This is a genomic window from Bartonella sp. AA168HLJHH (assembly GCF_042197365.1).
In the GTDB taxonomy this organism is placed as follows: Bacteria; Pseudomonadota; Alphaproteobacteria; order Rhizobiales; family Rhizobiaceae; genus Bartonella.
In genome coordinates this window covers 1-57,671 of sequence record NZ_JBHIRS010000003.1, presented here as the reverse complement: position 1 = coordinate 57,671, position 57,671 = coordinate 1, and the positions used below count along the sequence as shown (strand labels likewise).

Genomic DNA, 57,671 nt, shown 5'->3' with positions numbered 1-57,671 from the left:
TTATGTCTGTACCGCCCTATCACGGTGATGCATTGCAAGATTTGCTTATTATCTCTGTGATTGAAACAACCGAACAAAAAACTCTTGAAGATAAAATGATGCAAAGTCAGAAGATGCAAGCTGTAGGACAATTGGCTGGCGGCATTGCTCATGATTTTAATAATGTTTTAACAGCAATTTTAATGTCGTGTGATCTTCTTTTAAATACGCATCGTAGTTCTGATCCTGCTCATGCTGATCTGATCAATATTAAAAACAATGCTAATCGTGCAGCTGCTCTTGTCCAGCAATTATTAGCTTTTTCTAGAAAGCAAACACTTCGACCTGAAGAAGTCGATTTTACTGAATTTTTATCAGATATCCGCAATCTTATTTTACCACTTTTGGGGAATAATATTCAGTTAAAAATTATCCATGGAAGAGATTTGTGGAGCGTTGAAGTTGATCAAGCATCTTTTCAGCGTGTTATTATGAATTTGGTTATTAATGCGCGTGATGCCATGTTAGATGGAGGTATTGTTACGATTGCAACAAATAATATTACAAAGCAACAAAGTGCTGAATTTAATCATCTTGGATTAGCAATTGGCGAGTATGTGCAATTGACTATTTCAGATACAGGGGCTGGTATATCTGCTGCTATACAAGAAAAAATGTTTGAGCCATTTTTTACAACAAAAGAAGTTGGAAAAGGAACAGGACTTGGTTTATCAATGGTTTATGGAATTATCAAGCAGAGCGGTGCGTATATTTATTGTGAAAGTAAAGAAGGTGAAGGAGCAACATTTCATATTTTTCTTCCCCGTTATATCCCCAATATAAAAGGAGAAATTTCTCAAAAGATTGAAAAAGATGAAGAGAAAGATAAAAATATAGACTTAACAGGATCTGCGACTGTTTTATTGGTTGAAGATGAAGATGCGGTCAGAATGGGGGGGGTAAGAGCTCTTCAAATGAGAGGATATACGGTTTTAGAGGCAGCAAGTGGGGCGGAAGCACTCTCTATTCTTGAGGAACAAAAAGGAGATGTTGATATTATTGTTTCCGATGTGGTGATGCCAGAAATGGATGGGCCCACTTTATTGAAGGAAGTCCGTAAAAACTATCCTGGTATCAAATTTCTTTTCGTTTCTGGATATGCAAAAGATGCTTTTGCTAAAAATCTTCCACAAGATGCTGTTTTTGGTTTTTTATCTAAACCTTTTACACTCAAACAGTTAGCTGTAACAGTTAAAGAAACACTTTCATCATGAGAAAAAATTTATGCAATAGAAAAATTGCGTATTTTAAGATTTTTTAGGCTAAAGACGAGAGCATTTTGATAAATAGAGCTTATGATAATGTCATAGAACTAAATAAAGAAGAAGAATTTTGAAAATGAAATAAAATTCAAAAAATCACATGTTTTGTGCAAAAATTTATGAAGAGATGGGCTCTATTATGTCAACATTTCATAGAGATTTTCAATTGTAGATACTGAGCAGAAACTATGTGTAAAGCATTGAAATATGCTGATTAATAGATTGTTGATACACTCAAAAAGATAAAAGCTGTTGTTGCGTATCGACTATTTTGCTCTTTCCTTCAATAAATGCTTTTAAAGCTTCAGGGTAGAGTTTATGCTCTACTTTAAGAACTCTTTCTGCTAAGCACTCAGCAGTATCATGGGGATAGACTGGAACGGCTGCTTGGGCAAGGATTTTTCCTGCATCCATGTCTTCTGTAACAAGATGAACAGTGCAACCCGTGATTTTTACACCTGCTTGTAAAGCTTTTTCATGTGTGTTTAAGCCTTTAAATGAAGGCAAAAGAGAAGGATGAATGTTTAAAATTCGTCCTTCATAAAGTTTTACAAAACGTGGTGAGATAAGACGCATATACCCTGCAAAGCAGAGAAAATCTGGTTTATATTGATCTAAAATCGTAAAAATATCTTCTTCATGCTCTTCTTTTGTTTTGTAAATTTTACGATCAACAATATGAATAGGTAAGTTATGGTTTTGCGCCTTTTCAATACCGTTTGCACGCGGATTATCGCAAATAACCGCGACAATTTCAGCAGGATATTCTTTTTGTTGACTAGCTTGAGCAAGGGCGACCATATTGGACCCATTACCAGAAATGAAAACGACGATTTGTTTTTTCATAAATGCAGTACCCCTTGATAAAGTATTCCTTTATTTTGATCTTGGCATTTTGTTAAAATACCAAGGGGAGTTACAGTTTCTCCTTTTCTTTCAAGAGCTTGTGTAATTGTTTCAGCTGCATGCTGTGCTACGATAATGATCATGCCAATACCACAATTGAATGTTCTTAACATTTCTCTTTCTTCTATTTTACCTTGTTTGGCAATCCATGAAAATACTGCTGGAACATTGATGGTAGAAAGATTAATTTCAGCGCAGAGAGAAGATGGAAGGACACGTGGAATATTTTCAGGAAAGCCTCCACCCGTAATATGAGCAAGAGCTTTAATCCCTTCATATTTTCGCATGATAGGAAGAAGCGATTTTACATAAATGCGTGTTGGTGTAAGAAGTGCTATACCAAGGCTGTTTTCAGGGGAAAAAGGGGCAGGGTCATTCCATTTGAGATAATTTTTCTGGATGATTCGTCGAACAAGCGAAAAGCCATTGGAATGAATTCCAGAGGAGCTTAGACCTAATATAACATCACCTTCTATCAAATCTTTTGAAGGGAGTAGCTTGCTACGTTCGCATGCTCCTACAGCAAAACCGGCTAGATCATAATCTCCCTCTGCATACATTCCTGGCATTTCTGCAGTTTCTCCTCCAATAAGAGCAGCACCGGCTTGTTTACATCCTTCTGCAATACCAGAAACAATCGCAGCCCCTTGTTCAGGGTCGAGCTTTCCAGTTGCAAAATAATCCAGAAAAAAGAGCGGTTCAGCTCCTTGTACAAGTAAATCATTGACACACATAGCAACGAGATCAATACCTACAGTATTATGGTGACCTACTTCGATAGCAATTTTTAATTTTGTTCCCACACCATCATTGGCTGCTACGAGGATAGGATCTGTAAAGCCAGCGGCTTTTAAATCAAAAAGGCCACCAAACCCACCAATTTCTGCATCTGCTCCGGCTCGTTTTGTAGCGCGTATAAAGGGTTTTATTTTTTCTACCATGGCATTACCCATATCGATGTTTACACCGGCTTTTGCGTAGGTAAGGCCGACTTTGGATTTATTCTTTATAAGATCTTGATTGCTCATTGGAGCCTTCCTTTAATGGAAAATCAGGTTTTGATATTATGCAATGCCATGATAGAGTTCTCTCTGCAAGAGATATTGATAAGAAAATAAGCAACTTTTCTTGTAGCTTATTTTGAAGTTGTTTATAATTTTTTGTGAAGATTTTTTTAGGATATTTTATGAGCAAGATATCAGATAATCACGGACAGTCTTCTTGGCAACTTATGAGAAAGAAAGTGAGTGAGAATACATCTCGTGATCGTTATAAGACTTATGTGCCAGCGTATACTCAATTACCGTTGCCGAATAATATGAAAAGACAAATCTTTTTTTGGCTTGGTACGCTGATTTTTTTCATTCTTTTTATGTTTGTTTTTGGATCGATTTTGCTTCCTTTTGTGGCAGGGATTGTGTTGGCTTATTTTCTCAATCCCATTGTTCAATTACTTGAAAAATTTGGTATTCGTCGTGTGTTTGGGACTGTCCTTATTACCTTATTTATTGTTATTACCTTTGTTGCTGCTTTAGTTATTTTGATTCCTGTTATTAGTTGGCAAATACAGCAATTTATGAGTGATGGTTTACCTGTTTATATTAATCGTATTCAAACCTTTTTTGTTGAGCATGATTTTGATTGGTTAAGGCGCTATTTTGGAAGTGATCCAAATGAATTACGGAATAATATTAAAGGATTTTTGGGCGAAGGTTCGGATTTTATTACGTCTCTTTTGAATTCACTTTTAAAGTCAGGAAAATCTATCGTTAATATCGTTAGCCTATTTGTTGTGGCACCTGTGGTGGCATTTTATATGTTATTAGATTGGCCACGTATGGTAACAGCAATCGATTCGTTAATACCGCGTGATCATCTTGAAACCGTCCGTAGTATTTTTCATGAAATGGATAGAGCTATTGCAGGCTTTGTTCGTGGACAAGGAACAGTTTGTCTCATATTGGGAGGCTATTATGCTATTGGTTTAACGATTGCAGGACTCAATTTTAGTCTTTTGATTGGTATGTTTATTGGTCTTATTAGCTTTGTTCCTTATATCGGCACAATGAGTGGTTTGGTCCTTTCTGTTGGTATTGCATGGGTCCAGTTTTATCCCAATAATTGGGGGGGAATCATTGTTGTGATGGCACTTTTTTTAATTGGTCAATTTATTGAAGGTTATATTCTTCAACCCAAGCTTGTGGGTTCATCAGTGGGATTACATCCCGTATGGTTGATGTTTTCACTTTTTGCTTTTTCTTCACTCTTTGGTTTTACTGGTATGCTTGTTGCTGTTCCTGCGGCAGCGGCTGTTGGCGTTTTAGTTCGTTTTGCTCTTCATACTTATCTGAGTTCTCAGATGTATTCGCGAAGCGGAAATTCGGAGTCGCTAAAATGAATGGGCGTGAAACGCAATTATCTTTAAATTTTCCTTATGATCCGATTTTTCAATTTGAGGATTTAGTGGTAACGGAAAGCAATCGTATGGCTTTTCAGCTTATTGATCACTGGCCCAATTGGAGCTTACCTATTGCAGTTTTGGTTGGTAAAGAAGGATCTGGAAAAACGCACTTTTCTAATATATGGCTCCAAAAAGCAGATGCTTTCAGGATTCAGTACAATGAACTTGGTCAGGCTGTTACTATGGCTTCTTTAGGAAGATCATTTTTAATAGAGGATATTGATACAGGTGAAATCAATGAGACAGAACTTTTTCATTTAATTAACAGTATTAAGCAAAGAAATCTTGATGCACGACAAGCTACTTTATTGATGACGGCACGAACACTTCCTTCCGCTTGGAATTTAACGTTAAATGATCTAAAAAGTCGTCTTAATTCGGTGATGTTCGTTGAAATTAATCAGCCTGATGATGCATTGTTAACAGCTGTTGCTTTTAAGCTTTTTTCCGATAGGCAACTTATTGTACATCCAGATACGGTTTACTATCTTGTAAGCCGTTGTGAACGTTCTTTATTTTCATTGAAGCGTGTTATTGATTCTGTTGATCAGTTGGCATTACAAAGAAAAAGAAAAATAACACGTGCTGTTATTGCTGAAGTTTTAAATAGAAGAAATCCGTAAATACTCCTTATCATGGCTTACTTATTCTGTCCTTTTATTATCGTTTCAATATGTGAAAAGACAAGTCATTTAAATTTTTTCTTTTTTGGATATCTATATAAGAGAGAAAAATAGTGTTTTTTACTTTTGTCATGTGTTTATTTTAAATAACTTTGAGATTTTATTGTATGATGTTGAATTCTTTTCATCTTCGCATTTGAAAATTTTTCTAAAAAGAGCGCTTTATTTTATTTATAATGAAACCTTTGTGCTTTGAAAAAATGTTTGTTGTTTATGAATATGAATTGTCGCAGATTCTAGAGTTTTTAATAAAAGAGTCCTTGGGAAGATAGAAAAAGAGGAGAAAAAAGCTTAATACAGCTGAATTCTTTGGCTTATGTTCTCTTTGGGAAAATTTATCTATGATATTTAAGTCGTTTTTTTCTAAAACTGTATCTGTGAAATGCGTTTTGATACAGTGAGAGCTTGCTTAAAACAGGATAAAAATTATGAAGTTCTTATAGAGAAATTCATTCTTTTTTAATATAGATTGGATTTTTTACGGAGGTTATTTTCTACTATTTGTCAATAAATTTGTTATTGAGTAGGGGAAAAAATTAAAAAATGTGCTTTTTTGTAAAGAAATGCAACAAAATTTAAAAAAAGTGTGTTTTTCTCTTGCACTTCTGTTGTGAAAATTTTAGGAAATGTGCATCAAGTAAATGTAAATGGCGGAGCGTAGCGCAGCCTGGTAGCGCACCTGATTTGGGATCAGGGGGTCGTAGGTTCGAATCCTATCGCTCCGACCATATTTGATTGAGTGTGTGAGAATGACCCAATTGGGTACGTGTGGTGAGAAACTATCATCCAAGCGTTGTGTAATCTGAAGGAAAAAGGCATGATCGCACGTATTTATAGTCCTGCTAAGACAGCTATGCAGTCAGGTAAGGGGAATACAGGTTTTTGGATTCTAGAGTATGAGCCAATGAAAGCAAAAATGCTTGAACCTCTTATGGGCTACACGGCAACGTCTGATATGAATAATCAGGTAAAGATTCGATTTAATAGGAAGGAAGAAGCGATTGCTTTTGCACGTAAGAATGCTATCTCTTACCGTGTAGAAAAGAAACATACATCGATTCGACGTGCTATTTCTTATTCTGATAATTTTCGCAGTGATCGGCAGCATTCTTGGACACATTGAATTGAAGATGCTATTTTGAATTGATAAAATAATCAGTTGGGTCCCGTAGCTCAGCTGGATAGAGCAACGGCCTTCTAAGCCGTGGGTCACAGGTTCGAATCCTGTCGGGATCACCATGTTTAAATGATATTTATAGGCTATAAAAAGTTAGAGAGTTTTCCTTTTATTCTATTAGCTTATTTTTCTGTATAATCCCGAACCTTTTTGATGTTTTTTGGTTTATTTTGTTGCTACACGTTTTCTGTTGACTGTTTTAGTATAAAATAATGCTGTTTTATCTTTTTTCAGTAATAATTGTTTTTGATTATTGAAACTTATAGCATTGCATTTTCGTGCCGCGTGTTGCTACTACATTACATGCTTTAGGAAACAGATTGTAAAAATTATTTTTTAAGAGCTTCTTTTCATCTTTCTGAAAATGAATATTTTATTTCTTAGATTAGATTTAAGCATTGCTGCTAATGCTGGTGAAATTGCCAAAAAACATCTATTGTGATTTTTTTTATTTTTTATGAATAATATTATTACGTTTTTTTGCATGATCTTTGGTAAGATCGATTTTGATTAGATACAAGGCATGATGGATTCGATTTAGAACAGTTTATGAAACATTGAAGAATAAAAACGATATCTGTTTATGATGAGAATTTACAGATGGCACAAGAGGTGAAAATATCTTCTTGTATTGGAAGCTGTGATTCATAACAAATTACTTCTTTATAGTTTTTTCGTATAAAAAGATGTTATATGTGCCGTCCAGATAAGATATTGTTTTTTTCAGTGAGAGACACTTGCGGACAATTTGATTTAACATGATTGTCACTGTTTTTCAGGTAGGATTGTAGGTTTCATCAATGTTTAGGTTTTCTTAGTCTTATAGGTTTAAGAATATACACTGTATATTTATATGAATGAAGATAGGTTGTATCTTAGAGTTAAATTTTTAGATTTCATATTTACATTTTCAAATGTTTTTTCTTATTTCTTTATAGCTTGTACATCATGTGAGAAGTATTTTAATATTGGATAACAATCACATTAAAATGTTATGCAGATGAGCTCTGAAGATCTAAACTCACACGGTTCAAGGTGATCATTATTTCAATAGGAATACAGTGTGAAGAGAATGCCATTTTACAGGCTTTGTTTTAAGAGATATCTCTTAAAGCTCACTTCACGCTGGCGCTCGTGAATGGTACAATGATAAATCCATTGAGCTCCATCATCTTTACACTTATGAAGAAATAAGCTGACATTATCATACACTTTGCCTATTTGTCAGCCTCCGATGTTGCAATAGATCTCAGTACTTGAGGCATTTATCGGCGTTTTTGTGCTTTTTTATACAATTTTTACTTAATACTAATTCCTCTTATGACGTGTAAGAGAGACGGTTTTGTTTGATTCAATATAAATAGGTTTGAAATAAGAAAACATTACGATATTCGGATTTCTCATTCAACATAGCAAACAATAAAACATGATTATAAATCAATGTATTTTTAGAATGAAAAAATTTGCTTTTATCGTGTTTTTTACTCTTTTTAATATTTTATTATAATCTGTAATTGGTAAACTCAAAATACAGCTCTAAGGTTAAGTGTTTTATATCTATCGAAGTGACTGTGGTTATATCTAACTGTTTGGACAACAAGTTGTATACCAATAGACATGAAAGAATTAAGAAAAACAGTGGATAGATCAGGAAACAAACAATATTTTTCAGAACGGAAGCCTATGCTTGTGGAAAGAATTTTAAAATCAAACTTCTAATCTGTTGCAAAATGAGGCTGTTATTACGTTTGTGATACTTTTAAATGGCTTCCCCCAAGAGGCGCTATCAGAACGTAAAAAATATTAGAAACACTCCGTAAAGTATGCCCTTTGTAGAGGCATGTTGCACAATCTTATTTCCGAATCTTTATTTACGCATCCCGTACCTTGGAAGAATACGATAACTCAATAATTTATTTATACTATAAAGTTGAATGGTGGGCGTGACAGGGATTGAACCTGTGACCCCTACGATGTCAACGTAGTGCTCTCCCGCTGAGCTACACGCCCATTCATTGATGTTGCATACACCATATAGAATGCCAAACGTCAATGCCTAATTTAATTTTCTCTTTCAACAGATGCAAATAACTTTAAAAAATACTTTTTAAGCAGCGATAAGGATCTTTTCAACTTCATTGACGAGTTCACGTAAGTGAAATGGCTTAGAGAGAACCTTTGCATCAGGAGGGGCATCACTATTTGAATTGAGTGCTACCGCTGCAAAACCTGTAATGAACATTACTCGTAAATCAGGGTCAATCTCAGTAGCACGTCGTGCGAGTTCGATTCCATCCATCTCTGGCATCACAATATCAGTCAGGAGAAGGGAAAATGGTTCTTCTTGTAAACGTTCATATGCGCTAATACCATTATCGAAGTCGGCGACTTCGTAGCCTGCACGTTCTAGGGCTTTTACGAGAAAGCGACGCATATCGTTATCATCTTCTGCGAGCAGGATTCGTTTCATGATTATATTCCAATGGCTCCATTTGTCAGAGTTTTGCCGCATCAATTATACAATATAGAGTATTTATAAAAAAGATGGTAAAATGCTCATAATTGAAATGAATGGCAAAATGGTTAATTCTTACATTCTGATTCAAAATACAGCATATTCGTTGTGAGTTGGTTAAATTCGAAATATATGTGATTTTGAAAAAAGAAGGGGGTCTCTAAAACTACTAAGATGATTCTTTACTATCTTTTCTTTTAAAGTTACTGATTATTATCAGAATTCCATTAAAAAACTTATGAAAACCGTTATTGTAGGGTTTTCATATATCGAGAAATTAGAAGAATATTATGTTAATTTATTGTTTTTAAAAAGTTCTCCTAAGAAATAGAAATTTTATAGTTATTTGTTTTTATAGAGATTTGTAATAAATATTATAAATGTGCTTTATTTCCAGTTTTTTCCTTAAATAGATGAAAACTATTTTTTTCTAGAATAATATTAAATTATCACTTAATAACAGATAAAAAATAGTATTTTGATGCTTTATTTGTAAATATGTATCATGTTATATTAAGATAGATTTATTATTTTTATTTATATAAATAGTTTTTTTATTAAGTTATTTTTTATGATGTAAATAATATTGTTTAATGTAATGATATACTTTGTATATTAGTTTTTTAGTAGAATGCGTGGTGAATATTTAGGTTATGGCTTGCCTGTAAAGGCTAGAAAACAAATCATATGAGTGGTTGGAAAGAAAAATCTATTATATTTAAAAGTGTTTGTAGATCCAATGCTCGTAGAAACTTTCTTTTTTGATGGGGCGGAGCGGAAATTAAGGTTTAATGTTATTTTACAGATACATTATCGGGAATAAAGGCATCAAATGCAGCCCAAAATTGTTTTTTATAATCTTCGTTAATCATAATTGTATCCAGTTCAGCGCCTGTAATAGTAATACTTTCTGTTAGACGTGTGTGTTGGCATAATTGCCGCACTTCAATGTTGTTTGCAATATTGTTTTGATTGGCAAGAATAAAGAGTGTTGGGATTCGTAAATCTCCATGAAGTACATTTCTCTTCATAGAATCAATCGCATTAAATACTGAAGCCATCCATTGGGATGTTGGGGGCTTAATGGAAGGGAGCGGCACTTTATGTATGTGTCCCAATTGTATATTTTTTTGTTTTGTCTTGTTTAATTTTTTACTATCTTTCGCTGGTATAAAGCCAAGACCTATATCAGAAAGAAATTGTGTTAACTTATGTTGAAAACCATTCGTTTTATTGCCGAATGGAGCAAAAAGGGGAGAAACACAGAGCAATCTATTAAACTGATGATTAATGAGATCTAATCCGCTAAGTGCTATCAATCCACCTATGCCATAGGCGAGCATAGAGTAAGGCGGCGGACAATTAGGATAAACAATACTTTTAAGAAATTTATATAAGTCATTAATATCATTATTTATATCAAAACAATGATGTCGGCTTTGTTTTCTTATCTTGAAGGATGTTTTTTCTTGATCAAAGCAGTCAAATATTGCTGTATGAAAACCGCGTTTAGAAATTTCATTTATTAATAAAAAATATTTTTCTAAAGTATTTGCGTAGCTTTTGAGAATAACAATTGTTCCCTTAGATTTTTCCACCTCAGGATATGTTATAGCAAAACGAATTTCGTGATCTATTGCTATTTTAAGAGTATCATGATGGATATTAAGAGAAGTGGAACCCCAGTCTATGGGATAAAGAGGTGTTTCCAATTGAAATCCTTTACAGTGTATTTGCCACTTAGTACTTTGACATTTATGTAATAAAGAAAGAGGATTAAAAAAGGGGTATATTGCTTTTTAGATAGTTTTTATCAATTTAGGTCCCAAAGAGTTGAAATAAAGAAAAACGATTACTAGATAATATAGTGCGGTTGCCATGATGGGGCTGCAGGTTCGCAAGTAAGTTTGCCATATGGGAACTTTGTGAATTAGTTATAAATTATAGTCGCTCTAGAGGAGGGCAATATTATGCGTCAAGTAGATTTTTCACCATTTTATCGTTCCACAGTAGGTTTTGATCATCTTTTTAACTGGTTTGATTCTAGAACACAACCAGAGGAAGTTTCTTCTTATCCCCCTTATAATATCGAGCGTTTAACTGAAGATTCTTATAGAATTTCTATGGCTGTTGCTGGTTTTTCTCAAGATGAAATTGATATTGAAACGCATTGTAACCAGCTGATCGTTAAGGGAGACAGAAAGTCTAAAAATGATGATGAAGAGCGAGAATTCCTTTATCGAGGTATTGCTTCGCGTGCTTTTGAACGGCGTTTTCATTTGGCTGATCATGTTAAGGTTATTGGGGCAGAACTTGGAGATGGGCTTCTTCATATTCAGCTTAAAAGGGAAATGCCAGCTGAATTAAAACCCAAAAAGATAACCGTACAGATGTCACCATCCATTACAAAAAATGATAACAGCGACGTTATCGTGTAAAGAAAATTTAGAAAATATGAGATCGGATAATTATAAATTTTTCTGAAGAATAAAAAACGCGAGGCAAAAGGTCTCGCGTTTCGTATGTGTTTTCCTAAGAACGAAGCGCATTTTAATAAAACAGCTTATCTCGAATTTTTGATAAAATATCATTGCACATTATTCTACGTTGAAGAAGAAGTTCATGTGTGTGCAATTGAAATGCATAATAATTCACTTTTTAAGTAAGCTTATTTTATAGCATTTTAAAAATGGTCGGAGCGGCGGGATTTGAACCCACGACCCCTTGACCCCCAGTCAAGTGCGCTACCAAGCTGCGCTACGCTCCGAGTTCGTGTAAAACGATTAAATGACTGTTTCTTTAAAGGCAAGAGAAAAAATAAACAGAATAAAATCTAAAATGCTCTTGCACTTAGAGCTTTTGAAAGTAAAAATTTTGGACATCAATATTTTGTTGTTAATTCAAGATAAATAACGAATTTGTAAAATTCTTTGTGATCATTAAATTTTTAGCTCTATAGTTAATAGATGTATGCATTTAATTACTTTTGAGATTGTGAGGAGGGGGTAAGATTGGTGAATTTAGGGGTATGAATTGGAGCAAATGAGTGCTGAAGGTATATTTTTTTCTTACCTAATCGTTACTTTTCTAAAAAGATAAAGATTTTCAAAAGAAGAGGAGTGAATGTATGGTTTTGAAAAGTTTTCGTTTTTTAGAGTCTTATAGACGAGGTATTTTCATTTTATATGGATAAAAAATTGTAAGTTCTGGATTGTATAATCACAAATCTCATTTTACGGGTATGTATTTTTACCGAAATATGCAAGATCAGAATGCTTTAATTCATGTTTTGTTGTTTTTTTTCTAAAATATCAGATAAAATATTGTAGAGGAAAAACTTTCAAAGTGTCTATTGAACTAAGAAAAGAGTAAAGGATGAGCCGTTTTTCGGTAATAAATTTGACGCAAGCAGCAGTGGATCGTGTTAAAGCGATTATGGATGCAAAAGATGCACAGGGTATTCTTGTTGGTATCAAAAAAGGTGGTTGTGCAGGGATGGAGTATACAATTACTCTTGTCAAAGAAAAGGGGATAGATGCGGATGTTGTTGAAGTGAATGGTGCCCGTGTTTTTGTAGCACATGATGCGGTATTATTTTTATTAGGGACGCAGATGGATTATGAAGTGACAACGCTTCGGTCTGGTTTTGTCTTTAAAAATCCTAATCAAGTATCAGCATGCGGGTGTGGCGAATCGGTGGAACTTCGTCCTGCTACGCAGGATCAATATAAAACAAATTGAGCTGAGCTAAATTATAATTTAGTAATTTTAGAGGGGCTTGTTCTTTTAGGTAGAAGAAATCTACTATTTTTTATCGTTCATTTTTAGCTTGCTTCCAAAGTGCTTCCATTTCATTCAAGGATGCGTCAGTGAGCGTTTTAGATTGAGTGGATAGCTTTTCTTCAATATAGGCGAAACGATTTCGAAATTTTATATTCGTTTTTTTTAATGCTTTTTGTGAATCAATCGCTAAGTGGCGCGCGAGATTAAGAAGTATAAAGTAGAGATCTCCAAACTCTGCTTCTATCTCTGAGTTTTGTTTATTTTTGATGGCTTCTTTGAGCTCTTCCAGTTCTTCTTCTATTTTTTCAAAAACTTTATCACTTTTTTGCCAATCAAAACCTACTTTAGCTGCTGTTTCTTGTAAAGCAAGTGCCTCTTGGTTTGCTGGCTGGATTTGTTTTACTGTTGCGAGTATGCTTATGGAGGAATTGTTGTTTTTTTCTTCGCACATTCTTTTTTGTTCAACCTGTTCTCTTTTTTTTATATATTCCCACTCCTCTTTTATAAATCCTCGTTTTTTTTGCTCGGCATTTCCAAAAACATGAGGATGGCGTCGAATCATTTTTTCCGTGATTGCATAAACAACATCTTCAAAAGTAAAGCTGCCTTCTTCTTGTGCTATGGTAGCATGATAGGCAACTTGTAAAAGAAGATCCCCAAGTTCTTCACAGAGATCCTTTCGATTTTTTCGTTCAATGGCATCAATGACTTCGTAAACTTCTTCGAGCATATAGGGTATGAGGGATTCAAAAGTTTGTTTTTTATGCCAGATACAACCATTATCAGAGTTTCGTAATGCAGTGATAATTGCAGTGAGATCTTTGATATCTTTTGAGGCCAACATTTTGCACTTCCTTTGTAAGCAATAGAGCTTATGTTAGATGTCCCAACGTCTATGTAACCACATCCATTGTCCAGGATATTCACGGACCCAAGATTCAACAATATCATTTAATTTTTGTGTAGAAGCAGCTATATCGATATCATTTTTTTCATCACGTGGAAGTTCTACATGTTCATATAACTCTAAACGATGACGTCCACTAGGCAAACGAATACAACGTGCTGGATAAATATCACAGTCATATTGTCGAGCAAGTTTTATAATTAAGGGGTTTGTTTTAAGAGGTCTGTTAAAAAATGTTCCCATGATACCGCGGCGAAATTTTTGATCAACGAGCATACCAACATTTTCACCTTCTTCTAATTTGGCTGCTAATGCCCATGCTGCACCGGCCTTGGAGGGAACAAGATGTCCCATAGAAGTTTGTCGTGCTTTAAGGATTCGTTTGGCAACATAGGGATTATTGGGTGGTCTAAATAATACCGTAACATTAAGATCAAAACTTTGTGCACAAATAGGCAGAAGTTCAAAATTGCCAGTATGTGCGGTGAAAAAAATATGTGGTTTTTTTTCATTTTTTAATCGCTCAAATATTTCAATGCCTTTAACCTCAATGAAACCTGGCTCGTCTGCATGAGGATCAAAATCAAAAATTTTATCAAGAAAAATATATTCAGCTAGGAAACGTCCTATATTTTCCCACATTTCTATTGCAATCGCACGGAGTTCTTGCTCTGTTTTTTCTGGATATGCACTCCTAAGGTTTGCAAGTGTGATTTGATGACGATGTACAAGGGGACCAATTTTTTTTGCTAACCAAGCAAAAAAAGAAATTCCCATTTTGGCTGGAAAACATTTTAGAATAAATAAAGAACCAAAGAGTAGATATGCCCATAACAAGTAGGATATTTTTTTAGCTATAATTTTAATACGATATATGAGATTTTTAAGAGAAAGCTTCATCATGATTTAATCGATTTTAAGGATAATTTTACCAAAAACATCACGACTCTCCATTCGTTTTAAAGCTGTATCAATTTCATCCAGCCCAACAATTGTATCAATGACAGGGTGTACGGCTTTTTGTGCCATTTTTTGCATGGCATTTTTCATATTTTCCATACGGCAGCCAAATGAACCGAATATCTTAAGCTGTTGCTGGAATAATTGCATGAGATTTATTGGTGCTGAAACACCAGAGGTAGAACCGCAAGTCACTAAGCGTGCTCCTTTTTTCATACATAACAGAGAACCGTTCCATGTATCGACACCAACATGCTCAAAAACAACGTCAACACCTTTTTTTTGGGTTAATTTACGCACTACACCTTCAAAACGATCTTTACGATAATTAATCACATGATCTGCCCCAAGAGAGTGTGCTTTTGCAATTTTTTCATCTGAACCTACAGTTGTGATAACTGTACAGCCCATGTGTTTTGCAAGTTGAATGGCTGCAGAACCAATACCTGAGCCACCAGCCTGTACTAGGATTGTTTCTCCTGCTTGTAGTTTTGCGTTATCGAAAAGCATATGTTCTACGGTACCAAAAGTAATTGGAGCAACTGCTGCTTGCAATTCATCACATTGGGGAGGTGATGGAACTAATAAACGTGCTGGCAAATTGACAAGCTCACACGCAAATCCATCAAGGTGAAAACCATAGACTCCCTTTACATTACTGCAAAGATTATCCCGTCCTTCATGACAAGCTTGGCATACTCCGCAGGTTTGTGCACCATAAATTGAGACAATCTGTCCAAGTTGGAGATGTTCAACGCCATCTCCTATTTGTATAACCTCACCAGAGGCTTCTGCACCAATGATGAGTGGCATTTTTCTTTTCGCAAAAGCCATGCCACGCCATCCCCATACATCAATATGATTAAGAGCAACGGCTTTTATCCGCACAGTTACTTCACCTATACTAGGTGAAGATGGCGGGGAAATATTGGTGATTTCAAGCCGACGATCATCGAAGAGTTGCAGTGCACGCATTATCATCCCCCTTAAATATATTATTGGTTAGCGTTATAAAATTTTATTATTACAGGATTATCCTTTATATGCAGTGATAACAAGACTCATATTTTGACCACCAAATCCAAATGAGTTTGACAAAACCGCATTGACACAGGACTTACGGCTATGATGAGGAACAACATCTAAGGGGATAGTAGGGTCAGGATTATCATAATTTATTGTTGGTGGGAGTATTCCCGATTGAATGGTTAAAAGCGAAAAAACCGCTTCTATTGCACCAGCAGCAGTTAATGTATGCCCAATCATTGATTTATTAGAAGAGACAGGAATATGCTCTAAAAGATCACCGAATACTGTTGATAATGCAAGATATTCCATTTTCTCATTTTCAGGTGTTGAAGTTCCGTGGGCATTAATATAGTCAATTTCATTGATGGTTATTTTTGCATCGTTTAAAGCTTTGCGAACGGATTCAATTGCTGGTGATGCATCGGGTTTTGAACGTGTACGGTGAAAGTCATCGGCGGTTTCTCCACAGCCAGCTAAAATTCCTAAAACTGTAGCATTACGGTTTAATGCGCTTTGAAGAGATTCAAGAACAAGAGCGCCTGAGCCTTCTGCCATAACAAAACCATCTCGATCACGGCTAAAGGGTTTTGCTGCTTTTTCTGGAGGCTCATTCTGAGTTGAAAGAGCAGATAGTAACGAAAAACGGATGAGAGATTCTGCTGAAACTGATCCATCTGTCGCAATTATGAGAGCTCGATTTGTTTCTCCCCGTCTAATAGACTCAACACCTAATTGAATTGCTGTTGCACCAGATGCACAGGCAGTGGAAAGTGTAACAGGAAGTCCTTTTGTGCCAAATGTTTTTTGAAGTTTTTCTGCAATTGCACCAAATTGTGTGGCTTCAAAAAGCGTCTCATGGAGTTTATCCTTACAGACTTTAAGAAGATGTGCATAAGAAGGCTCATTATTGAATTCCTCCTCTTGATCAAGACTAAAACGTGCTTTCCATTCAAGTTCAACAGGAGGAGCAGCTAGAAAGAGTGGTCCATTAAATTTTTTTTTATCAATAGCAGCTTGTTCTAAAGCTTCTTCAGCAGAAAGATATGCAAGCTTCTCAGAGAGAGCTGAAGCACCAAGTGTACTTTCTTTAAGAAAATCAATTGTTCCAGCAATATATGTATTTAATCCCTCAACGGGAAAACGTGTTATTTTGTGGATACCACTTACACCACTTGTTAATTTTTGCCAATTTTCATGTTTCCCTTGTCCCAGTGATGTGACAATGCCTGCACCAGTTATTGCTACAAGTGGACGCCCAAAATGATCATGATATTTCACTATAGAAATTCCCCTTCAAACAGCTGTAAGACGCACAATACCTTCAGCTCTTTTTATACCAATAGTTGTAACAAATATTTCACGTACTTCTTTAGAAAAAGGTTTTTCATGAGGACTTAACGCTGGAAAACAATGTTTTTTTTCAATTGAAAGTGCTGCAAGAGCTAGAGCTAGAGGAAATTGTGCTTCCCGCATATAACCAAATAATGTTGTAATGCCACGGTAAGATAGATCAGCATTATCAAGAGCATTTTGTTCTGCTTTTGTTGCTTCGTGAGCTCCTGAGGCTGCTGAAATGGCTAAGGCAGATTTAGCGCCCGCAGTTTTTAATATTGTTGCAATTGAATCTCTAAGTGGAATTTTGGTTCTATCTGTTTGGTCTGTAATAATTTGGCTAATTTCAGCATAAGCACGTGCATTGCGTTTTTTGGCATGTTCTCCACTTTCAATAACTAGGAAGATCCCACCAGAACCTGCTATGACACCGCCGCCTGGATAGATTCCACGATCCCACACTGGGCTCCATCCATTATGGGTTAAAAGACCACCAAGCTCATGCGCCAACAACATATCATAACTTTGTGCATTATAGGAACTTCCTACAAGAGCATGGGTGCTTTGACCTGATTTAATACGAGCTACAGCAATTTGAAGTGCAGAAAGACCACTGCCTTCTTCTCCCATAAATGTACGAGATGATCCAGTGACTTTATGAACAATTGAAATGTTTCCTGCCAAAAGGTTTGAAAGTTGTGCCAAAAATAATGTTGGACGAAGTTCAGTTGAAAGAGCAACATTTAACATAGAAGCATGATCGGCAACAGCGCGCGCTTTAGAAAGAATCTGTGTATCAACAGTAATATCACGTTCTCCCCCACTTGCCGCTACGATCATATCCATTGTTGAAGTGAGTTGTTCATTATTTTTCATGCCGGCATCATCAAGAGCAAGACCAGCCGCATAGGTACCAAGACGCTGCCATGTTCCCATTTGCCGTTGATCACTTTTTTTAGGAATTTGTAAACTCCAATCAATTTCGGGCAATTTATGAACCGTGTAAGGTGAAAAAGTTGTATAATCTAGGTTTGGTGTACGGATTGGATCATTTAAGAGATTCCAATGTTGATCAGTTCCTTCCCCCAGAGAGCTTATGAGACCTATACCAGTGATGAATACAGATTGATCATGCATGGCGAAAAAACTACTCCGCCTGTTTTAAGGCAACGAGATCATCAATTTTTGCACAAAGGTTTTTAAGAACAAAGTATTCTTCTGTTGCAACGGTACCTTCGTTGACTTCTTGTGTCCATTGTTCTAGAGGGACTTTTATTCCAAAAGCTTTATCAATAGCGAAAACAATATCAAGAAAATCAAGACTGTCGATTCCTAAATCGTCAATTGTATGACTCTCAGGTGTAATTGTATTGCGATCAATTTCACTGATTTCTGCAATGATATCAGCAACTTTATCAAACGTGGAAGGCAATGTACGGATTCCTTATTATAGAGTTAGTAAATTCAAAATACATTTAATATTGTTCTTCTAGCCTTTTTTCTCTTTAAAAAAAAGACTTAATCCAGAATATAGCTGTCTTTATCTATAGAGAAAAGAGGTTTACAGTACATGAAATACTATATCTCAATATTTAAAAAACTTTGAAATTTTATTGCGCATTTATTTTACAAGACTATTTTTTCTATTGGCAGCAAGGACAGCAAGGGCTGTTATATTAACAACTCCCCGAGAAGTTACTGAAGGCGTTAAGATATGGGCGGGACGTGCTGCCCCGATTAGAATAGGACCAACATGGAGTGCATTTGTGAGGCTTTTAACAGTGTTGAGCGTGATATTGGCTGAATCAAGTGTTGGAAAGACAAGCAAATTAGCTTCACTTTTAAGACGAGAATTAGGAAAAACACGATCACGAAAAACTTTGGAAAGGGCAGCATCAGCATGCATTTCACCATCTGCTTCTAAATCAGGGTGTAATTTGGCAAGAATTTCTGTTGCACGTCGCATTTTACGCGCACTTTCTGTGTTTTTAGAACCAAAGTTTGAGTGTGATAATAAGGCTGCTTTTGGTGTTATTCCAAATGCTTCAACTTCTTGAGCTGCCAACACAGTCATTTCAGCGATTTCTTCTGCAGAAGGATTTTCATTGACGTAAGTATCTGTGAGGAAAAGAGTACGTTGTTGAGAGATAAGCAAACTCATAGCAGAAAAACGGTGAACATGAGGATCAAGACCGATAATTTGTTCAATCAATTCAAGTTGACGTTCAAAGCGTCCTTCTAAGCCGCAAATCATTGCATCTGCTTCTTCACGCATAACGGCAAGGGCAGCAATAGCCGTTGTTGATGTTCTCACTACTGTTTTTGCCATTTCAGGCGTAACACCACGCCTCCCTGTATAATGAAAAAATAAATTAACATAATCACGAAAACGTGGATCATCTTCAGGGTTTGTTAATTCAAAATCTATACCAGGACGAATTCTTAAACCAAAGCGTTTTAATCTTGCTTCTACGACATGTGGACGGCCGATAAGGAGGGGCGTTGCTGTTTGTTCTTCAATGACAACTTGTGCCGCACGAAGGACGCGTTCATCTTCACCATTGGCATAGATGACGCGTTTACGTTTTGCTGTTTTTGCTGCAGCAAAAACAGGTTTCATTGTTAAACCAGAAAGAAAGACAAATCGATTGAGGATATCGTAGTAGGCCTCCATATCTTCAATGGGACGAATGGCGACACCAGTTGTCATTGCTGCTTTAGCAACAGCGGGGGCAATACGCAGTATTAAACGCGGATCAAAAGGAGAGGGGATTAGATAGTCTGGTCCAAAATTGGGTGGTTCTTTTGAGTATGCACGTGCTACAACATCTGAAGTTTCTTCACGTGCAAGGGCAGCAATCGCATGAACAGCGGCCATTTTCATTTCTTCATTAATTGCACTAGCACCTACGTCTAATGCACCACGGAAGATATAGGGAAAACAAAGGACATTATTAACTTGATTGGGATAATCAGAGCGTCCTGTGCAGATCATTGCATCTGGTCGTATAGAGCGTGCTTCTTCAGGCATAATTTCTGGTACTGGATTAGCCAGTGCTAAAATGAGTGGATTTTGAGCCATTCTTTTAAGATATTCAGGCTTTAAAACACCACCTGCAGATAGGCCTAGAAAAATATCCGCATCATCAATAATATCAGATAAAGTTCGTGCGTCCGTTTTTTGTGCGTAATTGATTTTCCAACGATCCATAAGGGTCTTGCGACCTTCATAAACAACTCCCTCTAAGTCACTAAGCCAAATATTTTCAACTTTTGCCCCAAGACGAACCAAAAGATTAAGGCAAGCGAGGGCAGCAGCACCTGCACCTGAGGTAACTATTTTTGCATTTTCAATTTTTTTTCCTGAAAGATTTAAGGCATTTAATACAGCCGCAGAAACAATAATGGCAGTTCCATGTTGGTCATCATGAAAAACTGGAATTTTCATTTTAGCACGAAGCTTTTCTTCGATGTCAAAACATTCAGGAGCCTTAATGTCTTCAAGATTAATACCACCAAATGTAGGTTCTAAAGTCGATACCGTTTGTACCATTTGTTCTATATCGGATGCATCAATTTCAATATCAAAGACATCAATATTCGCAAATTTTTTGAATAAAACGGCTTTACCTTCCATAACTGGCTTTGAAGCAAGAGGGCCAATATTTCCTAAACCAAGAACAGCAGTTCCATTGGATATAACAGCGACTAAATTAGAACGGGAGGTATATTGAGCAGCAAGATTAGGATCTTCATGAATTGCAAGACATGGTGCAGCAACACCTGGAGAATAAGCAAGAGCTAAATCACGTTGGTTATCAAGAGGTTTTGTTGCTTGTATTTCCAATTTTCCAGGTTTAGGGTACTGGTGATAAAAAAGTGCGGCACTGTCAAGTTCAGCTTTTGGTGAACTGAAATCACTATTTCGTTCTCTAGACATTTTTATGATATCCAAGTTAGCGTATGTGTATATGAGATGTTCCATCTACGATAAGGTTTTGTCCACTAATAGATCCTCATTTCTCTGAATATCAAAATGCATGAGTATGAGAAAACTCTTCTGGATCGTAAAACCAGTTTGATGATTCTTTTTGTTTGTGTGCATGAATAATTTCATTGATAGAAGCACGATTAGTTTTTTCTTTCCTTAATAAAACGCGTAAAAATTGATTAGTCTACAAACGAATAAAATATTACTAATAATTACATTACCAAGCCATTATTTTTTTTGCAATGCTTACAACTTAAGGAAAGAAAAGAAGAGTGTTTTCTATTAACTTCATCTTCTTTATTTAAATTTCTATAGGGAGGTAGAAGAAATTTTAAATAACAATTTGCAATTTATAAATTATTTTTGCAGCTATTTAAAAGGAAATTGGAACTTTAAAAATGGGAGTTGTTTTGTTTATTATTCAATTGAACTCTTAATAATGCAAACTTTATAATTTATAATGAATCATCTCGTATGTTGAATGAGAAATTTGAATACAATAAGATTCTTTTAGCTCAAACTCATCTAATATAATAAAAAATATTTACTTACATAATTCAAACGAGAGTAATATGTGGATAAAAAACATTAAAAAAAATAAATAGAAGTGTTTCTATGAGCTATTTTAATACAAAAGCATGAATTTTTTTCACAATTAATAAAAATAATTATTACCGATTTTGTACCTTTATGAAACTATGAAAAATAAAGGAGTTAAGAAAAAGATAAGGAAATAGAAAACATGCTTTATCATTCTTAGAATGATACGTTGTTTGATAAGCCATTACGCTTCTTTAGGGTTATTGCTTAGGATATCAAAGAAAACTCGCATGCCAATTATCCCAACCTTTGAAGTACAAAGCTACAGTTGAAAAAAAAGCATTCTATGATGAGCCATTAAAACAACTGGAGAGAGAAAGTGGAAAAAATATCTTTTTCCACTTTCTTATTTGTTATTGGATTCGACCACTTGCATGAGCAAGCATAGTATAAACTTTTCCGGTATCTGATATCAAGTACTTGCGAACTGAGTTGGAAGAGCCAGAACTGCGCGATATATCACGTAAGAGCTTTTCGAAATCTGTAACATATTGATTCACTGAACGTTTAAACCCAAAATCGCTCATATATTTTTTCTTAATCATTTCAAATATTTTTTGTCCATTTAAGGTATAAAGGCGTTCTGTTACGATGTTTTTTTGTCCACGTTGATAATGATCCCATAGCTCAACAATGGCATTGTGATTAATAGCTTGCACTATACCAGAAGCTAATGAATTAAGAGAGCAGTTTGCAGGAGATGGTTTTGTTTGCACTGATGTTAAAACATCATCACTAGGGGGAGCATCATAAAATGTTTCTTCACGTGAAGCTCTTTCTAAGAGATTTGATACCCATTTATTTGGTCTTTTTTTGCTTTGATCTTGTTGCAAAATAGGCTTAGGTGGCACAATCTTTTTAACAGACTCAGTGGAACTGTCACTTTTTTGATTAAACATTGATGATGTAGGAAATGCTGACATTAGCTGTTTTTGTGCGCTCTTTTGATCATTTTGTATAACACTGACTAAATCTTGTAACGCTGTAATCTGTTCATTCAAAGCTGTGCGAATTGTTTGCGTTGTTTCTTTTGTTTTTTCTGGAAGTTTTTTTACATTTTCATTGATATCATTATTAATCTTTGAAAGCTCTAAACGAACTTCATCAGCGGAGCGACGTATATCTTCTGCTGCTTCTGAAAAACGCGTTGATGCTTCACTAACAAGCTTATTAAGTGATTGTTGGAATGAATTTGTGGAGTTACGCGCATTCTTATCAGAGCGTTCAAGTGCTAAGTTGAAGATTTTTTCATAATGCCCAATCATTTGATTAATTTCATGAGACTTTGAAACAAGAGCATCGCTTAATACAGAAAGCGTATTATGTTTTTCTTCAAGTGTTGCACTAAGTGAATTTTCAGACTGTTCAAGAACATGAATAGTTTGGGAAAGTGTCTTTGCATGTTCACCAAAACTGCTCGTTATATGATTAATTTGTTCAAAGGTACTCTTTGAAAGTCCTTGCAGAATTTCAACATTAGTATTGAGCGCTTGATTTGAAGCTGACAAACGCTCTGCTACTTGGTCCGTGTTGCGGAAAAAATTATTCGTACTCTCATTAAACTGCCCATCAATATTTTGAACAGCCGATAATAAAACATTACTATTTTCCTGAAAATTGTAAATTGATTGATTCAACTGTGTTAAGATGGATGAGACATTATTAACAAGCTCTTCCTTCATAATCGTTATTGTTTGAAGTGTTTCAGAGTTAGCTTTGGTTAAGCTATTCACTAAAGATTCATTATGCGCATAAATTCTTTGTTCAGCATCTTGTGTGGAAAGAGAGAGTTGTTCACCGATATGCTGTGTTAAAGAATCAATTGATTCTGTCGTATTTTGCGCTGCTTGATTTAAGTGATTTGTAAGCTCTGTTATTTTTCCAACATGTTGTGAAATTTGTGTTGTTGTTTGATTTCCAGCATCTTCCAGACGGCTCGTTACATCAGAGAGCTGATATCCTAAATTATTTTTAAGATTTTGCATAGAGTGATGAAGAACATCACAGCGTTCATTAAGAACTTGTTCTATTGCTGTTGTTGATGTGTGAATAGTTTCATTCAATAATGCTTGTGCATTATGGCTGGCTGTTGCGAAAGCTTCGACAGTATGCGCTGTTTGTTCAGACAGAACTGACAGAACTTTTTCACTGGTATCATAAACAGTTTTTTTGACATTTGATACAATGCGATTGCCTGATTCTGAGAGAATATTTTCTGCTTGTGCAGTAACATTTGTAACAGATGAAAGAATTTGTTCACTCGTAGAAGAAAGAATATCAGAAGCTTTTATAATCTTATTATGCAGGTTAGCTGTCACTGTATTAACAGAGTCTTCTAAGGTTACACGCATATTGTCAACACTGCTTTCCAGCGCTTGTTGAATTATCTGACTTTGCTCATTACTAATCATGAGAGACGTTTTTAATGTGTCAGAACGTTCCTCAATAACAGATGTTTGCATATCAATGGCTTCACAGATTTGGCTAAATTTTTCAGATAATGTTTCCTCTAGCGTTGTTGTCCGTTCAAAAATTTTGTGTGCACGATCTTCTAGATCTGTATCGAATGATTCCATACGTGTTTCAAGGGTTTCAAAGAAAACACCACTCGATTGAGAGAGCGTATTTTTTAAAATTTCGGCATGGCTTTCAAGGTTTTTGATATGATCTTGAACCGTTTCAGTAATGTTTTTATTATTGGCGACAATTGCACTCTCAACTAAATCTATTTGTTGTTTCAATGCAACATCGACACGTATATCACTTTTTGCAATGAGATTATGGATTGTTTCCATGCGTTGTTCAAGTGTGCGTGCTTGATCGGCAAGAACTTCATTGAGAGAAAAACTATTAATCGCTAAAGAATCGCGCAGAGCATCGGCACGGATATCAATATTTCTCGCTTGTGCTTCTAAAGCATCTTGGGTTGTATTACAACTTTGTACAATGACATCTTGTAACTTTTCAGTGCATTGGATGATGTTTGTAATATGATTTTCAGCTTGTTTATCAACGACTTGAACATTATCAGCCAAAACTCTTTCAATATGAGAAGTATTTTGGGACAAAACATCAATTTGATTTCTTAATGTATCCGCAATTTTATTTTTCTCGTTATCGAGCATGTCTGCCATAAGAGCTCGTTGATCAGAAAGTTGTACTTTAAAATCTTGTGAACGTTCTTGTATGATATCAACAATGGCATTGTCGACATATTGAATTTCTTCTCTCAGACTTTCTTTACTTTTATCAATTGCAGAAAGAATAGCTTCACGTCCATTTGTAAATGCATGGGTAATGTCTGCTGTTTTTTCTTGGAGGTTCTCATTTATTTTCAAGACATGAGCTTCCAAGAAGTTACCAAGTTTTTCAGCATTATCCTCTAAAGCCTGACTGCGTTCTATAAAGGAATCAATGATGGAATCACTATGTTCTTTAAGAGAAAGATCAACAGTTGCTAAACGTTGTTCAAAGGCTCCAATTGCTTGCGAGGTTACGTTATCAAATTTAGAAGAGAGTTTATGTGCTTGGTCGTCGAGCTTTAAGATCTTCTCATCAAAATTCTGTAGAGATTGATTATTACGATCAATAAGAGCTTTATCCAAGGCTTTAAACTTTTCATCAACAGCGTGCAAAGTTTGATCTGTTACTGCTTGTATATGTGTTGCAATTTTAGCAACATGTACTTCTGCTTTTTCAGCTGTTTCATTAAAAGTTTTTTCTATTTGTTTTTCATTATGATCAAATCGTTTTGCAAAGCCATCGAAGTTTTTTCCTAATTCATGAAAAAATTCCGTGTTTTTCTGCTGAATTTGTGTTGTTGTTTTGTTAAATTTTTCAACAAGCTGATTTGTTACGCCATCACCAGCATAGGAAAGTTTTTCAACGAGGTCTTCGCCTTGTTTTTGTAAAGTTTGAGAAAGGGTTTGTGCAAGCTTTTCAACATTGGTTACAATGTTAGAGGTAACCAAACCAAATTCATCACTCAGTTGTTCTTGGGTTCCTTTAATTGTTGATTGTACGCGATCTGCATGATTCAAAATGGCTATACGTTCGTTACTTAATTCTTTGATTAATGTGTGAATGCGTGATTCATTCTCAGCATAGGCTTGTTCTAGATTGTGAACTTCACCTTGTATGATTGCTTCAAGTTCAACAGCACGTCCGAGAGTACGTTCAATACCTTCGTTCATTGCCGCTACTTCTTCACGAATGGTTTGCCCTATAGCAATAGCTTGTTTTTCAGATAGATGTTGTGGTTCACTAAGGCGCTGTGCAGCATTGGTCATAAGAAGCGCAATATTATGCAAGTCGTTTGAACGTTTTGTTAATTGAGCAACGCCCCAAGATATAAGGATAGGAATTGCTGTTCCGGCTGCTACAGCAAGTCCTGTTGGGGAGGTAACAAAAGTGCTGATATTGGATAAGGAGCTGAGTCCGGTAGGTGCGAGCTTATGCGCAATAAAAGCTCCTCCCGTTGCCCATAAAGCACTAAGCGCTGTTGTGTACCAGTAGACTCGAGAGGAAGAACGCTGCTTGAATGGTCCAAAATTTACAGGGGTTGTTATATCATCATTTGCGGGAAGAAGTTTTGTAGGCAATAATGTATTATGAACAGTTCCACCTGAAATATCAGGTGAAGGTTTTGGAGCAAAAAGCTGTTCAACAACGGATTTATCAATAACAGCTTCATCATGAATATTAGAAACAAAAGTTGACGTACCGTTTTCAGCAAAAAATTCTTCTTCTGCCATTGCAATTTTTTGAATCAGATCATCGACATTAACAACATTTTCAGAATTATTGGATGATATCGTTTCAAATCCTGTGTCATCGAAATCAAAGTTCATAGCTTTTGTGAGGGCTTCTTCAACTTCAACTTCAAATGTTTGCAATTTTGTTCTGCGTGCCATACTCGCCTCGTACTCTTACAGCCGGAAAAGGGATACGTCCTCTTCCACATAATTTCTACATACTAGCTGTTAATTATTTAGAAAGGAATATGCTTAGGGAAAAATTTTAAAAACTTATCAAGATAAAGTTAACGCGGTTTCTTGTACCCTGTTTAAAAATATTATAAAATATAGTAAAAACAATTTATTATTTAAATCTAACTAAAACAAAAATACTGTTTACAACTTGTGTTTATAGAAAGCTTTATAAGCCGGCAGTCTTTGAAATAAGGACAATTTAATAGCGGTTATATATACAGTAAGGTGCGAATGCCTTTCTTTAATATCGATAATCGTTAATAAATGTTGTTGTCCGCTTACTTTTATTGATTCTAAACGAAGCAGATTCATCATCACATATAGTCCGTAATAGCTTAGGATGTATAAAAGTATCCCTTTGAATTGTAAGCTCATAAAAAAGTAAACGTAGAAAAATTTTTAATTTAATATAGCTTTTCGTAAGTTGTACTTTATTATTGTCTTAAAGAGCCGTTTTTTCTCTAATTTCAGTTGTTTGTTGCTGAATTTTTAAGCTTCTACGTTGACAATTGGATATTTTTCAGTCGATATGCATGCACGAATATTTTTATGCAATCTAGATAAAGGTGTAAGAATAATGGCAGAGCGATCACAACACCTGCAAGATGTGTTTTTAAATACGGTGCGTAAGCAAAAAATTTCCCTTACAATTTTTCTTGTCAATGGCGTTAAACTCACGGGTATTGTAACTTCATTTGATAATTTTTGTGTTCTTTTGCGCCGAGATGGACACGCGCAATTGGTTTATAAGCATGCTATTTCTACGATTATGCCTGGACAGCCTGTACAGATGTTTGAGGGTGAAAGTCCTGAGTAAACATATCATTTTAAGATAGACCTCTTATCCCATTTAAAAGTACTTAGATTGCTATGATAAATGAAAATGAGAGATTAGGAGGGGTATTTTCGCAGAATACAGAACAGGTGCGCGCACTTGTTCTGATACCGATTTTTCAAGAAAATAGAAGTGAAAGCTCTTTGAGAGAGTGTTCTATATCTTCTCGTGTTAAAGAATCATTGGGGTTAGCGCGTGCTATAAGGTTAGAAGTTGTTAATTATGAAACGATTAATATTGCAACGCCTCGCTCTGCGACTCTCTTTGGAAAAGGTAAAGTAGATGCGTTAACCTGTTATATAGATGAATATTCTATTGAGCTTGCGATTGTAGATCACTTTTTAACGCCAGTACAGCAGCGTAATTTAGAAAAATTATGGAATTGCAAAGTTATCGATAGAACGGCTTTGATTCTTGAAATTTTTGGGGATCGTGCACGAACAAAAGAAGGAGTTTTGCAAGTAGAGTTAGCGCGTTTGTCCTATCAAAAAGGGAGGCTTGTGCGGAGTTGGACGCACTTGGAAAGGCAACGGGGGGGGCGTGGCTTCCTAGGTGGACCTGGTGAGACGCAAATTGAAGCAGATAGGCGTCTTTTACAAGAGAAAATTATTCGTATTCGCCGCGAATTGCAAACGGTTATTAAAACACGTGCACTTCATAGAGCAAAAAGGAAAAAAACATCTTATCCTGTTGTAGCAATGGTAGGATATACGAATACAGGAAAGTCAACTCTTTTTAACCGTTTAAGCGGTGCAGATGTTTTAGCAAAGAATATGTTATTTGCAACGCTTGATCCGACTTTGCGCAAAGTTGTGCTTCCCCATGGAAAAACTGTTCTTTTGTCTGATACTGTAGGGTTTATTTCTAACTTGCCAACGAATTTGATTGCAGCTTTTAGAGCAACCCTTGAAGAAGTGGTTGAAGCAGATCTCATTCTTCATGTAAGAGATATGTCAGATCTTGATCATCGAGCACATGCCCAAGATGTTTTAGAAGTGCTTTCAAGTCTTGATATCGATATTGATGATATGGAGCATATCATAGAAGTTTGGAATAAGATTGATATGTTAGATGAGCAAGCATTGAATGTTTTACAAACAAGCGCAAAGACGCGATTAAATCCTGCTCTCATGGTATCAGCACTTAAGGGGGATGGACTCGATCAATTATTAAGAGCCATTGAAAAGCGAATTTTTGGAGAGGTGCAAAGCATTGAATATCTTTTACAACCTCATGAAATGTCGCTTATTGATTGGTTTTATGAAAACTCTGCGGAAATAGTGCAAGAAGGGCATGATGATGGGTCTATTACCATTAGAGCGGTTGTTACTTCTGAAGCAAAAAAACAACTAGAGAGCCTCAAAAAAAATATGAATTAAGTTCTTTAAAGCTATTGTTGAACATTTGTGCTTAAATTTTATATTTTTATTATCTCAAAATAATATGACAGCAAGTTAAGAGGATAGTTACTACTTTCTCTTAATAAAACAATATGAAGAAGTATTTTGCTGGTTAAAATAAAGATGAGTCTTACATGTAATAAAAGACTATTCGTACGTACCGTATGGCGAAGCATTTTGATTGTTTTGCTATTACAAATGCTATGTGTATCTTTGATTTGGTTGTATTATTTTGTCCAGCCCCGTGGTTACCAAGCAACTTTAACATTTTCATTATCTGATTCTGTAGGAAAGCCATTACCAATTAAAAAGCAAGACAATGTTATCGCCTTTTTGTTTTCACAGCCTATGTTCTTCAATGATTCGAATTTTTCTTTAAGTGCTTCTTATAAGAAAAAAAATCATGAAAATATCCGTTTATCGCGTCATGGTGATTTTATCGATCTTACTTTTGAAGCCGAGACACTTGAAGCAGCTCAACGTGGGTTGGAAACTTGGTTTTCCGCATTTTCACAAGCAATCATAAAACAGAAACAATTCTTGTTAAATGATAAATTAGAAGACAAACAATATGATAATATTGCAATCCTTAATATCGTGCAGGAATTTCGTAAATCTATTGATTCTTTTATTCAGCGTGGTGTAAAACAAACAGAGCTTTATGATCTTTCGATGCAATTAACGCAAGCAACTTTAAAACGTATTCATTTAACAAGTTTGAATTCAACGATTAACATGATGCGTGAAAATGGGCAGTCTTTACTGTCTTTATCGTTTATTGCAGGCAATTCAGCAATTGCTGCTCTGGAATCTAAACGTGATCTCTTGGAAACACAAAGAGCACATATGGCTGCACAATTAGGGTGGACACATCCTCAAATTAAAGCGATGACTGCAGAATTAGAGACAGTTTCTCATCAATTAAAAAATAAAATTTTACAAATCGTTTATCAAGTTCATTCAGATGAGGTTATTGCAACGGAATTAGAAAAACAGCTTCAAAAAAGGGTGAGTTTTTTTGTAAAAGATCAATCCCAATCTTTGAATGAAATATTTAACGAGTTTGAAAATAAAATAAAAGCAGCAGTCGATGCCCAAAATGAAGCGATGAGCAAGTCTGCTCAACGAAGAGAAAAAATTATTGATTCATATCGGAGATTGAGTGATGATCCTTTTCTCTTACAAAATACAAATATCCACGTGGTCGTGCCAACAACGTTAGCACCAATTTCTTTTATGGCTCTTTATGGAAAAAATATTCTTGTGAGTGCATTGGCCAGCTTCCTTACTCTTTTGCTAGGAATATTGTTATTCTATCCGTGCTTTAAAAGGAAAAAAGACCAAATCTCAGAAGAGGATTTGAGATCAAAAGAAAATGGTCTTAAGAAGAATGAGAGTATTTTAGTCTCTCAAGAAATGAAAAATTTTGAAGCTTTTATTACGATAGAGGGATTATCTGATGTTTTGAAATGGCGTGCTTCAACCATTATTTCAATCATTGGACCAGAAGCTGCACGGACAGCGGCAAAGCTTTCACTTCATCTCACAAAAGAGAACAAAACAATTTTGTTGGTCGATATTTCTGGTCAACAAATAGAGAAAGTCATTGGCCCACATCGCGGACTGAGTGATATTTTAACGGGCAATGCCAAGTTGCATGATGTTATTTACCGTGATTATGATACGGGGGTTGATATTCTTCCTCAGGGGTTAACAAGTGCTATTTCAGCACAAGATTTTTCAAATGATATTTTTCATATATTACAAGAATTTAAAAAAGAATATGATTTTATCATCCTAGAGATGGCAAGCGAACCAAAATATGGGGTTGAGCAATTTGCAGAGCTAACAGACTATTATATTTGTAATACTGTTCTTAATGAACAAGAATGGATGATGCGTATGGTAGACAGCTTTCCAAAGACTGTTTATCGCGTTGTAGCATCATAAGCTTCGTAAAAAAGAAATATGTATCGCATGTTATAGTGGTACGCTTGTTTTTTGCTAAAATTGTAGTACATACTAAAATAGACAAAGAGTTAATGTTTAAATTTTAAAATGCATTTTAGTTGGAGAGAAGCGTGGGGCAATCAGATATGGCAATAAAGAGATTAAACAATAGCATTTTAACGCCTGTGCAAAAGGAAAATAGAAAACATATACAGGTGTGGCTTTACTCTATTTTATTGCTTTGTTTGGCAATTGTCTTAGTAGGTGGCGCTACTCGTTTGACGGGATCAGGATTATCTATAACGGAATGGAAGCCAATACACGGCGTTATTCCACCGATTGGTGAGGATCAATGGCAAGAGGAATTTTTAAAATATCAACAAATAGCACAATATAAGCTGCTTAATCCTGATATGACCTTAAGTGCTTTTAAGGTCATTTTTTGGTGGGAATGGGCGCATCGTGTTCTTGGGCGTCTTGTTGGTCTTGTCGCTTTATTGGGGCTCATTTGGTTTTGGGCGACTAAGCGTGTTGAAAAAAATATCTTACTCCCGCTTATTGTTGTACCTATTCTTATCGCCTTTCAAGGCTTTATTGGTTGGTGGATGGTTGCTTCAGGGATTGGGCAAAGTAATTTAACAAGTGTGAGCCAATATCGTTTGGCATTTCATCTTATAACGGCATGTTTTGTTATTGTTTTTGTTACTTATTTATCTCGAGGGCTTGCAGAATATTCAGAAAAGCCAGCAAATAAAAAGGTGCAATATTTTGCGGCATGGCTTGTTATTCTCGTCTTGATAGAGATTTATTTCGGAGCTTTGGTTGCAGGGCTTCATGCTGGAAAAGTCTATAATACATGGCCGCTTATGGATGGGCAGATTATTCCTGATGGATTGTTGCAGCATCGTCCTGTTTGGCTTAATTTATTCGAAAATTCCTTAATGGTTCAATTTATTCATCGGTTTTTTGCTTATTTTTTATTTATTGTCTCAGTTGTTCATGCTTTCTATGTACAAAAAAATGTTCCACATTCAACTCATTCTCGTCGTGCATTTCTTATTTGTGTTATGATTATTATCCAAGCAGTCTTGGGTATCTTAACAGTGTTACATGAGGTTCCGATAAGTTTAGGGCTCATTCATCAAAGTATGGCACTAGCCGTGTTATGTTTTGCGGTTGCACACTGGCGAGCAACGAAAGGGGCATATCGCGTTGTTGAATAAAAGTTTGTGGGTAGGGAGGTTTAGTCGCTTGCAAGCATTAAATCGAGGTTCTGGATAGCTGCAGCTGATGCGCCTTTTCCTAAATTATCGAATATGGCGCTGAGATTAAAAATACCTTCACGATCATTTCCAAATACGAACAGTTTCATACCATCTTTATTGGCTAAACACTCTGGATTAAGTCTTTCAAGTGAAACAGTTTCTTCTTGTGATGCAACTAAAATGGTATTTTGTCCATCGTAATGGTTTGCAAGAATTTCGCGCAAATCAGAACAGTTTGCTGATTTTGTGAATAAATGGCGATGCAGAGGAAGATTCACAATCATTCCTTGGGGAAAACGACCCACACTTGGTATAAAAACTGGGGTTTGATTGATTTGTCCATAGATCTTGATTTCTGGCACATGTTTGTGTTCAAGATTAAGACCATAGATAAAATAATTGCCCTGAATATTTTGTTGAGATTGATTTTCCATTTGTAAAATCAACTGTTTTCCACCACCGGTATAGCCGGAGATTGCATTAATCGAGATGGGATAATCGGCGTCTAGCAGTCCTGCTTCACGGAGTGGGCGAATCAAACTAATGGCACCGGTAGGATAGCATCCGGGATTGGTTATATAATGTGCTGCTTGGATGCGCTTTCTTTGTCCTGCTGTCATTTCAGGAAAACCGTAAACCCAGTCTGGTGCAACACGGTGGGCTGTCGAGCTATCAATAATCCTAATGTTTTTATTTTTTTGAAGCCAATGAACCGTTTCGCGTGCAGCATCATCTGGAAGACACAAAATAGCAATATCGGCTTGATTAAGATAGTCTTGTCGCAGATGAACATTATGGCGATCTTTATGAGCAAGAGAGAGTAGTTTTAAATCTGTACGCCTTTCTAAGCGTTTTTGTATTTGTAGTCCGGTTGTGCCATGTTCACCATCAATAAAAACTTTGGTTAGCATTCTTATTTGCCTTCGTATTAACTTTGCCTATTATATTCAGCTTTTCACATTATAAATTATTTTTAATCATTAAATTATTGAATTTCTTTAGATTATAGATATTTTTTGTAAAAGGTGTAAACAAATAAGAGTGTAAAAAAAGAAATGTAATCTCATTTTTTACTATTCTCGAGAGGAAAGTTTTTCGCTGTTTTTATAACAAAGAATAAGATAAATATTTGCCTCATTATTTTTGAGTGTAAGTAGTTTAAAATGTTTGGTTTGCATGGTTTGCTGTGTTATCGTTCTTTGACTTTATTTTTTTATGTTAGGAATGTGTTTTATGACTCAGCAAGAAAATGACGCACAAAAGCGCTTTTTTAATGATAATTTACAAACTGTTGATGGTGCAATTTTTGACGCAATTAGAGGGGAGTTTGAGCGTCAACAACATGAAATTGAGCTGATTGCTTCAGAGAATATTGTTTCAAGAGCGGTCCTTGAAGCGCAAGGGTCTGTTTTAACCAATAAGTATGCAGAAGGTTATCCAAGAAAGCGCTACTATGGTGGGTGTCAATTTGTTGATGTCGTTGAAGATTTAGCTATTGAAAGGGCAAAACAGCTTTTCGGTGCTGCGTTTGCGAATGTACAGCCTAATTCTGGTAGCCAAATGAATCAAGCTGTCTTTTTAGCTTTACTTCAGCCTGGTGACACATTTATGGGGTTGGATTTAAATGCTGGAGGTCACCTTACGCATGGTTCACCTGTTAATATGTCAGGAAAATGGTTTGATGTTGTTTCCTATGGTGTGCGTCAAGAAGATCAGATTATTGATATGGATGAGGTTGAGCAGCTTGCAAAAGAACGTAAGCCAAAACTTATTATAGCAGGGGGCTCATCTTATCCACGGCTATGGGATTGGAAACGATTCCGTGAAATTGCAGATGAAATCGGTGCTCATTTACTCGTTGATATGTCTCATATTGCTGGTCTTGTTGCTGGTGGCGTGCATCCTTCACCTGTTCCACATGCGCATATTGTAACAACAACAACACATAAGTCGCTTCGAGGTCCTCGTGGTGGTTTAATATTGACAAATGATGAGGCTTTATCCAGAAAAATTAATTCTGCAATTTTTCCTGGTCTTCAGGGTGGTCCTTTAATGCATGTGATTGCCGCAAAGGCTGTTGCGTTTGAGGAGGCTTTGCGTCCCTCTTTCAAGAGTTACAGTGCCAATGTTGTCGCTAATGCGAAAACTTTAGCAAAAACATTACAGGGTAATGGTTTTAATATTGTTTCTGGTGGTACAGATAATCATTTGTTGTTGGTTGATTTACGTTCCAAAAATCTAACAGGTAAACGTGCTGAATTGGCTTTGGGACGTGCTCATATTACCTGCAATAAAAATGGCATTCCTTTTGATTCTGAAACGCCATCTATAACATCGGGAATTCGTTTGGGATCACCTGCTGCCACGACGCGTGGTTTTTTAGAAAAAGAGTTTATTCAAGTTGGTCATCTGATTTCAGAAGTTCTTGATGGTCTTCGGAGTGCAAAAAGTGATGAAGATAATCATGCCGTTGAAATGGCTGTTGAGAAAAAGGTAAAAGATATAACGAATCAATTTCCTCTTTACTCTTATCTTACCACTCGTTAAGGATACAAAGGATGCGCTGTCCTTACTGCCAATATGAGGATACACAGGTCAAAGACTCTCGTCCAGCAGAAGAGGGGGCAGTGATTCGCCGCCGCCGTGTGTGTTCCGTTTGTGGTGGTCGTTTTACAACTTTTGAACGTGTTCAGTTGCGTGAGCTCTTGGTTGCTAAAAAAAGTGGACGATGTGAACCCTTCGATCGTGATAAGTTAATGCGATCAGTTGATGTGGCTGTACGTAAGCGCAATATTGATCCTGATCATATTGAACGAGCAATTTCTGGCATTGTACGCCAGCTTGAAAGTTTGGGAGAACCAGAGATTTCTTCAGAAAAAATTGGGCATCTTGTGATGGAAGCATTGAAAAGAATTGATGATATTGCTTATATTCGTTTTGCTTCTGTGTATCGAGATTTTCGTAATGCAAGCGATTTTCACGATGTTATAGATGAATTGTCAAAGGGTATCGCGGATACAGAATCTCGTTTTGATGAATAAAAAAGTGCAAGATGAACGGTTTATGGCTGCAGCTATTCGTTTAGCAGAACGTCATGTCGGTCTTACAGGTGAGAATCCTTCCGTTGGTACGTTAATTGTGCGAAACGATAATGGTGCTGTGGGGGCTTTTATTGTTGGCTATGGCGTAACAGCTATTCATGGGAGTCCTCATGCGGAAGTGCAAGCTTTACACATGGCAGGTTCTTTGGCTCAAGGAGCGACAGCTTATGTTACTTTAGAACCTTGTGCGCATTATGGAAAAACTTCGCCGTGTGTGAATGCGCTTATTGATTCAGGTGTTTCTCGAGTTGTTGTTGCGCTGACTGATTGTGACAAGCGTGTTGATGGTCATGGTATTGCTCTTTTGCGAGCGGCGGGTATTGAAGTGGTTGAGGGCATTTTAGCTGAAGAGGCTTTTGAATCCTTATGGACGCATTGGTGCATAAGGAAGATACAACGCTGTGCGGTCACTTTTAAAATGGCAATTTCTGCCGATAATGGTGTTGGAAAAAGAGAGAAGGGCAGCGTAAAAATTAGTGGAACACTTTCTCATGCCCATACGCATATTCTACGTGCTCAAAATAATGCTATCCTCGTTGGTATTGGTACTATATTAGCAGATGATCCACAACTCAATTGCCGCTTGCCAGGGATGGAGATGCGCTCACCAATTCGTATTATTTTGGATGCAGATTTATCTATCCCCCTTGATGCAAAAGTTGTCCAAACAGCCATAAAAATTCCTACATGGGTTATTTGTGATGTGGATATTTCAAAGAAAAGCAAAAAAAATGCATTGGAGCAATATGGTGTGTCTGTTTATTCGGTCGAGATGAATAATGGTTGTGTAGAACCCTTTGCTCTTTTACAGATGCTTTATAAACATGGGATTAATAGTGTTTTATTGGAAGGGGGTGTCAAGACAGGGGAAAAATTTTTGAATGCTGGTTGTGTTGATCATTTGATATGTTTTCATACCCCCATTGTTTTAGGCAAAAATCGTATTGAAGCCCCTCATTTTGGAAATTATCTCTCGCAGTTTCATGAGATTGAGACAAGAATGTTTGGAAATGACCGTTTTTATAAGTGGAGACGTAAGACATTATGTTCACAGGAATTATAACGGATATTGGTTGTGTTGAAGATGTTCAACCTTTAAAGCAGGGGATTCGTTTAAAGATTTCTACCCGCTATGCTATAGAAAGCTTAGCAATTGGGGCGTCAATTGCTTGTTCAGGAATTTGTCTGACAATTGTAGAGCGAGGATTAAAGCAAGAAGATTCCAATTGGTTTGTTGTCGAGGCGTGGGAAGAAACATTACGTTTAACGAATCTTGTACAATGGATAAAAGGAACTTTTGTTAATTTGGAACGTTCGCTTCGATTGGGTGATGAAATGGGAGGACATTTAGTTTCTGGTCATATTGATGGTTTGGCTGAAATCATTGATCAAAAAAATGAAGGGGATGCAATTCGCTTTTATTTAAAAGTTTCAAGACAATTTATGCCTTTCATTGTTAATAAGGGATCTATTGCTCTTAATGGGACATCTTTGACTGTTAATGGTGTTGAGGATTGTGTTTTTGATGTTCTTATTATTCGCCATACACTTGAAATGACAACGTGGGGACAAGCTAAAATTGGAGATCGGGTCAATTTGGAAATTGATCAACTTGCTCGTTATGCTGCAAAGCTTTTTACTTTAAAAAGAGAAGGTGAATAAGCCAACACTCTATTGATTGTTTTCAGAATTTTATGCTTTATAACCTTGATTTTTTTGATTCGTTTTTTGTGGAATTCCATTATGATGAAAGAGATACGTAAAAAGCCTCACGTATTGATTGTTGAAGCACGTTTTTATGAGGGGATTTCTGATGCGCTTTTGAGAGGTGCAGTGAATACTTTGCAAAAAGCTGAAGCGAGTTATGATGTTGTAACGGTTCCTGGAGCATTAGAAATACCAAGTGCAATAGCTTTTGCTGAACAAAACAAGATATCGTATGATGGTTATGTTGCTCTTGGTTGTGTTATTCGGGGTGAAACATATCACTTTGAAATTGTTGCTAATGATTCTTGTCGTGCATTGATGGATTTAACTGTTCATCAGCACTTGGCTATTGGAAATGGTATTTTGACTGTTGAAAATGAAGAACAAGCATGGGTGCGTGCAAAACTAGATGATAAAAATAAAGGTGGTTTTGCGGCTGAAGCTGCTTTATGTATGATCGCTCTAAAAAAGAGATTTGGAGATAATCGTTAAATATGGCTGATATAAAAAGCAGACATTTTTCGCGTTCAGCCAATAAACGTGGAGCAGCAAGACTCGCTGCAGTTCAAGCACTCTATCAAATGGATATCGTGGGTTCGGGGGTGATGGAAACGGCAGCTGAGTATGAGGCTTATCGTTTGGGAAAAGATATTGATGGAGACCAATATCTTGAAGCTGATTTTCAATGGTTTTTGGCTATTATAACGGGTGTTGTAAAAGATCAAAAGCAGCTTGATCCGCTGCTTCATCAACAGCTTTCTGCAGAGTGGTCTCTTTCACGTCTTGATTCTATATTGCGAGCAATTTTACGAGCAGGTTTATGGGAGTTGATCAACCGTAAAGATGTTCCCGTTGCAGTTGTCATGAATGAATATGTTGACATAGCAAAGGCGTTTTTTGAAGGTGATGAGCCAAAACTTGTTAATGCAGTTCTCGACAGTATGGCAAAAAAAGTCCGTCTCTAAGAGCTACAAATCCCCCTATTATAGATCTGATATTATCAGACCTATAATATTGAAACGGTATGCAGACTATATAATTTAGTTATGGGGTGGCAAATTCGCAGGGCCTTTTATAATTTGAATTAAGAAAGGATGTTCTTTCGTTACAGTTGGCGTTGTTTGTGTAATAAAATCAAACACTTGACCGTCTTGTAATCCGTAATTTGCAACTTTTGCAACCTGATTATTTTTATTGAAGTAAATGGCTAAAACTTTGCGATCAATAATCTTTGTTTTCATAAACTGCATCCCACGATAACGTGTCTGTGAGATGTAATAAAAAACTTCATTATCATATTTTGTTTTTAATGAAGGGGTCCCTAAAGTTAAAAGAACTTGCTCTTGACTTGAGCCAATAGAGATAGAACTTAGAGCATTTTTATCAAGAACATAGCCCTCTCTATAAATTTGGCTCGAACCTGAAGAATCAAGAAGGCTACACCCAGCAAGCATTCCTATGCTTGCTATTGATAGACCAATCAATAATTTACGTTTGATTAAGGCTATTATGTGAGGCATTTGAAACAATGGTATCTCCTTTTTATACTGAGATGTAGGACAAGAAGGCAACCTCAAGTTTTTTCTAATTTTAACTTAATCTACCGTAGCTTACACTGAGTTTCCCTGTTATAAAGTAAATTATGCCATATAGAATTTCTTTAGAAAAGAAAAAAATGCATAAATACTTGAGATAAATAAAAACATAGTGCTTTACACGTTTTTATGTTTGGGAGTTGTCAATGAATGTTCAAAATGTTCCTCAAATGACATTTGCTTTGGCTTATCCAATATCTGTACGTTCTCTACCTGCTAAAGGTATAAGGGTTCATTTTTGTGCAAACAAAAAAGAATGTACACATTTAGCCCAGAACCATGATTTAATTGAAGTAAAATCTTGTGAGGGAAAATTCCATATTTTCCCGTGGAAAAAACGCGGAGTGCGTATAAAAGGTCTGTTGCAAGCGCGTATACTACAGTTATGTGTTGTTACATTAGAACCATTAGAAAATATCCTTTGTGAAAATATTGAGGTTGTTTTTGTTCCTGAAGATTCAAATTTGATGAAGCCCCAAATATCAGAGGATACAGGGGAATTGTTTTTAGATGTGGAGGGGCTTGATACTCCTGAAGTGTTTTATGATGATAAAATTGATATTGGCGCAATCATGGAAGAGTTTTTTGAGTTGTCTATTAATCATTATCCACGTAAAGAAGGGATAAAGATGAATATGGTTGAAAATTTAGAAGAAGCAGAGCGAAAATTCTCTCCATTTTCTGTTTTGAAAAATTGGAAGTGATTGTAAAAACATACAAAAAATATCTATTGTATGCTAAACGGTATTTTCTGCGGAGCGATTTTCGCAAGATGTGCTGTGTGAGTATTCAGGAGCCAAAAATCATAATATGTATTTAAAGATGTAAATGAAAAGATGTGGGATATGCAAGCGTGATTAGAATTTCTGTGGATGTCATGGGCGGTGATTACGGTCCAGAAGCAGCTATTGCAGGAGCAGCAATTGTACAAAAATATTTATCAAATATTTATTTTCTATTTTATGGAGTAGAGGAGGCTGTTCGTCCGGTTTTAAAAAAATATCCCTGTTTGGATTCTGTATCGCGCTTTTGCCCTACAGAAAGTTATACACGCATGGATGAAAAGCCAAGCCAAGCACTTCGTAATGGACGTGGTAAATCATCAATGTGGTACGCCATTGAAGCGGTAAAAAATGGTGAAGCTGATGCTTGCATTTCTGCTGGTAATACGGGTGCACTCATGGCCATGTCTTATTTTTGTTTGAAAATGCTTGCAGAGGCTGAACGTCCTGGTATTGCGGGTATCTGGCCAACGCTGCGCAGTGAGAGTATTGTTTTAGATATTGGAGCAACAATTGGTGCCTCTGCTAGTCAGTTGGTTGATTTGGCGGTTATGGGAGCAGGTATGTTTCGCGCTTTATATCACACTGAAAGACCAAGTGTTGGGCTTTTAAATGTGGGGGTGGAAGAGGTTAAAGGACTTTATGAAATAAAAAAAGCAGGAATGATATTGCGTGAAGTGCAATTAGAAGGATTGGAATATAAAGGATTTGTTGAGGGCAATGACATTGGAAAAGGAACAGTCGATGTTGTTGTGACAGAGGGGTTTTCTGGTAATATTGCTTTAAAAACCGCAGAAGGAACCGCGCGACAGATAGGAGAGATTTTAAACTCTGCAATGCGCAGTTCTTTTTTAACATCTCTTGGTTATTTTTTATCACGGGGTGCTTTTCGTATACTGAAACATAAAATGGATCCTGATAGGGTGAATGGAGGAGTGCTTTTAGGTTTGAATGGTGTTGTTATAAAAAGTCATGGCAGTGCTAACGCTAATGGCTTTGCTTCTGCTATCCGTGTTGGTTATAAAATGGTTAATAATGGACTTTTACAAAAAATAACGGCTGATTTACGGCGATTTCATGAAAATAAAGAAACACTTTTTGACCAAGAAGATGAAGTGGTGATGAATGGAGAGTCCTTATGATAAGCTCTTATAATAGAAATAAAAAATTTGAAGAAAAGGTAAGAGCTGAATGATTCGGTCAATTATACGTGGTGTAGGAAGTGCTTTGCCGAAAAGAAGTTTATCAAATGAAGAGATTGCAAAGTTTGTTGAAACGTCAGATTCATGGATTGTTCAGCGTACAGGAATACGCCAACGTTATATTGCCAGTGAAAATGAAACAACTGTTTCTTTAGGAGTTGAGGCTGCGCAAGCAGCACTTACAAATGCTGGTTTAACAATAAAAGACATCGATTGTATTATTTTAGCAACGTCCACCCCGAATCGTACTTTTCCTGCTTCTGCTGTTGAAATTCAGCATGCTTTGGGAATGAGCCATGGATTTGCTTTTGATATTCAAGCTGTTTGCTCTGGTTTTATTTTTGCTTTAACAACAGGAGATTCTTATTTACGGTGTGGGGGAGCTAAAAGAATTTTAGTTATTGGATCCGATACATTTTCTCGAATTTTAGATTGGGAAGATCGTACGACATGTGTATTGTTTGGTGATGGTGCTGGTGCTGTTATTTTGGAAGCACTAGAAACTGCGGGGGGTATTGCTTTTGAGCGTGGTATATTGTCTGCGAAATTGCGTTCTAATGGTGCTTATATAGATAAGCTATATGTTGATGGTGGACCTTCAACAACACAAACGACAGGCTATTTGCGTATGGAAGGACGAGAAGTTTTTAAATATGCTGTTGGTATGATAACGGATGTGGTTGATGATTGTTTTGCAGCTGCAGGTATGGATTCTTCACAACTAGATTGGTTTGTACCTCATCAGGCTAATAAGCGCATTATTGAAGCATCTGCTAAAAAGCTGGGAATTTCACTAGATAAAGTTGTGATTACCGTTGATCAACATGGTAATACGTCTGCTGCATCAGTTCCGTTGGCTTTAACAACAGCTGTTTGCGATGGAAAAATAAAAGAAGGAGATCTTATCATGTTAGAAGCCATGGGAGGTGGATTTACATGGGGAGCAATTCTTATTCGTTGGTAAATTATGGCTACTTGACCATATTTCAAGAAAACGTATAAGTCATTTTGTAATTTTTAATATTTTAATAGGTGGTTATAATGACAAGTAAGACAGTAACGCGTGCAGATTTAGCGAGCGTAGTTTGTAAAAGAGTGGGCTTGTCACATACTGAATCAGCAGCTTTAGTCGAATTGGTTTTGGATGAGATTTGCAACTCACTTGTAAGAGGTGAAGCGGTTAAATTATCTTCTTTTGCAACTTTTCAGGTTCGCAGTAAAAATGAACGTGTTGGACGCAATCCAAAAACAGGTGTTGAAGCACCGATTCCGCCGCGACGTGTTGTGACGTTTAAGGCTGCCAATGTCCTTAAACAGAGAATTTTAGATTCGCATCGTGCAAAACAGAAAAAATGATATCTCATAAATAAATGCCATGGTATGTTTGGTATTTGTTAAAGAAATGTATAAAATAAGGGTCTTTATTTTTTAGAAAAAGACTGGTGAGTAAGGTATCAATGATGGTCTTATTTTTGACTAATCTTGTTGAGAAATTGAGACAGAATGAGTCATTGTGAAGTAATTTATTTTGTTTTAAATAAGGTGTTACAAAATGGATAAAAGCTCTGATGCTTTTCGCACAATTAGCGAAGTAGCGGAATTATTGGAGCTTCCGCAGCATGTCTTAAGATTTTGGGAAACACGTTTTAGGCAGATTAAACCAATGAAACGTGGGGGAGGAAGGCGCTATTATCGTCCGGTCGATGTTGATTTGCTCAATGGTATTAAGCAGTTACTATATGATCAGGGTTATACGATAAAAGGTGTGCAACGCCTTTTGAAAGAAAATGGTGTTGCTTTTGTGACTGCATTGGGTAATGGTGATCTTGATGCTATGAATGTGGTCATAGAGAAGAAACATGCAGTACAAACTTCTGAAAATGCTAGCAATAAGCCTAAGAAATCTTCTTTTGGGCTTTTGAGTTTCATGAGGAATGAGGGAGAAACATCTGTCGGTTCTGTGAATCTTTACAAAGATAAAACTGATAAAGCATTGTTACAAGAAATTCTGTTTGAACTCATTGAATGTAAGCGTGTTCTTGATAGAGCACGATAATAATATTTTTTTATTTTATATGTGTTTCGTAGATATTTAGATGTTTTATGGATGTGCCCAGAATTTTATACGTTCAACGAGTAGTCATATATCGTATGTGTATATTTAACGAGTTTTTTATTTGGTAAAACATGAAGAAGAGAAAGAATAAACGCTGAGTTTTGCCATTTTTTTTGATTTGGCTTTATAAAAATTAAGGTAATATCTCATCAGTGTAGATTGCGGGATGTAGGATGCCATTAGCTTACCAATTCATGTGCTTGTTTTAAAGAGATGTTTCTTAAGGCTTCTTAATCTTATTTTACCATAATGCCTCGTGAATGATTAATGGTAAACTCGTTGAGTACCGCTATTTTTATACTTATGAAGGTTCAAGTCGGCATCATCATTATAATTATAGCCTGTTCTCAATGACTGCAACAATTCTTAGCACTTTAGGCGGTTCATTGTAGGCATTTTAAAAGTCTTTTCTCAATAATTTTTATCCACGCACTCATTCCGCTTGTTTCGTGCAAGAAAATGATTTTGATAGATTCAACATAAAAATATTAAAAATAAGAGAAGCCTATGATATTCGAAACCTTATTTAATATGAATAACGATATATTATCATTATAAATCAATATCTTGTCCTTTTTATAAGGGCTTATCTTACGAATAAGAAATATCATTGTTCAGCTAATTTTACATATTTTTTATTAATAAATATAATCTTGTTTTCAGTTTTCTTGCTTGATGTTTCTATAATTATTGTAATGATCTATCCATGATAATAGCAGAATTTTTTCATTATAAAGGTAAAAGATTAATGTTATTATTAATATTCAATTGTCTATGATTTTTGCATTTAAACAGCTCATAGCTTATATTCAACTTTTTCACCAATCCACCTTGTAGAGAAAGAGCACGTTATTCTTTCTGGTGACAGGTCATTGTGCATGAAACAAAAACACACTACAATATCAAATTATTTCATTTTGTACAAAACTGAAAATTTATAGTAAAAAATTAACGTATTACCATCTTCCGTGATATTATGCATTTATTACACGTTGCAAATCTGGAGGTGTTGCTTCATTTGAGAGTTGTTTAATCACATCTTCTACAGATAAAAGGGTTTGATTTGTACTTCCTAAGCGGCGCATATTTACGCTGTTTGTTTCAGCTTCACGTTTGCCACATACCAAAATTACGGGGACTTTTTGTAAAGAATGTTCTCGTATTTTATAGTTAATTTTTTCATTGCGGAGATCTATTGTTGCGGAAAGCCCAACAGCTTTAAGTTTTGCTGTTATTTTTTGGGCATATTCATTTGCTTCGGATGTAATTGTTGCAACAACAATTTGTTCAGGAGCAAGCCAAAGTGGCATATGTCCAGCAAAATTTTCAATTAATATACCAAGAAAACGCTCCATTGATCCCAAAATAGCACGGTGGATCATAACAGGTTGACGTTTTTCTGAATCTTTATCAATATAGAATGCACCAAAACGTTCAGGGAGATTAAAGTCTATTTGTGTTGTTCCACATTGCCATTCACGACCGATAGCATCCTTTAATGTATATTCAAATTTTGGACCATAAAATGCTCCTTCACCTGGAAGGATGCTTGTTTTGATTTGTCCTGCAAATTTTGTTTCAATCGTTTTAAGGACAGATTCCATGATACTTTCTGCATGATCCCATAATGCATCAGATCCAACTCGTTTTTCTGGACGGGTTGAAAGCTTAAGACTAATTTCTTTAAAACCAAAATCGGCATAAGTTGATAAAATAAGATCATTAATACTGAGACATTCATCGGCTAATTGTTCATCAGTACAAAAAATATGCGCATCATCTTGTGTAAAACCACGCACACGCATAAGACCATGTAAAGAGCCTGAAGGCTCATAACGATGAACAAGTCCAAATTCAGCAAGTCTAATAGGCAAATCACGATAAGATTTTAAACCATGTTTAAAAATTTGCACATGACCAGGGCAGTTCATTGGTTTAAGGGCATAAACATTCCCATGATCTGAATCTTCTTCTGCTGAAATTACTTTGAACATATTCTCCTTATACCAACCCCAATGGCCAGATATTTCCCAGAGTGACCTATCGAGAACTTGTGGTGCATTAACTTCAGCATATTGATGATCATCAAGGCGTCTACGCATATAGCTGATCAAATTTTGGAACATTTTCCAACCTTTTTTGTGCCAAAAAATCATTCCTGGCCCTTCTTCTTGAAAGTGAAATAAGTCCATTTCACGTCCCAAGCGGCGATGATCACGTTTTTCAGCTTCTTCTAGCATATGGAGGTAGGCTTTTAAGTCATTTTCATTTGCAAATGCTGTTCCATAAATTCTCGTGAGCATTGGATTATTGGCATCGCCACGCCAATAAGCTCCTGCAACTTTCATTAATTTGAAAGCATTCCCAATTTGCCCTGTAGATTGCATGTGCGGTCCGCGACAAAGATCAAACCACTCCCCTTGATAATAGATTTTTAAATCTTGATTTTCAGGAATGCTATCAATAAGTTCAACTTTATAAAATTCCTTTTTCTCAGAAAAAACTTTTCTTGCTTTTTCACGAGACCAAATTTCTTTTCTAAAAGGTTTATTGCGTTGGATAATTTCACGCATTTTCTTTTCAATGACGGTGAGATCATCTAATGTGAAAGGTTGTTGGCGTGCAAAATCATAATAGAATCCGTTCTCAATGACAGGACCTATTGTTACTTGCGTTTCAGGAAAGAGCTCTTGCACTGCTTCAGCAAGGACATGGGCGCAATCATGCCTTATGAGCTCAAGAGCGCGTGAATCTTCTCGGGTAATAATCTCTACTTGACCAGATTGTCCCAATGGATCCGATAAGTCTCGCGTGATACCATCAAGACTATAGGCGACTGCTTTTTTTGCAAGTGATTTAGAAATAGATTCTGCTAATTCCAAGCCTGTCATTTCGGCGGGGTAATTACGTTTTGAACCATCGGGAAAAAAAAGAGAAATAGAGCAAGACATAAAAAAACCCTCTTAATCCAATTCCGCTAACGATTGCGGATGGTTTCGTGAAAATTGAGTAAAAAGCTTATAGACTAATTTTTTATCAATACATGTGAAAAAAGAAAAGGATTATTTGTTGTGTTTGTCAGAAATTTTCCAGTAACGCCAAGGTTTATAAAAACAGCAAGAATTTCCAAGCGATGGAGGGACTGGATCAAAGCCATCTGTTCCAAAGGGCCCACAACGCATGATACGAAAGAGTCCCATCCATGCACCAGCCCAAAGCCCATGGCGTGCTATCGCTTCATATGTATATTCTGAACAAGTCGGAGCATGGCGGCACTGATTACCTATAAGGCTCGAAAGTGTTATTTGATAGAAACGTATTAAGAAAATACCCAATAATCGTCCGGGTGTTTTTTGCCAAGTGCCTGTGTAATTCCGAGTCAACTTTTTTTGTCTAGATTGTGATTTGAACATTTATTTTTCTTCAATTTTTTGAATGCAGTCTATCATTGCATCAAAGGGTAGTAGTGTTGCTGCATGGCGCACTTTATAGTCTTTAATGGGCTGTAAGCAAGAAAAATCCTCAAATGGAGCTTGAGGAGAAGGACCATTTTGCGTTAGCATTTGGTAGATAACTTCACGCAATATTTTAAGATCTTGAGTTGTTTGTCCGATGATATGAGATGCTAAAAGTGAAGCTGAAGCTTGCCCTAGCACACATGCATGTATTTCGTGAGCAAAATCGGTAATAATACCATTTTCCACTTTTAAATCTACAGTGATTGTCGAACCACAAAGGTGTGCATGTTTTCTTGATGTTGCATCAGGATTATTAAGACGTCCAATTTTGCCTATATGTGCAGCATATTTAAGTATTTTATCATTATAGATAGTATCAATCATGCGCTATTGCCTGAAATTTTGAAAGTCGTGATTGTTTAAACTTTTAATTCGCTTATATAGAGATTATACAAAATGAGATAGGTATGGAGCAAATGCTTTGTATAGAGTAAGCTTGGAGTTTTTGAATGCGTAATGTTGTTAAAGAAGACACAAATTTATCTGAAGAAAAGCGTCCGAGTATTGAAAAGGTGGAAGAAGCGATTCGTACATTACTCTTATGGATAGGGGAAAATCCAAATAGAGAAGGGCTTTTAGATACTCCAAAACGTATAGCCAAGGCATATCGCGAGCTTTTTAATGGTTATAGTCAATCGGTTAAAGAAACCTTAGGTACAGTTTTTGAAGAGGTTTCAGGATACAATGAAGCCGTAATCGTAAAGAATATAGCTTTTTATTCACACTGTGAGCATCACATGATCCCAATTATTGGGAAAGCACACATAGCATATCTTCCTAATGCAAAAATTGTTGGTCTTTCAAAAATTGTACGTGTTGTAGATATTTTTGCTCGTCGTTTACAAACTCAAGAAGCTATGACAGCGCAAGTGGCTCACGCGTTAAAAACGTATCTGAAGCCTCATGGTGTAGCAGTATTGATTGAGGCTGAGCACATGTGTATGGCTATGAGAGGAATCCAAAAACAGGGCTCTACAACAATTACAAAAAACTTTCATGGTTATTATGAAAAAGATCAAGCGGCACAAGCACATTTTATGATGATGGTTCAAAGGTCATAGTAAAGCCCATATTTCTCGTAATCTCTATTAAGTTATAAAGCATCCGGATAAAATAAATTATGAGAAAAAGAAAATTGGCTTGTACCTTTCTTTATGATTTGTTAAAGGCTAAAAACCAAGATTTTTTCTTTCCACGTGCGGTCGTGGCGGAATTGGTAGACGCGCAGCGTTGAGGTCGCTGTGGGGCAACCCGTGGAAGTTCGAGTCTTCTCGACCGCACCAGTTCGCAGTGAGTCTCTCCATAGTGAGATGAAGTTATGTTAGAGAGAGGGGATTTATAGGCATTATAGAAAAATCTTTTTGTATGTTATTTGTTGGTGTGTTGCCAATAATATTTCGTTTTTTATTACTTTATCTATGCATTTGAAATGTTATATTTTTATAAGGTGGGGTGAAGTTGCAGTGAGAAGTATAATGATTCTGAGATATTTAACACTTCTTATTTGTATTTCTTTATTATCAGCGTGTAGTGATTCACGTGCTGTACTTTGGCATGGGGTGCATGCAACACCTTCTATGACTGCCGTAGAAAGGGAAGTTGAAGGGAAACCAGTTTCTCCAAAAGCCATCGTTCCAGTGTATGTTGCAACGAGTCGTATGATGCAAAATAATTACGCTCAACCTTATGGTGCAGAGCGATCAAATAAAGTTCATTATAATCGTGTTGACGTAGGAATTCCTCAGCAACATGTAAAGGGAGTTGTTGAAATAAATGCCTATAAACCTACACATGATAAGTATTTTGCAGCAGTAGCATTGCAAAAATACGATAATAAAGAACAGTTTAAACAGCAATTAAATGCTGCTTTAGCAAAAAAGCCAAAAGGAAAAAGAGAAATTTTTCTTTTTATCCATGGGTATAATAATAATTTTGCAGATGGTACATTTCGTACAGCACAGTTTACACACGATTATTCTTTAAATGTTGTCGCTGTGCATTATTCTTGGCCTTCGGCCGGATCAGTTCCTCTTTATATTTATGATCGTGACAGTGCTAATTTTGCCCGTGACGGATTGATAGAGCTTTTAACACTTATTAGTGAAACCAATGCTGATCAAATTTCGGTTATTGCACATTCTATGGGCAATTTTGTTATAATGGAAGCATTTAGAACGTTAGCGTTACAGGGAAAATATAGGCCTATTCGTCGTATTACAAGTTTATTAATGGCTGCACCAGATATTGATGTTGATGTATTTGAGCGCCAACTTAATGATATAAAAAAACTTCCGCAGCCAACCGCTATTTTAGTATCCAGAGCAGATAAAGCTCTTGCGGTTTCAGGACGTCTTACGGGTGGACATCATCGTGTGGGCGATGGCTCAGATATTGAAATGTTGCGTAAAAATGGAATAGCTGTTCTTGATTTTTCTCATGTGGATGGGGGAGCACACAATGTCTTTGCATCTTCGCCAACGTTGATGGCTCTTTCTCGAGAAGGTTCTTTGGCTTCCACAATTATGCAAGGTACAGAATTGTCACCTAGTCAAGCCCTTCTTGCTGATGGTAGTAGTGTGTTGGAAAAAACAACACATCTTATCCTTTATACACCTGTACGTTTTCTCTCTCCACGGATTCCACGTTGATCGTGAAAAGAGAGAAGGGGCTCCATCGAATAATGTATTGGAGGTAATATTTTTTAGCACTTTCTTTAGAATGGTCTTGTAAAATGAAAAATAAATAGCGGGATGAATGTAAAAAACAGTCATTAGGTGAGTTTGTGATGATTGCACGGAAACGCTATGTTAATACGCCTACAGTTGTTGATTATTTGTCTCATTCCGCAATTAAGTTATTAGACATTCATGCTATGCTTGTGAAGGTGAGAAAAGGTGATATGGGGGAAAAACCAAATTTATTGCGTCAAATTGATTCTACAAAAAAACAGTTAGATGAGATAAGCCATGCTCTTATTTTAGAATATCGTAAACGCCAAGAAAATGAGCGTTTTTTAAAACAAATTCTGCTATCCATTTCTGATCAACTTTTTGCACTTAATAATGGTTTTAAGGAAACAGGACGTCTTTTTTTTCAAGAAGTTAGAATACTTCAATCTCAGATGCAATGTTTATATGAGGGAAAGGAGAGGCTGCATTTGTTGAATAGCCAAGAATCTTTTTGTTCTCCGTCAAAGATTGATGAAGTCATTAAACAGTTACAAAAAGCACGAGAAAAGCTTATTCTTGAAAGCCCACATCTCTTTGAAAAAAGCACAAAAGCTAAACAATAAAAGTTCTTTAGTTGAGTAGATAGATAATTTGAATTTTACAGCAAAAACGCTGTTAGATAGAAGGCTATAACCTTTTGAAAGAAAAGAATTTGCTTTAATAAATGAAACACATGCCTTATATCTTTGCTAAAGTTAAGGCTGATTAATTAGGTGGCTTTATTGAAAAAAATGTTTGTGGAAAGAATTTTACAAAAAACTTTCTGATTCTTTTAATAATAGCCCGCCGGATAATTTTACCAATGTCATGAAGTTGTTAGTATATTCATTAGGCAAATAAAAAGCAAGTAAAATAAAATAGTTATGTCTAATATAAGGGAAAAGGTGAATCTTGATTCTATTGAGTTTTTTGCCTCTATCCCTCATCTTTTTGAAGCTTTTTTATCGCCTCTATAGCTAACCTTTTGCGATCTGCGCTCTTTGTGTAAAGAGATGCCATAGCATCATTTGTCCAGCCAAAAATTGCTTTGAGTTGTGATACTATTGCACCAGAGTTAGCTGCGCGTGTTGCTGCTAATTTTTTTAAGCCATGTGCTGATTTTTTGATTTCTGCTACTTTACAAGTCTCTCGAAAAAGGTTGCCAAAACTTTCTTTAACTAGTTTTTTACCTTCTTTACCACAAATGAATGTTTCTACTCCAATAGGACCAGCTTCAAGCGTTTTGGCTAATTCCGGTAAAATAGGAAGAAAAACATCTGTTTGGAATTTACTTTTCTCTGTTTTGAGATGAATAATATTGTCTTTGACATCTTTCCAGCCAATGCGAACCGCATCACCACGACGTAAGCCCGTATACAGAAGAATATCAATCCAAACGCGTTCATGGGTACCATGGGACCATCTTTGATAATATTTCTCAACATCTTCTTCTGTCCAAACAGGAAAGCCGCTTTTATTTTTAAGAGGAGGTTTTTTGACGCCTAAAGTTGGATTATTTTCCAAAAGACCTTGATCAATTGCCCAATTAAAAAGTCCATTAAGGGCTTTCAGAAAGTTTCTAGCTATTGCTGGTGTATCTTTGCGCCGTTCAACACCGGCTATGATATGTTTCTTTTCAATTGCTTGGTATGGAATATTTCCTATGGAGTCGCATATCTTCATAAGAATGTATTCTTTTTGTTTCTTTGTAGTATTAGAGTAGCTATGCCAATTAGAGCTGTTAAAGTATTGTTTAAGCAGCCATGCAAATGAACCTTCAACAAGTTTACCAGTTTTTGATTTAGGAAGTATAAGCCCTTGTAACTCGGCAAGTGCGCTTTTGTAGTTATCAACAAACTCTTGCGTTCCATAGGTACCGCGTATTCTAATGCGTGGTCCATGACCAATACGTACATACCATACAATTTTGCCATGTTGAGTAATTTGTTTGATAGCCATAAAAGCGTTTATAGGCTCTGTAATTCAAATGAGTGATTAAAGATCATACGCAACATTTACGTTCCTTTTGATAAGTTTTATATCTCTCATAAAGCACTTGCAATATGATACGTTTTGTATATATGCACTGATTACTCCATTGTGGATGATTCATTTTAATCAATAAGAATCGCTATTTGAAAGCCGCGTCATATCACTTGGCGCGGCTTTTTTTTATTTTACTCTCTCTTTTATGATATGTTTATAGCAATGCGTTTTATATGCGTTTATACACCATAAAAAAGGCACGCCCCCCATATCTATTTTTATTCTGTTTTATCAGTTATATTGACAACATTATCGTTTTCATAAACCTTACATTTTTTTGGAACGACACTTACTTTACTTTGACTGTTTAATTTTGCATTGCCATAGGCTTTACCCCAGACCTTGGCATGATAGGAAACCTTGGCATTGCCATAAACCCTAGCATTTTCATAAACGTGACCATTTTTAAACACAAGAGCCTCATCATAGTCCCAGCAATTGCACTCATGAGAGAGGTTATCTTCCTTTTCAATAAAGCCGCCTAAGGTACCTGCTTTGATATCAGCAAAATCTTTTAATGCTTTAATAATGAATTCAATTAAATCCATTTAGAATAAATAGCGAGTATCAGAAGAGGTAAAGTCATTCAAAAGCGGATAAATTTTTTCAAAAAGTTTTTTAAATGCTGTTTATCCACAGCCTATGAGAGAGATCAGATCAGCAAAATAGTGAAATCTGCTATTCGTTTTATGAAAAAAAGACAAATGCACTATGTGCTTTAAAATATCAGAATGAGTATTTTGATGCATTTTATAGATAGGTTTTGAAGGTTTCTCACACCCTCAAAATACCTTCAAAAATATACCGCGGGTTGTATTTATAGGTTGTGTTTTAATATAGATTGTATCTCTAAAATGCTAATATATTGAAATATAATGATTTTTATTTTTCGATTGAAAAAAAATATATAAAGGGGGGTAAAAAGAACCCTCAAAATACTCAAAACCCCTAAAACTCATAGATGAGGCGTCTTTTGAAGGTTCACTCTATGAATGCAAGCGGATATGGTTGAGCAAATTTATCCTTTATATTTATGGGGATATTGATGTATTAACCATTGACGGGCTAAACAGTTTTGTTTAGAGGTTTCTTTATATAAATGTGGGGGAGAGATCTTCAGCAGTTAAAATAAAGCAGTTTTTGGGTGTCACTTTTTTGGTCACAGAGGCATGTGCTTTTGTTAAAAGTGTTATAGGGCAGTGGCTGTTTTGAGTGGGTTTATTAGCGGTTCCATGAAGTTCTTTTAAAGAGTGCTTCATGAATAGTGCAAAGCGGGGGCAATCTGTATTGTTTTCTGTATTTTTACGCCAAAGTTCTCTTTTGAGAATTTTTCGTGCCATTTTTGTTTTCTTTGGCTTGTTTACAGGTGTAAATGTTTATGCGCGCTCCTCAGCTATTTTTCATTCCCCAACAGATAATTTTTCTCGTAGGTATTCAGAAAAGCAGCAATTAGAAAGAATTGAGAAATTACGGTCTTTAACGCCTAAAAGGATAAAGACGCCTTCAGAGCAAAATCCAGAAACGCTTTTGGGTGGGAAGCAATGTTTTCCAATTCATGCTGTTGTTGTTGAGGGAGTGCATCATGTCAAAAAGCGCTCTATATCAGCCGTAACAGAGCCTTATGTTGGAAGATGTATCGGTCTTGTCGATATTCAGCTCTTAATCAAGAAGTTAACCAAAGTTTATTTGGATCAAGGCTATGTAACGGCGCGTTTTTACATTCCTGATCAAGATATCAAAAACAGCAAGACGCTCAAATTTGTTGTCATTGAGGGCAAGCTTTCAGAGATTTACTATAATGGTTCACCGGCATCTCGTTATAATAATGTTGTATGGAGTGCTTTTCCTGGGCTTCAAGGTCATGTTCTGAACATGCGCGATATTGAACAGGGGCTTGATCAGATCAACCGTTTGAGTTCAGCACACGCTCAAAGCGAACTTCTTCCAGGGCGTGAAGAAGGGAGCACCATTGTCAATATTAACAATCATCCCGATAAAACGTTCAAGGTTACTGTTTCTCATGACAATATGGGACAATCTTCCACGGGTTATGCGCGTTATAGTGCGGGCTTGAGGGTAGAAAATATTTTAGGGATGAATGATGCGTGGGATTTTAACTATCAACGCAGTGAGCCCGATTATTGGGGTGGGAGCAAGCAAGAAGGACATAGCAATAACATTTCAGCGAGTGTGAGTATTCCATATGGTTATTGGACCTTTGGATTGAATGGCACTGTTTATAATTACCAAAGCATAATCCCTGGCAATTTTACCGATATTGAGACGACGGGGGATTCCAGTGAGTTGCACGCCAGTACAAGCAGGGTTCTTTACCGTGATAGTGTTTCCCTTACAACCTTGAATTTGGGTCTTTCTTATAAAAGAACCAACAATTACCTTCTTGGCAATAAGATTGAAGTGGGCAGCCGTCAATATAGCGTCGCCAATTTTGGCATTTCGCATTCGCGCCAGATGTTGGGTGGGACATGGACCTTTGATGTGAGTTATTTGCAAGGTCTTCCCTTGTTTCATTCAGTAAAGAAACATGCGCCAGGAGCAGGGGATGCGGAGCCACAATTTGCTAAATTTACCGGTACGCTTAGTGTCATGACGCCTTTTAAGGTAGGGGGCTTGGATTTTATACTAAGCAATCTTTTGAGTGGTCAATATTCACCACATAATTTATTGGGTGCGGAGCAGATTTCGTTGGGGGGTGCTTCCAATGTTCGTGGCACGCGTGAGAGTTTGCTTTTTGGCAATAACGGTTTTTTTAGCCGGAATGATTTGTTGCTACGCACCATTCCGTGGAGCAATCACGCGACCTTCAAAAAGGTTTTTGGAGAACTTCGCCCTTATGTTGGTTTGGATTATGGGCGTGTTTTTGCACAACCCTTGTATGGGATTAAGAATGATCAGCTTGCCGGTTGGACAGCAGGTGTCAAGCTTGCGGGAGGCATGGTCTCTCTTGATGCCAGTTATTCCAGTATTTTTTGGAGCACAGTTAAGCACAAAAAATCAGGAACATTTTTTATGACATTAACAATGGAACTTTAAGCATTTTTTATTGGGGAGTTAACGTATGAGATATGAAAAGAGAGCAGAAAGAGCAGCTTTATTAGGTGTTTTAGTCTCCAGTACGATGCTCAAAAAGGTTTTATTTGGGGGACTTGGTTTTTCTTGTTTGTTAGCCCCTTCAGCGTTACAGGCGCAAATTACTGTGGATCCTAACGCGAATGCCGCCCATCGTCCAGATATAGTGGCAGCGCCCAATGGGGTTCCCTCGATTGATATTGTTACCCCCAATGGCAAGGGCTTATCGCACAATAAATATAACGATTTTAATATTGGCAATGCAGGTGTTATTTGGAACAATCATGCGCAAGAAGTGGGACAATCGCAGTTGGGTGGCATTATGCCTGGCAATCCGCATTTGCGCACTTCTGGTTCAGCGAAAGTGATTTTAAATGAAGTGACCAGCAGCAAGCGCAGTGCCTTGAATGGTCCAGGAGAGGTTTTTGGGCATCAAGCTGATGTGATTATAGCCAATCCCAACGGCATAAGCTGTAATGGTTGTGGCTTTATCAATACGCCCCATGCGACCTTAACCACGGGTGTACCCGAAATTGATGCGAGTGGTTTTCTGAAAGGTTTTCAGGTGCGAGGAGGGGATATCACCTTTGGCGCTAAGGGAGCCAATTTTTTTTCTGGCAAGGGTTCGGTTGATATTGTCGATATTGTCTCACGCACAGTGCATTTTGAAGGAGCGGTTGCGGGCAGAGAGATTGGAGTAACAGCAGGCACGGGTCACTTTGATTATGCTTTGCGGGAAATGAAAGAACTGACCGATATTACCGGTAAACCGGAATATGCGATAGATGGTTCTGCTTTTGGGGCTCTCCAGGCGGATCAGATTAAACTTGTGGCAACAGAACAAGGAGTTGGGGTTCGCATGCGCCATGATATGGCAGCGAATGCGGGGCAGTTGCATCTTTCTGCTGACGGAAAAATCTCGTTGAAGAATGTTTTTGGTCATGGGGGTGTTGTTCTTCAATCAAAAAGCGATACCCTTCATGCAGAGAACATTACATCCAAAAAGCATATTGCGATTGCAGCAAAAAAAGGTGTCATGTTAGAAACGGTTGGCGCGGAAGGTCATTTGAGCGTAGATGCCCAGGATGGGCTTTTATCAATTGCCGGAAAAGCTACCTCGGGGGGCAATTTGGAGCTTTCTTCGCACCATGCTCTTCAAGTTTCAGGGCTAGGCGCAGGCGCTGATGTAACACTTGAAACAGATGGAGCGCTTAATATTGGTGGCACTGTTTTAGCTGGGGGCAATCTCAGGGCGCATGCCGGTGGTGATATACAAGCCCATTTTTTAGCTGGTGGGGTTGATATGGCAGCCACGCAAGCAGCTGGCAGCCTTGTTCTTGGCACAAAAGGGGATGTTGATCTCCAGAGCAGTCAAGGTGCGATTTTTGCTGAAAGTATTTATGGGGCAGGAGATATCACCCTGGTTTCTCATAATGGGCTCTCTGTTTCCCAAACAATTCTGTCGCATCACAATGTTGCCATTCATGTTGACCCCCATGCCGGCATTCATTTTGGGCAAGTTTTAGCCTATGGCAGAGCAGACATTCATGGTGGGGCGGTTGATTTTTCTTCTTTGATGACGGGTGATGATGCCGTTTTAAAGGTGGGAAGTCTTGATGCAGGCACACTGATGACAGGTTTAGATTTTGTTCACTCTCAGGTGAGCCCTTCAAACCCTACAGGTGCTCTTGTTTTTCATGATAAAGGTTCCCTTTTTGCTACAGCGCAAGAGGGTATAAAGGTTGGGCATATTATCAGTGGTGGCAATATTGAACTTTTTGCTGGCAACGACATTTATTATGATCAGGTCATTGGCTATGGCAGTGCAACCCTGACCTCGGTATCAGGAGGGATCAGCGTTGAGAATGTGCTGTCTGCTACGGGGGATGTGAGATTGACAGCAAACACACTGGATTTGAGCAATGATCGTTCTCATATTTACACGCCGCAAACGCTATATTTAACTGCGGATCATATTTATGTCTCGGGCAGCACGCTGATTTATGGTGGTTTAGATTTTCAAAGCACCAATGTTCTTGATATTCACCATGCACGGCTACAAGCCATTACCGATGAAGGAGGGACTGGAGATATTCTTTTTGTTGCTCCAGGCGTTATGGTGGATCAGTTCACATCGGTTTTAGCAGCACGAGATTTTATCATCAAAACCGGGGAGCTTGAAAATAGCGGTCAATTGGCAGCGGGTCATGATTTAGCTTTTAGCGTGACGGGCGATGTGACCAACAGCAAAACGGGTTTAATTTATGTAAAGGGCAATGGTGCTTTACAAGTTGATGGGGCTTTGCTCAATGATTTTGGCGCTATTATGGCAGAAGGCAATTTATTTTTCACCAATGCAGCTGGTACTGGAAAAAGCCTTTCGCTTGTGAATAAAGCGGGCTTTATTCAAGCCGGTGGAAACTTAAATATCCAAACCAACACCTTGAAAAACGAAGCCGATAGCACGCCTGTCATCACAGAAAAAACGGAATATAGCGATATTTCTTTCCAAAGACCAAAGGGTTCTGATCAACTCAGTGATGGGATGTTATATCAAGATGGTCCCAACCTTTGGGGAAAGGGTCACTTTGAGGATAGAACAATAGTTATTGCACACCAGTATATACCTAGGGAAGTATTTGTATTTGATAAAAAGCTTTGGGCTAACAAAGAGGGAACCTATGGCACGGCAACTTTGGAAGATGGAGCATTTTATAGGGCATTTACTTGGAAATATGATAAAACAAAAAGTAATATAAGACGGTATCAATGGAATAATCAGTCACATATGACAGAAGAAACTGTCACGCAGGGGTTTTCGCATAAGCCCACCATTCAGGGGATGATACAATCTCACGGCAATCTCATCATTAACGCCGATAACATTGACAACCATTATAGTCTTATAGAAGCAGGGGGAAATGCCTATATCCACGCCAATGTGCTCACCAATTTGGGTGCAACAACTTATAAAAACACCTATATGGGTTGTAACGCAAATACAGACAATTGTTATGGCTATAAAGCTGATGGAAGCCGCGATGTTTCTTTAGATATAGCCAATGGCAAGGATCGCCAGATTGGTTCAGAAGCTTTGGAGAGCGTTCCTGGTCTTGTCCAAGCGGGCGGCACTTTAAATCTGGTGGTCGATCAACTCAATAACACGGCAGCGGAAGGTTCGATTACAGGGGATGCGCATTTTGAAGCAAAAACCGTTGAAGGCAATCCGCTGGAGTCCTTAAGCGGTTTAACCGGGGCTGGCGCTCTCTTTATACCAAAAGTGGATCTCAATAATACAGGGGAACTTTCTGAGGGGCTCCCTTTACCAAAGCCCCAATCGGGTGGGGTTGGGGGCACGCTGCCCAATCAAAATTTCATTTATGAAACTAGAGCAGAATTTCTTGATGTTGGCAAGTTTTATGGCTCAGCCTATTATTTGAACAGAATTGGCTACAATCCTGACAGAGAGATTTTTTTCTTAGGCGATGCTTATTTCGAAAAGCAGCTGATTGAGAAACAAATGCGTGATCTGGTCGGTCAAGGTTTGGGCAAAGGTTCCTTTATTCCTGGAAGTGATGCCATTGAACAAGTCAAAACTTTGCTGGATGGTGGGGCAGACTATGCAGAAGCCCACAATCTTCCCTTTGGTGAGGCTTTGAGTGAAGAACAATTGGCGTCCCTAGAAGCCCCAATGGTGATTTATGTGCGCCAACAGGTCAA

General features: G+C 36.8%; 44 protein-coding genes, 5 tRNA genes and 1 pseudogene (1 of these 50 running past the window's edge). 29 read left to right on the top strand and 21 right to left on the bottom strand.

Features of this window, described 5'->3' with window-relative positions:
- Positions 1 to 1,253, top strand: the 3' portion of a protein-coding gene (locus tag ACFINM_RS03305; protein ID WP_375640405.1) for a response regulator. Its footprint begins 1,282 nt before the window's first position; only the last 1,253 of its 2,535 coding nucleotides appear in the window; the start codon falls outside the window, past its left edge; its stop codon occupies positions 1,251 to 1,253.
- A gap of 282 nt (positions 1,254 to 1,535) precedes the next feature.
- Here ACFINM_RS03305 and purN read toward each other — a convergent pair whose 3' ends face one another.
- Positions 1,536 to 2,147 (bottom strand): phosphoribosylglycinamide formyltransferase, encoded by a 612-nt coding sequence (gene purN, locus ACFINM_RS03300; RefSeq protein ID WP_375640400.1) that lies wholly within the window; start codon positions 2,145 to 2,147, stop codon positions 1,536 to 1,538.
- A complete protein-coding gene (gene purM / locus ACFINM_RS03295; RefSeq protein WP_375640395.1) occupies positions 2,144 to 3,235 on the bottom strand; it encodes a phosphoribosylformylglycinamidine cyclo-ligase in 1,092 nt (363 codons plus the stop codon). Before purM ends, purN begins: the two co-directional genes overlap by 4 nt.
- Positions 3,236 to 3,393: 158 nt before the next feature.
- Between purM and ACFINM_RS03290 the strand changes: the two genes are divergently transcribed.
- The 5 genes from ACFINM_RS03290 (at position 3,394) to ACFINM_RS03270 (ending at position 6,590) form a co-directional block, all read left to right on the top strand.
- The gene (locus ACFINM_RS03290; protein WP_375621313.1) at positions 3,394 to 4,605 is read left to right on the top strand and encodes an AI-2E family transporter; all 1,212 of its coding nucleotides are present in this window, start codon (positions 3,394 to 3,396) and stop codon (positions 4,603 to 4,605) included.
- On the top strand, positions 4,602 to 5,291 hold the full coding sequence (hdaA, locus tag ACFINM_RS03285) for a DnaA regulatory inactivator HdaA (protein ID WP_375640386.1): 690 nt from the start codon (positions 4,602 to 4,604) through the stop codon (positions 5,289 to 5,291). The genes ACFINM_RS03290 and hdaA overlap by 4 nt, the downstream gene beginning before the upstream one ends.
- A 711-nt stretch (positions 5,292 to 6,002) precedes the next feature.
- Positions 6,003 to 6,079, top strand: a tRNA-Pro gene (locus ACFINM_RS03280).
- A gap of 89 nt (positions 6,080 to 6,168) precedes the next feature.
- Positions 6,169 to 6,474 carry an ETC complex I subunit gene (locus ACFINM_RS03275; protein ID WP_375611556.1) on the top strand — a complete coding sequence of 102 codons (306 nt, stop codon included), beginning with the start codon at positions 6,169 to 6,171 and terminating at the stop codon, positions 6,472 to 6,474.
- A gap of 39 nt (positions 6,475 to 6,513) precedes the next feature.
- Positions 6,514 to 6,590: transfer RNA gene (locus ACFINM_RS03270), tRNA-Arg, on the top strand.
- A 1,873-nt stretch (positions 6,591 to 8,463) separates the two neighbouring features.
- Here the strand turns inward: ACFINM_RS03270 and ACFINM_RS03265 are convergent.
- From ACFINM_RS03265 to ACFINM_RS03255, 3 genes are all read right to left on the bottom strand, one after another.
- Positions 8,464 to 8,538, bottom strand: a tRNA-Val gene (locus ACFINM_RS03265).
- Between the two features lie 97 nt (positions 8,539 to 8,635).
- A complete protein-coding gene (gene cpdR / locus ACFINM_RS03260; RefSeq protein ID WP_005773448.1) occupies positions 8,636 to 8,998 on the bottom strand; it encodes a cell cycle two-component system response regulator CpdR in 363 nt (120 codons plus the stop codon).
- Positions 8,999 to 9,837: 839 nt separating this feature from the next.
- Positions 9,838 to 10,755: a serine aminopeptidase domain-containing protein gene (locus ACFINM_RS03255; RefSeq protein WP_375621311.1), complete on the bottom strand. Its 918-nt coding sequence runs from the start codon at positions 10,753 to 10,755 to the stop codon at positions 9,838 to 9,840.
- 258 nt (positions 10,756 to 11,013) lie between these two features.
- On the opposite strand from ACFINM_RS03255, the gene ACFINM_RS03250 reads away from it, so the two are divergent.
- The gene (locus ACFINM_RS03250; RefSeq protein ID WP_375611558.1) at positions 11,014 to 11,481 is read left to right on the top strand and encodes an Hsp20 family protein; all 468 of its coding nucleotides are present in this window, start codon (positions 11,014 to 11,016) and stop codon (positions 11,479 to 11,481) included.
- A 252-nt stretch (positions 11,482 to 11,733) separates the two neighbouring features.
- Here the strand turns inward: ACFINM_RS03250 and ACFINM_RS03245 are convergent.
- Positions 11,734 to 11,810 (bottom strand) — tRNA-Pro (locus tag ACFINM_RS03245).
- A gap of 608 nt (positions 11,811 to 12,418) precedes the next feature.
- On the opposite strand from ACFINM_RS03245, the gene ACFINM_RS03240 reads away from it, so the two are divergent.
- On the top strand, positions 12,419 to 12,784 hold the full coding sequence (locus ACFINM_RS03240; RefSeq protein WP_375618518.1) for an iron-sulfur cluster assembly accessory protein: 366 nt from the start codon (positions 12,419 to 12,421) through the stop codon (positions 12,782 to 12,784).
- A gap of 70 nt (positions 12,785 to 12,854) precedes the next feature.
- Here the strand turns inward: ACFINM_RS03240 and mazG are convergent, their stop codons facing one another.
- The 8 genes from mazG to ACFINM_RS03200 form a co-directional block, all read right to left on the bottom strand.
- On the bottom strand, positions 12,855 to 13,670 hold the full coding sequence (mazG, locus tag ACFINM_RS03235) for a nucleoside triphosphate pyrophosphohydrolase (RefSeq protein ID WP_375621309.1): 816 nt from the start codon (positions 13,668 to 13,670) through the stop codon (positions 12,855 to 12,857).
- Positions 13,671 to 13,703: 33 nt separating this feature from the next.
- Positions 13,704 to 14,633 (bottom strand): lipid A biosynthesis lauroyl acyltransferase, encoded by a 930-nt coding sequence (locus ACFINM_RS03230; RefSeq protein ID WP_273791402.1) that lies wholly within the window; start codon positions 14,631 to 14,633, stop codon positions 13,704 to 13,706.
- 6 nt (positions 14,634 to 14,639) lie between these two features.
- Positions 14,640 to 15,668 (bottom strand): zinc-binding dehydrogenase, encoded by a 1,029-nt coding sequence (locus tag ACFINM_RS03225; RefSeq protein WP_375613072.1) that lies wholly within the window; start codon positions 15,666 to 15,668, stop codon positions 14,640 to 14,642.
- A 57-nt stretch (positions 15,669 to 15,725) separates the two neighbouring features.
- On the bottom strand, positions 15,726 to 17,000 hold the full coding sequence (locus tag ACFINM_RS03220; RefSeq protein ID WP_375611561.1) for a beta-ketoacyl-ACP synthase: 1,275 nt from the start codon (positions 16,998 to 17,000) through the stop codon (positions 15,726 to 15,728).
- 15 nt (positions 17,001 to 17,015) lie between these two features.
- Positions 17,016 to 18,191: a beta-ketoacyl-ACP synthase gene (locus tag ACFINM_RS03215; protein WP_375640382.1), complete on the bottom strand. Its 1,176-nt coding sequence runs from the start codon at positions 18,189 to 18,191 to the stop codon at positions 17,016 to 17,018.
- A gap of 10 nt (positions 18,192 to 18,201) precedes the next feature.
- Complete coding sequence (locus ACFINM_RS03210; protein ID WP_005773457.1) at positions 18,202 to 18,486, bottom strand: acyl carrier protein; 285 nt, start codon at positions 18,484 to 18,486, stop codon at positions 18,202 to 18,204.
- A 189-nt stretch (positions 18,487 to 18,675) separates the two neighbouring features.
- A complete protein-coding gene (locus tag ACFINM_RS03205) occupies positions 18,676 to 20,994 on the bottom strand; it encodes an NADP-dependent malic enzyme (protein ID WP_375611563.1) in 2,319 nt (772 codons plus the stop codon).
- 1,004 nt (positions 20,995 to 21,998) lie between these two features.
- Positions 21,999 to 26,558, bottom strand: coding sequence for a hypothetical protein (locus tag ACFINM_RS03200; RefSeq protein ID WP_375640379.1), 4,560 nt, complete (start codon positions 26,556 to 26,558; stop codon positions 21,999 to 22,001).
- 655 nt (positions 26,559 to 27,213) lie between these two features.
- Here ACFINM_RS03200 and hfq point away from each other — a divergent pair.
- The 4 genes from hfq to ACFINM_RS03180 all read left to right on the top strand — a co-directional run bounded on the left by hfq (position 27,214) and on the right by ACFINM_RS03180 (position 32,044).
- Positions 27,214 to 27,453, top strand: coding sequence for an RNA chaperone Hfq (gene hfq, locus ACFINM_RS03195; protein ID WP_005773461.1), 240 nt, complete (start codon positions 27,214 to 27,216; stop codon positions 27,451 to 27,453).
- Positions 27,454 to 27,506: 53 nt separating this feature from the next.
- A complete protein-coding gene (hflX, locus tag ACFINM_RS03190; protein WP_375611565.1) occupies positions 27,507 to 28,850 on the top strand; it encodes a GTPase HflX in 1,344 nt (447 codons plus the stop codon).
- A gap of 144 nt (positions 28,851 to 28,994) precedes the next feature.
- Positions 28,995 to 30,821, top strand: a complete 1,827-nt coding sequence (locus tag ACFINM_RS03185) for a hypothetical protein (protein ID WP_375611566.1) — start codon at positions 28,995 to 28,997, stop codon at positions 30,819 to 30,821.
- 146 nt (positions 30,822 to 30,967) lie between these two features.
- Entirely contained in the window at positions 30,968 to 32,044 is a 1,077-nt protein-coding gene (locus ACFINM_RS03180) for a COX15/CtaA family protein (protein ID WP_375640538.1), read from the top strand.
- A gap of 20 nt (positions 32,045 to 32,064) precedes the next feature.
- Here the strand turns inward: ACFINM_RS03180 and argC are convergent, their stop codons facing one another.
- Entirely contained in the window at positions 32,065 to 32,997 is a 933-nt protein-coding gene (gene argC, locus ACFINM_RS03175) for an N-acetyl-gamma-glutamyl-phosphate reductase (RefSeq protein WP_375621303.1), read from the bottom strand.
- A gap of 322 nt (positions 32,998 to 33,319) precedes the next feature.
- Between argC and glyA the strand changes: the two genes are divergently transcribed.
- From glyA to nusB, 6 genes are all read left to right on the top strand, one after another.
- Positions 33,320 to 34,633, top strand: a complete 1,314-nt coding sequence (gene glyA, locus ACFINM_RS03170) for a serine hydroxymethyltransferase (protein WP_375621302.1) — start codon at positions 33,320 to 33,322, stop codon at positions 34,631 to 34,633.
- 11 nt (positions 34,634 to 34,644) lie between these two features.
- Complete coding sequence (nrdR, locus tag ACFINM_RS03165; RefSeq protein ID WP_375611570.1) at positions 34,645 to 35,127, top strand: transcriptional regulator NrdR; 483 nt, start codon at positions 34,645 to 34,647, stop codon at positions 35,125 to 35,127.
- Positions 35,120 to 36,250, top strand: a complete 1,131-nt coding sequence (gene ribD, locus ACFINM_RS03160) for a bifunctional diaminohydroxyphosphoribosylaminopyrimidine deaminase/5-amino-6-(5-phosphoribosylamino)uracil reductase RibD (protein WP_375613062.1) — start codon at positions 35,120 to 35,122, stop codon at positions 36,248 to 36,250. The genes nrdR and ribD overlap by 8 nt, the downstream gene beginning before the upstream one ends.
- Positions 36,232 to 36,849 (top strand): riboflavin synthase, encoded by a 618-nt coding sequence (locus tag ACFINM_RS03155; RefSeq protein ID WP_375621301.1) that lies wholly within the window; start codon positions 36,232 to 36,234, stop codon positions 36,847 to 36,849. The genes ribD and ACFINM_RS03155 overlap by 19 nt, the downstream gene beginning before the upstream one ends.
- An 81-nt stretch (positions 36,850 to 36,930) precedes the next feature.
- Positions 36,931 to 37,386 (top strand): 6,7-dimethyl-8-ribityllumazine synthase, encoded by a 456-nt coding sequence (locus ACFINM_RS03150; protein WP_375621300.1) that lies wholly within the window; start codon positions 36,931 to 36,933, stop codon positions 37,384 to 37,386.
- Positions 37,387 to 37,388: 2 nt separating this feature from the next.
- A complete protein-coding gene (gene nusB, locus ACFINM_RS03145) occupies positions 37,389 to 37,859 on the top strand; it encodes a transcription antitermination factor NusB (RefSeq protein ID WP_375621299.1) in 471 nt (156 codons plus the stop codon).
- Positions 37,860 to 37,934: 75 nt separating this feature from the next.
- Here the strand turns inward: nusB and ACFINM_RS03140 are convergent, their stop codons facing one another.
- Positions 37,935 to 38,414: an outer membrane protein assembly factor BamE gene (locus ACFINM_RS03140; protein WP_375607172.1), complete on the bottom strand. Its 480-nt coding sequence runs from the start codon at positions 38,412 to 38,414 to the stop codon at positions 37,935 to 37,937.
- A gap of 221 nt (positions 38,415 to 38,635) precedes the next feature.
- Between ACFINM_RS03140 and ACFINM_RS03135 the strand changes: the two genes are divergently transcribed.
- The 5 genes from ACFINM_RS03135 to ACFINM_RS03115 all read left to right on the top strand — a co-directional run bounded on the left by ACFINM_RS03135 (position 38,636) and on the right by ACFINM_RS03115 (position 42,529).
- Entirely contained in the window at positions 38,636 to 39,193 is a 558-nt protein-coding gene (locus ACFINM_RS03135; protein ID WP_375611573.1) for a DUF177 domain-containing protein, read from the top strand.
- 149 nt (positions 39,194 to 39,342) lie between these two features.
- Entirely contained in the window at positions 39,343 to 40,413 is a 1,071-nt protein-coding gene (plsX, locus tag ACFINM_RS03130) for a phosphate acyltransferase PlsX (RefSeq protein ID WP_375611574.1), read from the top strand.
- 49 nt (positions 40,414 to 40,462) lie between these two features.
- Positions 40,463 to 41,437: a beta-ketoacyl-ACP synthase III gene (locus tag ACFINM_RS03125; RefSeq protein ID WP_375640375.1), complete on the top strand. Its 975-nt coding sequence runs from the start codon at positions 40,463 to 40,465 to the stop codon at positions 41,435 to 41,437.
- 77 nt (positions 41,438 to 41,514) lie between these two features.
- The gene (locus tag ACFINM_RS03120) at positions 41,515 to 41,829 is read left to right on the top strand and encodes an integration host factor subunit alpha (protein ID WP_273791377.1); all 315 of its coding nucleotides are present in this window, start codon (positions 41,515 to 41,517) and stop codon (positions 41,827 to 41,829) included.
- A 196-nt stretch (positions 41,830 to 42,025) separates the two neighbouring features.
- On the top strand, positions 42,026 to 42,529 hold the full coding sequence (locus ACFINM_RS03115; RefSeq protein WP_375621298.1) for a MerR family transcriptional regulator: 504 nt from the start codon (positions 42,026 to 42,028) through the stop codon (positions 42,527 to 42,529).
- Positions 42,530 to 43,563: 1,034 nt separating this feature from the next.
- On the opposite strand, the gene thrS is transcribed toward ACFINM_RS03115, so the two are convergent.
- The 3 genes from thrS to ACFINM_RS03100 form a co-directional block, all read right to left on the bottom strand.
- Positions 43,564 to 45,540, bottom strand: a complete 1,977-nt coding sequence (gene thrS, locus ACFINM_RS03110) for a threonine--tRNA ligase (protein ID WP_375640371.1) — start codon at positions 45,538 to 45,540, stop codon at positions 43,564 to 43,566.
- Positions 45,541 to 45,651: 111 nt separating this feature from the next.
- Positions 45,652 to 46,002, bottom strand: a complete 351-nt coding sequence (gene yidD / locus ACFINM_RS03105; protein ID WP_375607118.1) for a membrane protein insertion efficiency factor YidD — start codon at positions 46,000 to 46,002, stop codon at positions 45,652 to 45,654.
- Positions 46,003 to 46,431, bottom strand: coding sequence for an iron-sulfur cluster assembly scaffold protein (locus tag ACFINM_RS03100; protein WP_375621296.1), 429 nt, complete (start codon positions 46,429 to 46,431; stop codon positions 46,003 to 46,005).
- Positions 46,432 to 46,556: 125 nt separating this feature from the next.
- Between ACFINM_RS03100 and folE the strand changes: the two genes are divergently transcribed.
- The 4 genes from folE to ACFINM_RS03080 all read left to right on the top strand — a co-directional run bounded on the left by folE (position 46,557) and on the right by ACFINM_RS03080 (position 49,399).
- Positions 46,557 to 47,168 carry a GTP cyclohydrolase I FolE gene (folE, locus tag ACFINM_RS03095; RefSeq protein WP_375640367.1) on the top strand — a complete coding sequence of 204 codons (612 nt, stop codon included), beginning with the start codon at positions 46,557 to 46,559 and terminating at the stop codon, positions 47,166 to 47,168.
- Positions 47,169 to 47,305: 137 nt separating this feature from the next.
- Positions 47,306 to 47,390: transfer RNA gene (locus tag ACFINM_RS03090), tRNA-Leu, on the top strand.
- Positions 47,391 to 47,582: 192 nt separating this feature from the next.
- Positions 47,583 to 48,755, top strand: coding sequence for an alpha/beta hydrolase (locus tag ACFINM_RS03085; protein ID WP_375607121.1), 1,173 nt, complete (start codon positions 47,583 to 47,585; stop codon positions 48,753 to 48,755).
- 137 nt (positions 48,756 to 48,892) lie between these two features.
- Positions 48,893 to 49,399: a hypothetical protein gene (locus tag ACFINM_RS03080; RefSeq protein WP_015856440.1), complete on the top strand. Its 507-nt coding sequence runs from the start codon at positions 48,893 to 48,895 to the stop codon at positions 49,397 to 49,399.
- Positions 49,400 to 49,751: 352 nt separating this feature from the next.
- Here ACFINM_RS03080 and ACFINM_RS03075 read toward each other — a convergent pair whose 3' ends face one another.
- Positions 49,752 to 50,774, bottom strand: a complete 1,023-nt coding sequence (locus tag ACFINM_RS03075) for a tyrosine-type recombinase/integrase (protein ID WP_375640362.1) — start codon at positions 50,772 to 50,774, stop codon at positions 49,752 to 49,754.
- A 326-nt stretch (positions 50,775 to 51,100) separates the two neighbouring features.
- Positions 51,101 to 51,409, bottom strand: a pseudogene (locus ACFINM_RS03070) (hypothetical protein); the annotation flags it as partial.
- Between the two features lie 709 nt (positions 51,410 to 52,118).
- On the opposite strand from ACFINM_RS03070, the gene ACFINM_RS03065 reads away from it, so the two are divergent.
- A complete protein-coding gene (locus ACFINM_RS03065; protein WP_375640358.1) occupies positions 52,119 to 53,915 on the top strand; it encodes a ShlB/FhaC/HecB family hemolysin secretion/activation protein in 1,797 nt (598 codons plus the stop codon).
- 25 nt (positions 53,916 to 53,940) lie between these two features.
- The coding region (locus ACFINM_RS03060; protein WP_375640354.1) for a filamentous hemagglutinin N-terminal domain-containing protein at positions 53,941 to 57,671 on the top strand (3,731 nt) is incomplete at its 3' end.

Bases quoted from the DNA above. Each gene is read 5' to 3' on its own strand.
- ACFINM_RS03215 (WP_375640382.1), bottom strand. From the start codon at position 18,191: ATGCATGATCAATCTGTATTCATCACTGGTATAGGTCTCATAAGCTCT.
- folE (WP_375640367.1), top strand. From the start codon at position 46,557: ATGCGTAATGTTGTTAAAGAAGACACAAATTTATCTGAAGAAAAGCGT.
- ACFINM_RS03155 (WP_375621301.1), top strand. From the start codon at position 36,232: ATGTTCACAGGAATTATAACGGATATTGGTTGTGTTGAAGATGTTCAA.
- ribD (WP_375613062.1), top strand. From the start codon at position 35,120: ATGAATAAAAAAGTGCAAGATGAACGGTTTATGGCTGCAGCTATTCGT.
- hdaA (WP_375640386.1), top strand. From the start codon at position 4,602: ATGAATGGGCGTGAAACGCAATTATCTTTAAATTTTCCTTATGATCCG.
- yidD (WP_375607118.1), bottom strand. From the start codon at position 46,002: ATGTTCAAATCACAATCTAGACAAAAAAAGTTGACTCGGAATTACACA.
- argC (WP_375621303.1), bottom strand. From the start codon at position 32,997: ATGCTAACCAAAGTTTTTATTGATGGTGAACATGGCACAACCGGACTA.
- ACFINM_RS03140 (WP_375607172.1), bottom strand. From the start codon at position 38,414: ATGCCTCACATAATAGCCTTAATCAAACGTAAATTATTGATTGGTCTA.
- ACFINM_RS03065 (WP_375640358.1), top strand. From the start codon at position 52,119: ATGAATAGTGCAAAGCGGGGGCAATCTGTATTGTTTTCTGTATTTTTA.
- ACFINM_RS03290 (WP_375621313.1), top strand. From the start codon at position 3,394: ATGAGCAAGATATCAGATAATCACGGACAGTCTTCTTGGCAACTTATG.
- ACFINM_RS03085 (WP_375607121.1), top strand. From the start codon at position 47,583: ATGATTCTGAGATATTTAACACTTCTTATTTGTATTTCTTTATTATCA.
- ACFINM_RS03125 (WP_375640375.1), top strand. From the start codon at position 40,463: ATGATTCGGTCAATTATACGTGGTGTAGGAAGTGCTTTGCCGAAAAGA.
- hflX (WP_375611565.1), top strand. From the start codon at position 27,507: ATGATAAATGAAAATGAGAGATTAGGAGGGGTATTTTCGCAGAATACA.
- ACFINM_RS03205 (WP_375611563.1), bottom strand. From the start codon at position 20,994: ATGTCTAGAGAACGAAATAGTGATTTCAGTTCACCAAAAGCTGAACTT.
- ACFINM_RS03240 (WP_375618518.1), top strand. From the start codon at position 12,419: ATGAGCCGTTTTTCGGTAATAAATTTGACGCAAGCAGCAGTGGATCGT.
- ACFINM_RS03150 (WP_375621300.1), top strand. From the start codon at position 36,931: ATGATGAAAGAGATACGTAAAAAGCCTCACGTATTGATTGTTGAAGCA.
- thrS (WP_375640371.1), bottom strand. From the start codon at position 45,540: ATGTCTTGCTCTATTTCTCTTTTTTTTCCCGATGGTTCAAAACGTAAT.
- hfq (WP_005773461.1), top strand. From the start codon at position 27,214: ATGGCAGAGCGATCACAACACCTGCAAGATGTGTTTTTAAATACGGTG.
- mazG (WP_375621309.1), bottom strand. From the start codon at position 13,670: ATGTTGGCCTCAAAAGATATCAAAGATCTCACTGCAATTATCACTGCA.
- purN (WP_375640400.1), bottom strand. From the start codon at position 2,147: ATGAAAAAACAAATCGTCGTTTTCATTTCTGGTAATGGGTCCAATATG.
- ACFINM_RS03115 (WP_375621298.1), top strand. From the start codon at position 42,026: ATGGATAAAAGCTCTGATGCTTTTCGCACAATTAGCGAAGTAGCGGAA.
- cpdR (WP_005773448.1), bottom strand. From the start codon at position 8,998: ATGAAACGAATCCTGCTCGCAGAAGATGATAACGATATGCGTCGCTTT.
- ACFINM_RS03135 (WP_375611573.1), top strand. From the start codon at position 38,636: ATGAATGTTCAAAATGTTCCTCAAATGACATTTGCTTTGGCTTATCCA.
- ACFINM_RS03275 (WP_375611556.1), top strand. From the start codon at position 6,169: ATGATCGCACGTATTTATAGTCCTGCTAAGACAGCTATGCAGTCAGGT.
- ACFINM_RS03185 (WP_375611566.1), top strand. From the start codon at position 28,995: ATGAGTCTTACATGTAATAAAAGACTATTCGTACGTACCGTATGGCGA.
- ACFINM_RS03250 (WP_375611558.1), top strand. From the start codon at position 11,014: ATGCGTCAAGTAGATTTTTCACCATTTTATCGTTCCACAGTAGGTTTT.
- ACFINM_RS03100 (WP_375621296.1), bottom strand. From the start codon at position 46,431: ATGATTGATACTATCTATAATGATAAAATACTTAAATATGCTGCACAT.
- ACFINM_RS03230 (WP_273791402.1), bottom strand. From the start codon at position 14,633: ATGAAGCTTTCTCTTAAAAATCTCATATATCGTATTAAAATTATAGCT.
- nusB (WP_375621299.1), top strand. From the start codon at position 37,389: ATGGCTGATATAAAAAGCAGACATTTTTCGCGTTCAGCCAATAAACGT.
- ACFINM_RS03120 (WP_273791377.1), top strand. From the start codon at position 41,515: ATGACAAGTAAGACAGTAACGCGTGCAGATTTAGCGAGCGTAGTTTGT.
- ACFINM_RS03200 (WP_375640379.1), bottom strand. From the start codon at position 26,558: ATGGCACGCAGAACAAAATTGCAAACATTTGAAGTTGAAGTTGAAGAA.
- ACFINM_RS03075 (WP_375640362.1), bottom strand. From the start codon at position 50,774: ATGGCTATCAAACAAATTACTCAACATGGCAAAATTGTATGGTATGTA.
- purM (WP_375640395.1), bottom strand. From the start codon at position 3,235: ATGAGCAATCAAGATCTTATAAAGAATAAATCCAAAGTCGGCCTTACC.
- ACFINM_RS03180 (WP_375640538.1), top strand. From the start codon at position 30,968: ATGGCAATAAAGAGATTAAACAATAGCATTTTAACGCCTGTGCAAAAG.
- ACFINM_RS03080 (WP_015856440.1), top strand. From the start codon at position 48,893: ATGATTGCACGGAAACGCTATGTTAATACGCCTACAGTTGTTGATTAT.
- nrdR (WP_375611570.1), top strand. From the start codon at position 34,645: ATGCGCTGTCCTTACTGCCAATATGAGGATACACAGGTCAAAGACTCT.
- ACFINM_RS03225 (WP_375613072.1), bottom strand. From the start codon at position 15,668: ATGCGTGCACTGCAACTCTTCGATGATCGTCGGCTTGAAATCACCAAT.
- glyA (WP_375621302.1), top strand. From the start codon at position 33,320: ATGACTCAGCAAGAAAATGACGCACAAAAGCGCTTTTTTAATGATAAT.